General features: G+C 45.4%; 44 protein-coding genes, 1 tRNA gene and 2 pseudogenes (1 of these 47 running past the window's edge). 13 read left to right on the top strand and 34 right to left on the bottom strand.

The window, feature by feature from the left end; translation table 11 throughout:
- A protein-coding gene (locus tag A8L45_RS09935) for a TerC family protein (protein WP_068901776.1) crosses the window boundary here: on the top strand, window positions 1-286 show its final stretch. The gene continues 479 nt to the left of window position 1, outside the view; only the last 286 of its 765 coding nucleotides appear in the window; the start codon falls outside the window, past its left edge; the stop codon is at window positions 284-286.
- A gap of 292 nt (window positions 287-578) precedes the next feature.
- Here A8L45_RS09935 and A8L45_RS09930 read toward each other — a convergent pair whose 3' ends face one another.
- Window positions 579-1061, bottom strand: coding sequence for a Rossmann-fold NAD(P)-binding domain-containing protein (locus A8L45_RS09930; protein ID WP_245680695.1), 483 nt, complete (start codon window positions 1059-1061; stop codon window positions 579-581).
- A 137-nt stretch (window positions 1062-1198) separates the two neighbouring features.
- Here A8L45_RS09930 and A8L45_RS09925 point away from each other — a divergent pair, with 137 nt between their 5' ends.
- Both A8L45_RS09925 and A8L45_RS09920 read left to right on the top strand, forming a co-directional pair.
- Window positions 1199-1843, top strand: coding sequence for a YecA family protein (locus A8L45_RS09925; protein ID WP_068901773.1), 645 nt, complete (start codon window positions 1199-1201; stop codon window positions 1841-1843).
- Entirely contained in the window at window positions 1844-2236 is a 393-nt protein-coding gene (locus A8L45_RS09920; protein ID WP_068901771.1) for a (deoxy)nucleoside triphosphate pyrophosphohydrolase, read from the top strand.
- 65 nt (window positions 2237-2301) lie between these two features.
- Here A8L45_RS09920 and dsbB read toward each other — a convergent pair whose 3' ends face one another.
- Both dsbB and nhaB read right to left on the bottom strand, forming a co-directional pair.
- Window positions 2302-2871 (bottom strand): disulfide bond formation protein DsbB, encoded by a 570-nt coding sequence (gene dsbB / locus A8L45_RS09915; protein WP_068901768.1) that lies wholly within the window; start codon window positions 2869-2871, stop codon window positions 2302-2304.
- An 81-nt stretch (window positions 2872-2952) separates the two neighbouring features.
- Window positions 2953-4539 (bottom strand): Na(+)/H(+) antiporter NhaB, encoded by a 1587-nt coding sequence (gene nhaB / locus A8L45_RS09910; RefSeq protein ID WP_068901765.1) that lies wholly within the window; start codon window positions 4537-4539, stop codon window positions 2953-2955.
- A 454-nt stretch (window positions 4540-4993) separates the two neighbouring features.
- Between nhaB and fadR the strand changes: the two genes are divergently transcribed.
- Window positions 4994-5845 carry a fatty acid metabolism transcriptional regulator FadR gene (gene fadR / locus A8L45_RS09905; protein WP_068901764.1) on the top strand — a complete coding sequence of 284 codons (852 nt, stop codon included), beginning with the start codon at window positions 4994-4996 and terminating at the stop codon, window positions 5843-5845.
- Between the two features lie 77 nt (window positions 5846-5922).
- Here fadR and A8L45_RS09900 read toward each other — a convergent pair whose 3' ends face one another.
- From A8L45_RS09900 to gap, 5 genes are all read right to left on the bottom strand, one after another.
- The gene (locus A8L45_RS09900) at window positions 5923-7467 is read right to left on the bottom strand and encodes a SpoVR family protein (protein WP_068901761.1); all 1545 of its coding nucleotides are present in this window, start codon (window positions 7465-7467) and stop codon (window positions 5923-5925) included.
- 44 nt (window positions 7468-7511) lie between these two features.
- Window positions 7512-8783 (bottom strand): YeaH/YhbH family protein, encoded by a 1272-nt coding sequence (locus A8L45_RS09895; protein ID WP_068901759.1) that lies wholly within the window; start codon window positions 8781-8783, stop codon window positions 7512-7514.
- Window positions 8784-8827: 44 nt separating this feature from the next.
- Entirely contained in the window at window positions 8828-10762 is a 1935-nt protein-coding gene (locus tag A8L45_RS09890; RefSeq protein WP_068901757.1) for a PrkA family serine protein kinase, read from the bottom strand.
- Between the two features lie 524 nt (window positions 10763-11286).
- On the bottom strand, window positions 11287-12162 hold the full coding sequence (locus A8L45_RS09885) for a D-hexose-6-phosphate mutarotase (RefSeq protein WP_068901755.1): 876 nt from the start codon (window positions 12160-12162) through the stop codon (window positions 11287-11289).
- Between the two features lie 103 nt (window positions 12163-12265).
- Window positions 12266-13261, bottom strand: a complete 996-nt coding sequence (gene gap / locus A8L45_RS09880) for a type I glyceraldehyde-3-phosphate dehydrogenase (protein ID WP_068901752.1) — start codon at window positions 13259-13261, stop codon at window positions 12266-12268.
- A gap of 426 nt (window positions 13262-13687) precedes the next feature.
- Here gap and msrB point away from each other — a divergent pair, with 426 nt between their 5' ends.
- Window positions 13688-14080 (top strand): peptide-methionine (R)-S-oxide reductase MsrB, encoded by a 393-nt coding sequence (gene msrB, locus A8L45_RS09875; protein WP_068901750.1) that lies wholly within the window; start codon window positions 13688-13690, stop codon window positions 14078-14080.
- 34 nt (window positions 14081-14114) lie between these two features.
- Here msrB and A8L45_RS09870 read toward each other — a convergent pair whose 3' ends face one another.
- Window positions 14115-14978: a DUF2989 domain-containing protein gene (locus A8L45_RS09870; protein WP_083228286.1), complete on the bottom strand. Its 864-nt coding sequence runs from the start codon at window positions 14976-14978 to the stop codon at window positions 14115-14117.
- A gap of 315 nt (window positions 14979-15293) precedes the next feature.
- Between A8L45_RS09870 and A8L45_RS09865 the strand changes: the two genes are divergently transcribed.
- The gene (locus A8L45_RS09865; RefSeq protein WP_068901748.1) at window positions 15294-15578 is read left to right on the top strand and encodes a YeaC family protein; all 285 of its coding nucleotides are present in this window, start codon (window positions 15294-15296) and stop codon (window positions 15576-15578) included.
- Between the two features lie 50 nt (window positions 15579-15628).
- On the opposite strand, the pseudogene ansA reads toward A8L45_RS09865, so the two are convergent.
- Window positions 15629-16638: pseudogene (ansA, locus tag A8L45_RS09860) on the bottom strand (asparaginase).
- Between the two features lie 87 nt (window positions 16639-16725).
- Window positions 16726-18591 (bottom strand): signal peptide peptidase SppA, encoded by a 1866-nt coding sequence (gene sppA, locus A8L45_RS09855; RefSeq protein WP_068901746.1) that lies wholly within the window; start codon window positions 18589-18591, stop codon window positions 16726-16728.
- 163 nt (window positions 18592-18754) lie between these two features.
- On the opposite strand from sppA, the gene A8L45_RS09850 reads away from it, so the two are divergent.
- The 3 genes from A8L45_RS09850 (at window position 18755) to A8L45_RS09840 (ending at window position 23604) form a co-directional block, all read left to right on the top strand.
- Window positions 18755-20767, top strand: coding sequence for an FAD-dependent oxidoreductase (locus tag A8L45_RS09850; RefSeq protein ID WP_068901744.1), 2013 nt, complete (start codon window positions 18755-18757; stop codon window positions 20765-20767).
- Between the two features lie 254 nt (window positions 20768-21021).
- Window positions 21022-21570 (top strand): NAD(P)H nitroreductase, encoded by a 549-nt coding sequence (locus A8L45_RS09845; protein ID WP_068901742.1) that lies wholly within the window; start codon window positions 21022-21024, stop codon window positions 21568-21570.
- Window positions 21571-21672: 102 nt separating this feature from the next.
- A complete protein-coding gene (locus A8L45_RS09840; RefSeq protein WP_068901740.1) occupies window positions 21673-23604 on the top strand; it encodes a DNA topoisomerase III in 1932 nt (643 codons plus the stop codon).
- On the opposite strand, the gene A8L45_RS09835 is transcribed toward A8L45_RS09840, so the two are convergent.
- From A8L45_RS09835 to A8L45_RS09815, 5 genes are all read right to left on the bottom strand, one after another.
- Window positions 23586-25193: a GGDEF domain-containing protein gene (locus A8L45_RS09835; protein WP_068901738.1), complete on the bottom strand. Its 1608-nt coding sequence runs from the start codon at window positions 25191-25193 to the stop codon at window positions 23586-23588. The two genes, A8L45_RS09840 and A8L45_RS09835, sit on opposite strands and share 19 nt — an antisense overlap.
- Window positions 25194-25367: 174 nt before the next feature.
- A complete protein-coding gene (locus A8L45_RS09830; RefSeq protein WP_068901735.1) occupies window positions 25368-26132 on the bottom strand; it encodes a sulfite exporter TauE/SafE family protein in 765 nt (254 codons plus the stop codon).
- A 125-nt stretch (window positions 26133-26257) separates the two neighbouring features.
- Window positions 26258-26334 (bottom strand) — tRNA-Pro (locus tag A8L45_RS09825).
- Window positions 26335-26491: 157 nt separating this feature from the next.
- Window positions 26492-28381: a DUF3413 domain-containing protein gene (locus A8L45_RS09820; protein ID WP_068901733.1), complete on the bottom strand. Its 1890-nt coding sequence runs from the start codon at window positions 28379-28381 to the stop codon at window positions 26492-26494.
- Between the two features lie 64 nt (window positions 28382-28445).
- Window positions 28446-28661: a YejL family protein gene (locus A8L45_RS09815; protein WP_068901731.1), complete on the bottom strand. Its 216-nt coding sequence runs from the start codon at window positions 28659-28661 to the stop codon at window positions 28446-28448.
- 81 nt (window positions 28662-28742) lie between these two features.
- Between A8L45_RS09815 and yejK the strand changes: the two genes are divergently transcribed.
- Window positions 28743-29756: a nucleoid-associated protein YejK gene (yejK, locus tag A8L45_RS09810; protein WP_068901729.1), complete on the top strand. Its 1014-nt coding sequence runs from the start codon at window positions 28743-28745 to the stop codon at window positions 29754-29756.
- An 87-nt stretch (window positions 29757-29843) separates the two neighbouring features.
- Here yejK and nhaC read toward each other — a convergent pair whose 3' ends face one another.
- A complete protein-coding gene (gene nhaC, locus A8L45_RS09805; protein ID WP_068901727.1) occupies window positions 29844-31283 on the bottom strand; it encodes a Na+/H+ antiporter NhaC in 1440 nt (479 codons plus the stop codon).
- A gap of 505 nt (window positions 31284-31788) precedes the next feature.
- Here nhaC and asd point away from each other — a divergent pair.
- Window positions 31789-32907, top strand: coding sequence for an aspartate-semialdehyde dehydrogenase (gene asd, locus A8L45_RS09800; RefSeq protein ID WP_068901725.1), 1119 nt, complete (start codon window positions 31789-31791; stop codon window positions 32905-32907).
- A gap of 77 nt (window positions 32908-32984) precedes the next feature.
- Here the strand turns inward: asd and sodB are convergent, their stop codons facing one another.
- Entirely contained in the window at window positions 32985-33569 is a 585-nt protein-coding gene (gene sodB, locus A8L45_RS09795; RefSeq protein WP_068901723.1) for a superoxide dismutase [Fe], read from the bottom strand.
- A 251-nt stretch (window positions 33570-33820) separates the two neighbouring features.
- On the opposite strand from sodB, the gene A8L45_RS09790 reads away from it, so the two are divergent.
- The gene (locus tag A8L45_RS09790; RefSeq protein WP_068901721.1) at window positions 33821-34159 is read left to right on the top strand and encodes a Grx4 family monothiol glutaredoxin; all 339 of its coding nucleotides are present in this window, start codon (window positions 33821-33823) and stop codon (window positions 34157-34159) included.
- Between the two features lie 169 nt (window positions 34160-34328).
- On the opposite strand, the gene A8L45_RS09785 is transcribed toward A8L45_RS09790, so the two are convergent.
- From A8L45_RS09785 to rnt, 9 genes are all read right to left on the bottom strand, one after another.
- On the bottom strand, window positions 34329-35651 hold the full coding sequence (locus tag A8L45_RS09785) for a Na+/H+ antiporter family protein (RefSeq protein WP_068901719.1): 1323 nt from the start codon (window positions 35649-35651) through the stop codon (window positions 34329-34331).
- A 185-nt stretch (window positions 35652-35836) separates the two neighbouring features.
- Window positions 35837-38338 (bottom strand): VolA/Pla-1 family phospholipase, encoded by a 2502-nt coding sequence (locus A8L45_RS09780; protein WP_083228285.1) that lies wholly within the window; start codon window positions 38336-38338, stop codon window positions 35837-35839.
- Window positions 38339-38365: 27 nt separating this feature from the next.
- Window positions 38366-39607 (bottom strand): outer membrane protein transport protein, encoded by a 1242-nt coding sequence (locus tag A8L45_RS09775; protein WP_068901716.1) that lies wholly within the window; start codon window positions 39605-39607, stop codon window positions 38366-38368.
- 296 nt (window positions 39608-39903) lie between these two features.
- Entirely contained in the window at window positions 39904-42273 is a 2370-nt protein-coding gene (locus tag A8L45_RS09770; RefSeq protein WP_068901715.1) for a hypothetical protein, read from the bottom strand.
- A gap of 25 nt (window positions 42274-42298) precedes the next feature.
- Complete coding sequence (locus A8L45_RS09765) at window positions 42299-43543, bottom strand: outer membrane protein transport protein (RefSeq protein WP_390335697.1); 1245 nt, start codon at window positions 43541-43543, stop codon at window positions 42299-42301.
- A gap of 287 nt (window positions 43544-43830) precedes the next feature.
- A complete protein-coding gene (locus tag A8L45_RS09760; protein WP_068901712.1) occupies window positions 43831-46566 on the bottom strand; it encodes a hypothetical protein in 2736 nt (911 codons plus the stop codon).
- Between the two features lie 13 nt (window positions 46567-46579).
- Window positions 46580-47866, bottom strand: coding sequence for an OmpP1/FadL family transporter (locus A8L45_RS09755; protein WP_068901710.1), 1287 nt, complete (start codon window positions 47864-47866; stop codon window positions 46580-46582).
- A gap of 587 nt (window positions 47867-48453) precedes the next feature.
- On the bottom strand, window positions 48454-49728 hold the full coding sequence (locus A8L45_RS09750) for an outer membrane protein transport protein (protein WP_068901708.1): 1275 nt from the start codon (window positions 49726-49728) through the stop codon (window positions 48454-48456).
- Window positions 49729-50057: 329 nt separating this feature from the next.
- Window positions 50058-50744, bottom strand: a complete 687-nt coding sequence (rnt, locus tag A8L45_RS09745) for a ribonuclease T (RefSeq protein WP_068901706.1) — start codon at window positions 50742-50744, stop codon at window positions 50058-50060.
- Window positions 50745-50946: 202 nt separating this feature from the next.
- Between rnt and motY the strand changes: the two genes are divergently transcribed.
- Window positions 50947-51816, top strand: a complete 870-nt coding sequence (motY, locus tag A8L45_RS09740) for a flagellar protein MotY (RefSeq protein ID WP_068901831.1) — start codon at window positions 50947-50949, stop codon at window positions 51814-51816.
- Window positions 51817-51845: 29 nt separating this feature from the next.
- Here motY and gloA read toward each other — a convergent pair whose 3' ends face one another.
- The 7 genes and pseudogenes from gloA to A8L45_RS09705 all read right to left on the bottom strand — a co-directional run.
- The gene (gene gloA, locus A8L45_RS09735; RefSeq protein ID WP_068901704.1) at window positions 51846-52268 is read right to left on the bottom strand and encodes a lactoylglutathione lyase; all 423 of its coding nucleotides are present in this window, start codon (window positions 52266-52268) and stop codon (window positions 51846-51848) included.
- Window positions 52269-52467: 199 nt separating this feature from the next.
- Window positions 52468-53448 (bottom strand): LysR substrate-binding domain-containing protein, encoded by a 981-nt coding sequence (locus A8L45_RS09730; protein ID WP_068901702.1) that lies wholly within the window; start codon window positions 53446-53448, stop codon window positions 52468-52470.
- Between the two features lie 702 nt (window positions 53449-54150).
- Entirely contained in the window at window positions 54151-54831 is a 681-nt protein-coding gene (gene nth / locus A8L45_RS09725; RefSeq protein ID WP_175401963.1) for an endonuclease III, read from the bottom strand.
- Between the two features lie 130 nt (window positions 54832-54961).
- The gene (locus A8L45_RS09720) at window positions 54962-55654 is read right to left on the bottom strand and encodes an electron transport complex subunit E (RefSeq protein ID WP_068901699.1); all 693 of its coding nucleotides are present in this window, start codon (window positions 55652-55654) and stop codon (window positions 54962-54964) included.
- Window positions 55651-56283, bottom strand: coding sequence for an electron transport complex subunit RsxG (rsxG, locus tag A8L45_RS09715; protein ID WP_068901697.1), 633 nt, complete (start codon window positions 56281-56283; stop codon window positions 55651-55653). Before rsxG ends, A8L45_RS09720 begins: the two co-directional genes overlap by 4 nt.
- The gene (gene rsxD, locus A8L45_RS09710; RefSeq protein ID WP_068901694.1) at window positions 56280-57338 is read right to left on the bottom strand and encodes an electron transport complex subunit RsxD; all 1059 of its coding nucleotides are present in this window, start codon (window positions 57336-57338) and stop codon (window positions 56280-56282) included. The genes rsxG and rsxD overlap by 4 nt, the downstream gene beginning before the upstream one ends.
- A 2-nt stretch (window positions 57339-57340) precedes the next feature.
- Window positions 57341-57671 (bottom strand): annotated as a pseudogene (locus A8L45_RS09705) (electron transport complex subunit RsxC); the annotation flags it as partial.

Raw genomic sequence — 57671 nt, 5'->3', positions numbered from 1 at the left:
GATTCTGGCATCTGCGATCATTATGGTCCTGTGTGCAGAGCGAATAAACCACTACGTGATGAAGTATCCTGGCTTCAAAACGTTAGCGCTGCTGTTTCTGGTGTTACTGGGTGTAATGCTAATGGTTGAGGGCTTTGGAATTCACTTCAATAAAGGCTATGTCTATTTTGCGATGGCATTTGGTCTGGTGATGGAAGCTTGTCATATATTGCTTCAAAAGAAGCAGCGTAAAGCACGTCGAAGAGTTATTACGCGTATTCGTCCATTTAAAATGGCTAGACCGTGAAAGGTTGGATTGCAATAAGACAATCCGATATACATAGTGAAAAGGCAGCTGAAAAAGCTGCCTTTTGTGTTTATCACTGTGACGATAATGAACCAAGGAAGTTAGTAACTCTGCAGCATTCTGCCCGAGAGCACTTTCAAGTCTGCCCTTCCGGGCCAGTTTGGCGCTAAAAGTTCAGCTATCATTGCTCTGGCAACATTGACTGCGTTTACGGGTTCCAGGTGGGATAGCGGTCCCATCATCGCGAAGGAGAAGGCTGACAGCACTTTTTGCAGCGTTTGCTCATCAGACCTTACATGTTCCCGTTCACCAAGGAGTGGCCGGGCCGAACAATTAACAGTCTCTCAAAACCCATATTACGCAAGGCGAACTCCATTTTTCCCTTACAGCGAAGATAGTGACTTGGCGACCAGCGGTGACTGCCAATGCTGGATACGACGGCAAGGTGTTTGACTCCCATTACCGCCATCATTTTTGCAACTCTAATGACCAAATGGAGATCAACATCTTCCAGTCCCTGCTTGCTCCCTGCGGCTTTTTTTGTTGTACCAAGGCAGATGTAGCCCTGAAGTGGTACTGGCCACTGAGGCTGCCAGTGAGTCACAGCAAGCTCTGGGTTCTGATGTTGCACCAGCTTATCAGAGGTGATGGAAATGGGGCGCCGGGTAACGACATGCACTTGAGCAACATCTGGGTCGCCCAGTAACTGATGAATAAGTTCGTCACCCACCAGTCCGGTCGCGCCTGCGACTATAACCGTTCTGGAAGAAACCATGAAACATCCTTATTTTCATTTTGAACAATAAGCATAGCGCCTGTAGGGTCCAGCTTCAGCAAGAACTCTGAAACAGGCTTTGAGAATTACATGTACCTGAACTAAGATCAGACGTTTTTGACGCTACGAGACAATATATGTCAATTTTGCTGGAAATGGGCGAAAAGTGGGAAGGAATGCCATCATCCTTTATCGAAGGTGTGCTGCTTGCCGCAAACATGTCGCCAGCGCCTTTGAGCCCTGATAATTGGTTGCCTTTACTGATTACGGGCGGCGTGACCGAAACATCCCCGGTTTCACTCGATGACTCAGACAAAAAAAGGGTCATGAAACAGTTTGAAACCCAGTATGCAGATCTCATGAATGGCTGTTATCGTCTGCCTGACGGATTGAAATTGGAAGAGGGGGTCACTGAATCACATCAGTTTTTTGCCGAAGGCTTTTTATCCGTATGGCCGATCATTGAACCCTTTTGGCAGGAAGTATCAATGCCAGATGGTACAAGACGGATGTTGTCAGCATTGATGACAACCATGATGTTTCTCAATGATGAAGAGGGAACAATCAGGCAGATGGAGCAGGCAGGTTTAACTTCGCTTCCAGGGCCAGAGAGTTACTATCGGCAGCTCGAAGTGATGATCGCTGAAGTCTCTGTAGCCGCTGACCATATTCAGCATGGCAGCGGTGCCAGTTCAGTAAATCCGTATAAAGATGTTGGCAGAAATGATCCATGCCCCTGTGGTAGTGGAAAAAAATTCAAGAAATGCTGCGGTAGGGGATAGATGCAAAACAGAAAGGTTCTTCGAGTTGTCGCGGGAGTAGTGAAAAAGGATGGAAAAATCCTGCTCACGCAGCGGTATGACAAAGGAGATGAGACCGGCTTATGGGAGTTTCCCGGTGGTAAGGTGGAAACCTGCGAGACTGATAGTGATGCCATTTGTCGGGAGCTTGAGGAAGAGTTAGCTATTCAGGTAGAAGTTGTGTCGCCGTTGATCGAAACACTTCATCACTACCCGGATAAGTCCATTCTCCTGTGTAGTTACGAGTGTCAGTGGATATCAGGGAGTATCCTGTTGCGCTGCCACCAAAAAATGGCATGGGTCGAGCCTGAAAAATTGCTGGATTTCGAACTCAGTGCTGCTGATGTGCCTGTTGTCAGAATGCTGGCGGGGTAGCATAAATAAACCCCGATAGGTTTGTCGGGGTTTAAAGTCCAAGTGTTTTTTTGCTATTTCACACTTTAACGATTCAGATCGGTCGCCGTTGGCTCGCCACGTAGCGTCGTGATTAATACTTTTAACTCACTGACAAGGACACAGACTTGAGCGGCAAGCATCATAACAAATATGACTAAAAGCCACTGAGGCATGGAGTACCCCAGAAATTCCCATACGACCATTGAGCAATCGCCGTAAGACTGAAACACAGACGGTAGCCATTCGTTCAGCGGTGCCCATGATGGAAATGATACAAATAGCTCACAGGTTGGGCCGAAAAGAACGTTTGGGTCAGGAAACTGATATTCAATATGTTGATGAGCCAGCTTTACTCCCCATACTGCTGCGACGCCCCAGCAAATGATCCCACCCCACCGAAAGAAGGCGTTGTTTGGCGCAAACAAACCAATCAATGCAGCCCCGGCAATACCGAACATGGCTACCCGTTCGTAAATACACATTACGCATGGAAGAAGGTTCATAGTGTGCTGAAAATAGAGCGCCACCACCTGAAAGGCGAGTGCGAAGAACAATAAAAGAGCCCAGGCTGGACGCCCTCTGGCTACTCTGGCAAGCGAAGAGAACACATTCATAGTGGTAGTTCATCCGGTAAAAAATAAAAGCCTTGTTTCCAAGGCTTTTATTGAAAAGGGAATTTCAGTAAAGGTCAATCACTAATGGCCTGTTGTCGCAGCACTTACTGCCGTAGATACCCCTTGCGTGATCCAGCCATTCTGGACAAACCACTCCGTTGTTGGCATCAAAAACAGTTCGATGCCTGCCAATCCCACAAGACCAAGAACGATAGTGTATGGCAGAGCCATATAAACCATTTTTCCGTACGATAGGCGAAGGAGCGGAGCCAATGTTGATGTCAGGAGGAACAGGAAAGCAGCCTGACCATTAGGCGTAGCAACTGAAGGTAGGTTGGTACCTGTATTGATCGCAACAGCCAGCATCTCGAATTGCTGACGATCAATCAGCCCATCGGTAAGTGCTTTCTTCACCTCATTGATGTAGACAGTGCCGACGAAAACATTGTCCGATACCATGGATAACAATCCATTAGCGATGTAAAACATGGTCAGTTGGCTGTGGCCATCTAACGCCAACACTTGCTGAATGATAGGAGCAAAGAGTTGCTGGTCGACAATCACGGCGACAATAGAGAAGAACACGGTGAGAAGTGCCGTGAAAGGCAAAGCTTCTTCGAAGGCTTTACCAATCTGATGTTCATCAATCACGCCAGTGAAAGAGGTCGCAAGAATAATCACAGTCAGTCCGATAAGGCCTACAGAGGCAAGGTGCATAGCAAGCGCTACGACCAACCAGACGGCAATCAGTCCTTGTGAGAATAGCTTCATTCGATCAAGATTCGTTCTCTTCTTACGCTCAGCCCGATCAAATTCCACCAAGATGTTACGAACATTTTCAGGAAGTTTACTCCCGTAATCGAATATTTTGAATTTTTCGACCATGACGCAGGTTGCCAGACCGCAGAATAGGACAGGCAAGGTCACAGGGAGCATACGGATGACAAACTCGCCGAACTGCCAGCCTGCGTTCTTGGCAATAATCAGGTTTTGCGGTTCGCCGACCATGGTCATTACACCACCCAGAGCGGTACCAACGCCAGCGTGCATCATTAGGCTGCGGAGAAAAGAGCGATAGCGCTCGAGATCGTCACGGCTAAGCTCGTCGTGAAGATGATCGTCGCTTGTGTGGTCGTGGCTTGAACCAAACTCTTTACCTGAGGCAACCTTGTGGTAAATAGCGTAGAAACCGACTGCAACACTGATGACTACGGCAATAACGGTCAGTGCATCGAGGAAGGCTGACAGGACAGCTGAAGAGAAACAGAATGTTAATGAAAGCAGTGATTTAGATCGTATCCCCAACAATATCTTCGTAAAAATGAACAGAAGTAGTTGTTTCATAAAGTAAATACCTGCCACCATGAAGATAAGTAACAGGAGTACTTCAAAATTCTGTATCAACTCGTGCTTAACATGCTCGGCACTCGTCATGCCAATGGCGACGGCTTCGAACGCCAATAAACCTCCGGGTTGGAGTGGATAGCACTTTAGCGCCATCGCGAGGGTAAATATAAATTCGATAACCAGTAACCAACCGGCAACGAATGGATCAATTGCGAAAATGATAGGGTTGATGATTAGAAATGACAGAATTGCCACTTTATACCAACTTGGTGCTTTACCAAGAAAATTCCTGATAAGAGCATTTCTTAACGAAATAGCCATAGTTACATCTCATTTTTATATGGGGGGCAAGTCGGTCTTGGAGTATTTCTCAGCAGAGGGGTCTGTTGCTCGTTTCTGCAGCGACTTCGGGGGGAAGAGAGTGCTGGTTCGGGAGAAGACGCAATGCTAACAATCCTTTTAACAAGCCCTTGCGTGCCATGCAATCCATTACATTGCAATTACTACTCGCAAGAGGCCCACATTGGTGCGACTTTTTTAATTAGATAGCTTCCAAACAAATCTTTATATTTTAAAAGTTACGGCTCTCAAAAGCCGTGCAAACTATACAATTTACATTTTACTTCGAGAAGTAACCTGCGCATTGATTGAGATCAGTCTTGCATTTACGTTGCTGACTAAGCAGGCATTTCACTGATTGTGTTTCTTGATATGAGCCAAAAGTGGTATGATGAGTAGATTATTGCATCAAGAACTGACTCGGAAAGATTAATAAATGGTGATCAAGGCGGACAGCCCAGCAACTTTTGCTGAGAAGTACATTATCGAAAGTATCTGGAACAACCATTTTCCAATGGGCTCCATCCTGCCTGCAGAGCGAGAGCTATCGGAGTTGATTGGTGTCACCCGCACAACGTTGCGCGAAGTTCTGCAGCGTCTTGCCCGCGACGGATGGTTGACCATCCAGCACGGAAAGCCAACCCGGGTTAATGATTATATGAATACCTCAGGCTTGAACATCTTGGATACGCTCGTGACATTAGAGGGCCAGGATGTACATGGAGTGCTTGAAAACCTGCTATCAGCACGCACTGATATCGGTGGTGTGTTCATGCGTTACGCTGCAAAAAATAAAGCAGAGTATACTGCCGCACTGATTGAGAAGATTATCAGTCGATGCGAACGGTTGATGGAAAGTGGTAATTTTGGCCGTTTTGTCGATGAAGTCGAAGAGAAAGCCGAAATTATGGCTAACTCCAAAAAGATTATCGATAGATTTGGTAAGTCAGACCCTGAGTTGTGTGAAGCGATTTGCTGGGCAAGGGCGTTTAACCATTACGATTACATGCTGTTCCAAGGTATGGCCCGAGCATCTGGCAACAAAATATACATGCTAACCATGAATGGTATGCGCAAGATTTACGCGCGCGTAGGTGGGTATTATTTCATGGATAAGCGAGCCTGTGAGGTTGCGTTAACTTTCTACCGTGACTTACTCAACTTAGTGGTATCTGGTGAGCACAAACACATCTCCGAGCGATTGAAACAATATGGACGTGAAAGCGGGACGTTATGGTTGTCAAATCGTGACAACATCGTTCGCCTGATGGAAGAAGAAGAAGCTTAGTGCTTAAGTCTCAGTGATCTGAAGAATAGAATTAAAAAAGAGGCTGTAAAGCCTCTTTTTTGTTTGTACACTTTTTATCAGCTACCGGGGATCAGGTCCGGATCAAATTGAGGCCGTTTTGGGCAAGTTGCAATAATCTTCGCCTTCCCATCCGGTAACTCCTCTTCCAAGACAACTTCGAAACCCCACAACCTATGAACGTGTTTGAGTACCTCTTGGTAGGAATCATTGAGTGGGATCCTATTGTGGGGAACATAACGGAGCGTTAATGAACGATTCCCCCTCAAATCAACATCCCACACCTGAATATTCGGCTCGTTGTTGCTCAGGTTGTATTGCGCCGACAACCTCTCCCTAATTTGCCGATATCCCTCTTCGTTGTGGATATTCATCACTTCGATAAAGTTCTGTCGGTCATCGTCATTGATGGCGAAAAACTTCATATCCCTCATCACTTTGGGAGATAAAAACTGACTGATAAAACTCTCATCTTTGAAATTCTGCATCGCGAAATGAACGGTTTCTAGCCAGTCTTTACCCGCGAAATCAGGAAACCAGAACTTATCTTCCTCTGTCGGGTTTTCGCAGATCCGTCTGATATCCTGAAACATGGCAAAGCCAAGTGCATATGGATTAATACCGCTGTAGTAACGGCTGTTGTAGGGCGGTTGTGCAACAACATTAGTATGGCTGTGAAGAAACTCCATGATGAATCGGTCAGATACCAAACCCTCATCGTACATATGGTTCAGGATGGTGTAATGCCAAAAAGTCGCCCATCCCTCATTCATTACTTGGGTTTGTTTCTGCGGATAGAAATACTGGCTGACCTTGCGTACTATCCTGACAATTTCGCGTTGCCATGGCTCAAGAAGTGGAGCATGTTTCTCAAAGAAGTAAAGAATGTTTTCCTGAGGTTCTGACGGGAAGCGTTCAACTTCCACCTCACGTTTTTTCTCGCTCGACGGAATGGTTCGCCACAGCGCGTTCACCTGCGTCTGCAAATAGTCTTCTCTCGATTTCTGACGTGCAACTTCCTCTGCCATAGAGATCTTCTGAGGCCGCTTATAACGGTCGACCCCGTAATTCATAAGTGCGTGACAAGAATCGAGGAGTTTCTCTACCTCGTCGACGCCATATTTCTCCTCGCAATCGTTAATGTAGTTTTTAGCGAATAGTAGGTAGTCAATAATGGAGCTGGCATCCGTCCACGTTTGAAATAGATAGTTGCCCTTAAAGAACGAGTTGTGGCCATAACTGGCGTGAGCCATCACCAGTGCTTGCATGGTAATGGTATTTTCTTCCATCAGGTAGGCTATACACGGGTCAGAATTGATCACAATTTCGTAAGCCAATCCCATGTGACCATGTTTATAATTACGTTCGGTTTCTATAAACTTCTTGCCAAACGACCAGTGGCTGTAGTTGATGGGCATCCCGACACTGGAGTAGGCATCCATCATTTGCTCAGCAGTTATGATCTCTATTTGGTTTACGTACGTGTCTAGTTTGTAGTGTTCTGCAACCCGTCTTATTTCGGTGTGGTATTGTTCAAGTAACTCGAAAGTCCAATCCGGACCATCACTCAGGGTCTTTTTCTTCTTTTTCGATGCGACAGCCATAGGAGTCCTCCTTAACATTCAGTCAGGGCGTGGATCTGAGACTTTCAGTCGACCTGTTTTTTAAACAGTTCCCGGAACACAGGGAAAATGTCGTCAGCAGTACGAATATTTTGCATTGCGAAGTTTTCGTACCCTTCATCCAGCGTTTCGTATTCTCGCCACAACGTCTGGTGCGCTCTACGAGTTATTTCTATGTAAGAATAATAACGAGTAACAGGCAGTAATTTTTGCTGAAGAATCTCTCTGCACCCTGGAGAATCGTCAGCCCAGTTATCACCGTCAGAAGCTTGAGCGGCGTAAATATTCCATTCATTAGATGGATATCTGTCCTTAAGGATCTCATCCATCAGCCTAAGGGCACTGGAAACGATAGTTCCGCCAGTTTCCTGCGAATAGAAAAACTCGTGCTCGTCGACTTCTTTTGCCAATGTGTGGTGACGGATGAAAACAACTTCCACGTTTTTGTAGGTGCGGGTTAGGAATAAGTACAAAAGAATATAGAAACGTTTTGCGATGTCCTTTGTTGCTTGATCCATGGATCCCGATACATCCATTAGGCAAAACATGACTGCCTGACTACTTGGTTGAGGCCGTTTCTCGTAATTTTTGTACCTGAGGTCAAAAGTATCGATGAATGGCACGGCAGAAATCTTGTCTCGTAGAGCCTGAATTTCTTCCTGAACTCTTTTCTCTTCGAGAGGCTGTGCTGGCTCGGTACTTCTGAGAGTTTCGAGCTCTGCCTCCAATTCTCTCACCTTACGACGCTTGCCTGCGGTCATTGCTGTTCGCCTTGCCAGCGAGTTTTGCAGTGATTTTACAATCGCAATGTTAGCGGGTACGCCTGTTGCCTTGAAGCCGGAGCGGAACGTTTTCCACTCGACCAGCTTGTTCATCTGGTTTTTCTTCAGGTTCGGCAGTTCTAGATCTTCGAATAACAGGTCCAGATATTCGTCTTTGGATATCTGGAAGACAAAATCGTCCTGTCCTTCTCCATCCGGGCTAGCGTTTCCTTCGCCAGCACCTCCACCTCCACCGCCACCGGGTGGACGCTCGATACGATCTCCCGGAATAAATTGGTCATTACCAGGGTGAACAGCGTCACGCTGTCCACCTTTACCTTGACGGAAAGTAGGCTCCCGGATGTCCCGGGAGGGAATGGTAACGCTCTCACCACTGTCTACATCAGTGATAGAACGACTGTTTACTGCATCAGCTATAGAGTCTTTGATTTGGCGCTTGTGACGGCGCAAAAACCTCTGCCTGTTTACTGTGCTTTTGTTTTTTCCGTTGAGCCTTCTATCGATAAAATGCGCCATAAGCTCCCCCCGTATTCGTTCGATGTCATTGCTGAATACCGTCCTTAGGAGGACTTACGTACTCGCAAGTACCATTCGGAGAGCAGTCTGACTTGTTTGCGTGTGTATCCTTTTTCCATCATACGAGCGACAAAGTCATCATGTTTCTTCTGCTCTTCGGTTGAGGTTTTCGCATTGAACGAAATCACAGGCAACAACTCTTCAGTATTCGAGAACATCTTCTTCTCGATGACTGTACGAAGCTTTTCGTAACTGGTCCATACTGGGTTTTTACCTTCATTGTTTGCCCTCGCACGGAGCACAAAGTTCACTATCTCGTTTCGGAAATCTTTCGGATTACTGATACCCGCTGGTTTCTCAATCTTCTCAAGTTCACTGTTGAGTGCTGACCGATCAAATAATTGTCCGGTGTCTGGGTCGCGGTATTCCTGATCCTGAATCCAGAAGTCTGCATACGTGACGTAGCGGTCAAAGATGTTCTGACCATACTCAGAATACGACTCTAAGTAGGCTGTCTGAATCTCTTTGCCAATAAATTCAACATATTTCGGAATCAGATATCCCTTGAGATGCTCCAGGTATTTCTCAGCGAACTCCTGAGGGAACTGCTCTCTCTCTATCTGCTGCTCAAGTACGTAGAATAGATGTACAGGGTTTGCTGCAACTTCAGAGTGGTCGAAATTAAATACCCGCGACAGTATCTTGAAGGCAAAACGAGTAGATAAGCCATTCATGCCTTCGTCAACACCGGCGTAATCTCTATATTCTTGATATGACTTCGCTTTCGGGTCAGTATCTTTCAGCGTTTCTCCGTCATACACTCGCATTTTTGAGTATATGCTTGAATTTTCAGGCTCTTTCAGACGTGACAGGACGCTGAAGCGGGCGAGAATATCAAGTGTACTCGGAGAGCAAGGGGCGGCAGACAACTCACTGTTCTGCAACAGCTTGTCATAAATTCTAATCTCTTCAGAGACTCTTAGGCAGTAAGGAACTTTGACGATATAAACACGGTCTAGAAACGCCTCGTTGTTCTTGTTGTTTCTGAACGTCTGCCACTCTGATTCGTTGGAGTGAGCCAGTATCATGCCGTCGAATGGCAGGGCTGACAGTCCTTCCGTACCGTTGTAGTTCCCTTCTTGCGTCGCGGTAAGAAGAGGGTGGAGTACTTTTATCGGTGCTTTGAACATCTCCACAAACTCCATTAAGCCTTGGTTGGCTTTACAGAGTGCGCCGGAATAGCTGTAAGCATCTGGATCATCTTGAGCGAAATGCTCAAGTTGACGAATATCGACCTTACCAACCAAGGAAGAAATGTCCTGATTGTTTTCGTCCCCGGGCTCGGTTTTAGCTACTGCTATCTGATCAAGAACGGAAGGTCGAACTTTGACGACTTTAAATTTTGTTATATCGCCGCCAAACTCATGTAGACGTTTGGCTGCCCATGGAGACATAATGGTTTGGACGTAGCGTTTCGGAATACCGAAATCGCTTTCAAGCACATCACCATCTTCTGCTGCATCAAAAAGACAGAATGGGTGGTCATTAACTGGGCTTCGCTCACCGTTTGCAGTAAGTACATATACTGGCACTTTCTGCATCAAGCTTTTGAGCTTTTCTGCCAGTGATGATTTACCGCCACCGACAGGACCAAGTAAATAGAGAATCTGTTTGCGTTCCTCAAGGCCCTGCGCCGCGTGCTTTAAGTACGAAACGATCTGTTCTATTGCGTCTTCCATACCATAAAAATCTTCGAAAGTTTTATAGCGTGAAATGACTCGGTTGGAAAACAGCCGACTAAGCTGCGGATCCATCGCTGTGTCGATCATTTCTGGCTCGCCGATAGCCATCAAAAGCCGCTCGGCGGCGTTTGCGTAAGCACTGCGGTCTTCGCGGCACAGATCCAGAAACTCCTGAAGGCTCAATTCTTCGTCTTTCGCTTCTTCATAGCGCTGACGATAGTGGTCAAAAATACTCATGGTCCTGTCCCCCTAAAACGCTGTACTGATAAAAAAGGATATCGCCCTGTTTACTCTCAAATCTTTCGCTCTTTTAAGATTAGACCGAACTGGTTGATTTGTGCGTTTGAATTGGTTGTTTTTTAATATAATTTTTACTTTTTGAGCTAGCGCGGGTTAATAATTCACCGCTTTCATTTCTACTATCTCTCGCTGAATTTTGATGTTCAAGAACAATATTTGCTCAAAGAGTAAACTGTGAAAGGAGATAAACTTCTGTAAATTAAAATATATGTGTCTCTTCAAAGCTGCTACATTGGATGGGTTGTGTATTGAGCGATTTGAGATATTGAGCGAGAAATGAGCAATTTTGGGCTCTTCAAACGGTTGGTATCAACACCCACATGGCGGTTATGGTAGCGATATACGACGAGCTTGTGGGGGAGAAGATGAGTTTTTTCTGCGACGCTAATTGATTTAGTGTCTTGCGCAGCTAAATCCTTTTCACTTAAAGCAAAAAGGGTGCATATGACACCCCTCTCTTTTCAGTCAACATTAATCGTTGTGGACAGATTATGACTACGGCCGGGAGCTAATCGAATTGTCGTATCGTGAATAGCGGATTCAACACACACCATTTGAAGATACCCTTCGTCTGTCATATCAGCCATCGACTCCGACAACGATTGCCAAGGATTCCAAACGACTGCTGAGCTGTTACCTGTATTTTCCATCGTTAACCGACGGTTTTCACCGTTGTCAACAATGTGTAATTTTTTTTCAGCACTCGTATAGATTCGGTCTGTTTCAGTGTTGATATCTGTGTGGCCAGGTGATGGTTTGATTACACCCTGCTCTGTGCTATCGATATACTGTTGGCCTAACCCACTGATAGATGTTGCTTTTACATCAGAGGTGCGAAGATAGGTATGTAGGGCACCACCCATCGTCCATTCACTGTCACCAGTATTGGTACTTGTCAAAGATACGCTCAGGCTTTCGCTGATATCGACGTTCAATCGGATGTCGAATTTGTGGGGCCATATCGCAAGCGACTTGTCGCAATGCTTCAGGCATAGTGTCAGTGAAGTGCGTTGTTTATTATCTGAAATACTCTCCAATTCCCAGTGACTGGTTCTGGCGAATCCATGTGATGGACTTGCAGCCTTACCGAACCAAGGCCAGCAGACTGGGATACCACCACGGATAGCTTTTTTTCCAGTTAAATCAGCATTCTGGCTCATCCAAATAAGTTCTTTTCGGCGGGCAGGCTTAAAACTGATGACATGGGCACCGAAAAGAGTAATTACAGCGCTGCCCTTGGGATGGTGAACATGAAGGGCATCTAATCCCTCGATTTCGCAAAGGGTAACATGTTGAGAAATTGAAGATTTGCTGGTCAGCTTTGAATAAATATCCATATCGCACCTTGTTCGATTTGCGCGCTCTAAGATCTAAAAAGGCGACTTAATTAGTCGCCTTTCTTCTAACACCGGTCGGTTAGAGGACCGAGTTCAATACTGATTACTTAGAGATGTGAGCAATCAGGTCCAGAACTTTGTTTGAGTAGCCAATTTCGTTGTCGTACCAAGATACAACTTTAACGAACTTGTCTGTCAGTGCGATACCAGCGTCTGCATCGAATACAGAAGTTTGAGTTTCGCCAATGAAGTCCTGAGATACGACTGCATCTTCGGTGTAACCCAATACGCCAGCCATTTCTTCAAGAGAAGCGCGTTTCATCTCAGCTTTGATGTCTTCGTATGAAGCTGCTTCTTTCAGATTAATTGTCAGATCAACTACTGAAACGTTTGCTGTTGGTACACGGAAAGCCATACCAGTCAGTTTGCCATTCAGCTCAGGAATAACCTTACCAACTGCTTTTGCTGCACCAGTAGAAGAAGGGATGATGTTTTGTGCCGCACCACGACCACCACGCCAGTCTTTCGCAGAAGGACCATCTACAGTCTTCTGAGTTGCTGTTGTTGCGTGTACTGTGGTCATCAGGCCAGACTCGATGCCCCACTTGTTGTTCAGTACTTTAGCGATAGGTGCCAAGCAGTTGGTGGTGCAAGAAGCGTTAGAAACGATGTCTTGACCAGCGTAAGTTTCTTGGTTGACGCCCATAACGAACATAGGAGTCGCGTCTTTAGAAGGACCAGTCAGGACAACTTTCTTCGCGCCAGCTTCGATGTGCTTACGTGCAGTTTCGTCAGTCAGGAACAGACCGGTTGCTTCAGCAACTACGTCAACACCTGCTTCGTCCCACTTAAGGTCAGCTGGGTTGCGTTCAGCAGTAACACGAACCACTTTACCGTTAACAAGCAGGTTGCCATCTTGGATTTCAACAGTACCGTTGAAACGACCGTGAGTTGAATCGTACTTAAGCATGTATGCCATGTACTCAACATCAATCAGGTCATTAATCGCAACAACTTCGATATCGTTACGTTCTACAGAAGCACGGAATACGAAACGGCCAATACGACCAAAACCGTTAATACCAACTTTAATAGTCATTATGTTGCTCCACAACTTAATTTCTAGTGAACTAAAACTGGTGTAAAATTACAGAAATCATGACCGCCATGCAAGAAAAAATCGGGACTAACTTGCCTCAGGTCAAAATAAGACTGAAATTTAATTACATGTCATAGATGAATATTTGAAACTTTATAAATTAATTTGATATCAGTATGTTCCGTGACATTGCTCCAAAGAATATGTTGTATGGATAATAATCAAATCTGTATAAGTTTTTATATCATCTAGTATCGCTTTATTGGTCTCATTGTCGCGTTTGAAAAATGAGACAACCGAACTTTGTGTTAAATTGTTTCGTTATTACCTTTCAGAATAAATTGATTATTATTGAAATCATTCTAAAAATTATGGTTCCAATTGATATAGATTCATAATTTAAACGGAATCTACAGAGAGGTTCATATGTCAGGTGAAACACCATCAAATGAGTGGCGAGAAAGGCTCACTAAAGAGCAGTTCAGAGTATGCCGTGAAGGTGGAACAGAGGCGCCATTTACCGGGGCCTTGCTGCATAATGAAGAAAAAGGGGTGTATCAATGCGTCTGTTGCCACAAACCGCTATTTACATCGGATACAAAATTTAATTCGGGTTGTGGATGGCCTAGTTTTGATAAATCCTTGCCTGATTCCATCCGATATCTGAAAGACCAGAGTCACGGTATGATAAGAACTGAGATACGTTGCGCATATTGTGACAGTCATCTTGGGCACGTCTTTGACGATGGTCCGACAGAAACCGGTACTCGCTACTGTGTCAACTCGGTTTCTTTAGATTTTGAGAAAGACAGCCAGTAGTCGTTATTTGAAAGCGTTGAGTTAACAGGGGCCCTTATCGCTCTTCGGTAAAACGCTCGACCATAGCAAATGTGAAGGAGCCGCTATCAATGGCTGAGGCGACCTCGCCCGCTAACTCAGACAAGCTGTCCCTTGTTTCCGGCTCCATGGGATACATCATTTCCAACTTCTTTGGACCGGCGACGGGTAGTTCAAGAAAATTTCCAACCATTGCCCAAAAATAAGCATTCTCTACTTTCTCCAGTGCATGGTAGCTTGTTGCGAGCGACTTTACAGCTTCAGAGACAGCTTTATCTCTCACTTCTCCCGTATGTCCTTTGTAATAGGTGAGTGCCTTAACCAATATATACGCTGCGTGCGCTTTATCTTTATCGATGTAATAGCTGGCAAGGCCAAGTTGTAGCTCAGTTGAGTCCAGATATGGTGTGTCCTCAAGGCGAAGATATTGCTCTAAAGCTTTCTTATCGCCCTGACTCCAACGGTATAAAATAATTTCTGGTAATGGAGATGTTTCGAGTTCTTTCTCTAGGCGACGTTCTGAATCTTTAGCATGAAATAAAGCAACCGATCGACGTGATAGCTTTTCTTTCAATGTCGTAGTTTGAATTTGTGCCGAGACAGTCATGCATTTGATGTATATTTTGGTCAACTTTAACTCAGTAAACTTAACCATATCTCTGGGTTTTTCTTTTGATTCATAGCGCTGCCAGATAAGGGCTGTCCTCTCGTCCTTACACTGATTGTCATCCAGATTGAGTTTTTCACACAGTGCTTTGTTACTGGCACAGAGTTGGTTTGTACTACGATGATTTTCAGTGCATGAGACCAGCGTAAAAACGGCGAGTAGTACCATTGGCCTTAAATAGCGCAGGGATACCTGATAATGGTTAACATACATGGAGTTATTCTCGTCTTTATCAATTGTCTCATTATTTAAACAGTAGCGTAATGTTGTTTAATCAGGGTATTTTTTCGACTGAGACTCATAAGTGATTGAGCGTCGTTGGTGATCGTTTTTAGATCTGTTGTTAGTGGATCAGGTGCCTGCTACATACCTAATGTACAAAGGCTTAATGCACCTATGAACTCGGGTAAAGTTGCTACAGACGGAGCTGTGCGTTTTCATAACTATTCACAACTCGAAGTCGGTGGGCTTGACAGCATTTATAAATAAATTAGTGTTGTCAGCAGATTAATGGATGGATGATTTGCTATGGATACAGAACAACTTCTTTCTTCTATCACTCCAGACGTCTTGGAGAGATTGACCTACGCCGTTGAAACAGGGAAATGGCCAGAGGGAACAGCGCTGACAAAAGAACAGCGCGACAACGCTATGCAAGTGATCATGTTATACCAGTCTCGCTATAACACGTCGCCTGAACATATGACTGTCGCAGCAGGCGGAGATATTGCCTTTAAATCCAAACAGGAACTAAAACGAGAATTCACTGATCTGCCTTCAACTATTGCCAGACTCAAACCAGCAAACGACTGACTCTCATTTTCACGAGTAATAAAAAACCAGCAAAATGCTGGTTTTTTTATTTAGTGAGTCAACTCACCACGCAGGTCTTTCTGAAGCAAGGCTCTCACTCTGTCTATGGGCTCACCCTTACTCAGCAGGTAGTGAAGCTTAGCCAGTGCCGCTTCAGGTGTCATATCAAACCCGCTCAAAACTCCAGCTTCGGCAAGTGCACAACCCGTAGCGTAGCCATCCATATTGACACGCCCTGCGAGACATTGCGTCAGATTGAGCACTATAACCCCGCGCTCCGCCGCTTCTTTCAGGAGTTGATGGAGTTCTGCATTTTGTGGTGCATTACCAACACCGAAAGTAAGCAGTATCATGGCGTTGACTGGCTGTTTCAGGGCATTTCGCACCACTTCAGGAGAAATTCCCGGGTACATCATAATCACTGCCACTGGTTGTTCTGTAATAGTGTGAACAGTGAATTCTCCACCAGTCTGTTTATCAATCTCTCCGCTTTTGAGCTGTATGTTTATACCTGCTTCCAGAAGCGGAGCAAAATTGGGAGAGGTAAACGCATTAAAACCGTCAGCATGCGACTTTGTACTGCGATTCCCGCGAAGGAGCTGATTATTAAAGAAGAGTGAGACTTCGTTAATCGGGTAATTTGCCGCTATGTGCAGGGCATTTAAAAGATTAGCCTGACCATCTGACCGCAGCTCGGCAAGAGGTATTTGTGAACCTGTAACGATGACGGGTTTACCCAGATTTTCGAGCATAAAAGAAAGTGCTGATGCAGTATAGGCCATGGTGTCTGTGCCATGCAGAATGACAAAACCATCATACTTGTCGTAATTTTTACCAATATCGTCAGCAATACGTTGCCAGTCGGCTGGAGTCATATCTGAAGAGTCAATTAACGGTTGATACTCATGAATGGTGAATTCAGGCATCTCCGGCCATGAAACTCCGGCATATTCTCCAGCTGTTTTTGCATGAACCCAGACACAGGTATGTAACCCTGCTCAGACTTTTGCATTCCAATCGTACCGCCGGTATAGGCGATATATATATGTTTTCTTTGCATCTTCACATCGTTCAGGTTTCTGTTCCGGTGCGGCATTATACGCGTCAGTGAAATGAAAAAAACCCCGGCTTGGCCGGGGTGATCTCACTATTGATAATAATTACAGTTCAGACAAAAGGCATAACGGCCATTTGGGTCATTGAACTGGCTGAGGGTATTCACCTCTTCCAGAATTTTTCCCGAGAACTGCTGTGCCACTGTCGGCAATTGTGCTTTGATTTGAACGCCGACCAGAGTAGATACCTGATTGATCATGTCGTAGAAGAATTGCTCCGCTGGGGTGAGCTCTTCCTGCATCCAGTTAAGCGAGTAATCCTTTAATCCTGCTAGTTCAGCAGCGGCCACCAGTGCATCGTCAAAGTCACCAAGTTGATCGACGAGTCCATTTTTCAGTGCATCGGAACCTGTCCAGACCCTTCCCTGAGCAATACCATCAACTTCTGCCATTGGCATATTTCTGTGATTGGCAACCAAGCTGATAAAGCGTTGGTAGCCGTGGTTGATACCAAGTTGCATGATATCGCCGATCTCTTCTGGCAGGGCACGGGTTACACCAAGGCTTGCGAAGGGCGTTGTACCCACGCCATCGTTATACACGCCATATTCTTCAAGGATCTTTTCAAATGTCGTCAGGACGGCAAAAATGCCAATTGAACCGGTAATAGTTGTGGGTTGCGCAATAATACGGTCAGCACTTGATGAGATCCAATATCCCCCTGAAGCAGCGACACTCGACATAGAAACAACAACGGGTTTACCAGCTGAGCGAAGTGCATCTACGCCATTTCGAATGACTTCAGAGGCAAAAGCACTGCCACCTGGGCTGTTTACTCTCAGTACTACAGCCTTTACATCTTTATTTAGCAGAGCGTCACGAAGTTTTTTGGCCGTGGAGTCACCACCAACGGAGTTAGCTTGACCCACTCCGTCAACAATACCGCCACTGGCGACGACAACCGCAATCTGGTCAGTGGAAAAATTAAATGATGATGGAGTCAGCGCGTAGTCATAAATACTGACATAGTTGAAGCTGTCCTTGCCGTCGCTGCCAAAGTCTTCAGCCAATGATTTTCTCATTTCCTGACGGGTCGCTAATTTGTCAATGAGGCCAAGGCGTTTACTCAGTACAGCAAAATCACCCTGTACTTCTGCCAAAGCTGATTTCAGGTTTTTTGCTGAAGGTGTCAGTACAGAGGCATTGATGTTTCGGTTGCTGGCTACATCCTGCACATATGCATTCCAGAGTTGGTTTAGCCAGTTAGTGCTCGATTCCCTGGCCGCTGCAGACATAGAAGAGCGGGTATAAGGTTCGACAAATGACTTATAGGTACCGACGCGAAACACGTGTGTGGTGACATTTAACTTTTCGAGTAACTCTTTGAGGTAAAGGTTATAAGATCCGTACCCTTGAAGGAGTACCGCGCCATCAGGTGACATCATGACCTCATCGGCCAAGCTTGCCAGATAGTATTGGCTCTGACTGTAATGACCGCCAATTGCCACGACTTTTTTTCCTGATTTCTTAAATTCTTTGATGGCTTTAGCAATGTAGCGCAACTGGGTTAGGCTAGTTTCCGGCATGCCAGAAATACTTAAAACCAGACCATTAATCTTGTCATCTTCGGCAGCAGCACGAATCTTATCTACCACATCAAACAATACCGTCTCAGAAGGAATTGACTGACCAAGAAGGTCCAGCTTTGCAATGTCGTAGGGGTCGAATTGACTGCGTTGCTCAACGATAGGTCCATCGATATCAACCAGCAGTGCTCTGTTTCCGACGAGGGTAGCGGTGTCTTTTTCAGTGTGAAGAGACGTTTCCGTCGTTACAGCAATGTAAATAATTGCGATCAATGCAATAAACAGTAGGTTGGTGATCAACAATCTAAGAAAATTGAGCGTTTTTCCCGCCCAACGAAAAATATTCGCAATGAATTTAAAGAGTTTTTTCATATTTCAGTCCGGCTAAACTTGATGCCAATATCCTATCTAATCCTACCTTTTTAACCTAGCATTCTTTTTTTGTGATCAAAATGTAAACGGGAGTTTGAAATGATGGTTCGACAAGGTTATTCTGGTCTGACCAGATAATAAAAAAGATTGGATGGAAGCAAAAATGGAACAAAAGTCTTATCCTCATCTACTTGCGCCGCTGGATCTTGGTTTTACAACACTCAAAAACCGCGTTCTGATGGGCTCAATGCACACAGGCCTTGAAGAGGCTAGAGGCGGCTTGAAGAAACTTGCTGCTTTTTATGGAGAGAGAGCAAAAGGCGGCGTAGGGCTCATTGTAACTGGTGGTTTTGCGCCAAACATGAGAGGCAGTCTCTACCCGTTTGCCGCCCAAATGAGTTCAGGTCGGGAGTCCCGTGCACACCGTGTTCTGACAGATGCGGTTCATGAACATGGGGGTAAGATTGCTCTGCAACTGTTACATGCAGGCCGTTATTCTTATCATCCATTTGCGCAGAGTGCTTCGGCTATTCGGGCTCCAATAGCTAAATTCACGCCGTTTCAAATGAGTGAACGCCAGATCCGCAATACCATCAATGACTTTGCAAAAAGCGCTGAGCTTGCAAGAGAAGGCGGCTACGATGGTATTGAGCTTATGGGCTCTGAAGGATATTTAATAAACCAATTTATTTGTTCTCGCTCAAACACCCGTTACGACGGCTGGGGCGGTAGCTATGAGAATCGTATCCGGTTCCCGATTGAGGTAGTAAAAGCGGTTCGCGAGCGTGTCGGCCATGACTTCATCATTATCTTTCGTCTGTCCATGCTTGATCTTGTTGAGCAGGGCAGTACTCATGAAGAAGTTGTAATGTTGGCGAAGGCGCTTGAAAAAGCGGGTGTAACCATCATTAACACTGGTATCGGATGGCATGAGGCCAGAGTCCCAACCATTGCTACTCAGGTGCCAAGAGCTGCATTTACCTGGGTAACAGAAAAGCTACGTGGTGAGGTCAACATTCCTCTTGTCACCACGAATCGTATCAACACACCTGATGTAGCCGAAGAAGTACTGGCTAACGGCCAGGCTGATATGGTGTCTATGGCGCGGCCATTCCTCGCTGACTCACACTTCGTCGCGAAAGCAGCAGAGGGTCGACCAGAGGATATTAATACCTGTATCGCCTGTAATCAGGCCTGTCTTGATCACGTATTCCAAGGGAAACGTGCGACCTGTTTGGTTAACCCTCAAGCCTGCTACGAGACTGAACTGGTAGTTTCACCTGCAGCAGTTAAACGTAGACTGGCTGTGATTGGTGGCGGTATGGCAGGTATGTCTGCGGCCACGACCGCAGCAGAACGCGGTATGGATGTGGTTCTGTTTGAAAAAAGCGACACGCTTGGCGGCCAGTTTAACCTTGCCATGCAAATACCCGGTAAAGAAGAGTTTAAGGAGACTATCCGTTACTTTAAACGTCGTGTTGAACAAACTGGCGTGACTGTCAAACTCAATACCAGCGTCGAAACAGCTGATTTAGAAGGGTTCGACGACATTATCATCGCAACGGGTGTTGCTCCTCGCTTGCCATCAATTCCCGGCATTGACCATGAAAAAGTCATTGATTACCAGACATTCATTCGCGAACAACCTAAGCTTGGTTCTCGCGTTGCCGTTGTTGGTGCGGGCGGAATTGGCGTTGATATTGCCAGTATGATCACTGAACCCGATTCACACAGTCTTGATGACTGGTTAAAAGAATGGGGTGTAGATAAAACCATCGCTCATCCTGGGGGACTTTATCCTCACCTAAACAAAAGTGCAGAGCGTCAAGTTTGGTTGCTACAGCGCCGTTCGGGGCAGGTAGGAAAAGGGCCGGGTAAAACCACTGGTTGGATACATCGCAAAACACTCCAGAAACGCGGTGTTGAGTTGCTCGGTGGTGTTAGCTACGACAGAATTGATGACCAAGGTCTTCACATCTCTCTTGAAGGTCAACATCATATCTTGCCTGCTGATCAGATCATTATTTGTGCTGGTCAGGAATCTGTGCGTGGACTGGCAAAGGAACTGGAGTCAGCGGGTAAATCTTTCCATGTTATTGGAGGCGCAGATAAAGCGGGCGAACTTGACGCCAAGCGGGCGATAAGACAGGGCGTCGAATTGGCAATCAGTTTATAGGTAAATCCATCCGGTTGCTGTGTTGAAATAATACAGTTACTAGGATTGTTATTCTCGGCCGACAGGCGGTCGTCTTTATGGTGAATGAAGACGGCCGTTTTTTCATTCAGAAAGCGACGTATAAATTGTGAGCTACTTTTACAAACGGGTAAATCGGTAGCCTGTTTTGAGGTCTATCCCAGCATAAATTTTTGATCGGCCATGTTCTTGGATTGGTATAATAACAAGCTGAATCGATTGAAGTTGGAAAGCAAATGGATGCACTAACACTACTAACCCATCGCCGCTCTGTCCCTCGCCTTTCTTCACCTGCGCCATCTGGTGACGTACTTGACGCCATTTTAGACGCAGGTTTGAGAGCGCCGGATCATGGTGCATTGACTCCCTGGCAGTTTGTCGTTGCAGAAGGCCAAGGCCTAGATACGCTGTCAGAAATCCTCAAGAAAGCAGCAGAGGAAAGTAACGAGCCGCAGGAGATGGTAGATAAGGCCGCTAAAGCACCTTACCGTGCTCCAATGGTGATTACTGTCATTGCCAGAACCCGACATCATGACAAGGTGCCTTTAGTTGAGCAGTATATCTCAGCAGGGTGCGCAGCGCAGGCGATGCAAATGGCTGCAGTGGCTCAGGGATTTCAGGGTTTTTGGCGGACAGGCAGTTGGGCTTACCATCCGTCAGTGCGGGAAGCTCTGGGTGTTGAGGGTGACGATGCGATAGTGGGCTTTCTTTATCTTGGTAGCGCAGAGAATAGCCAACCAGCTGTACCATCGCGCGAGAAAGACAAATTCGTTTCATATCTCTAAAGGCAATTAGAGAAATAACTGGATGTATATCCAGTTATTTCTTGTCAGTTTCCTTGTATTTAGTTACATTGTAAAGACTTATCCCTACGCATACTTTTCTCTATGGCTCGACTATTTATTGCCGAAAAACCCAGCCTTGGGCGTGCTATTGCAGCCGCTTTGCCCAAACCTCATAAAAATCAGCAAGGATATATTGAGTCAGCAAATGGTGACACAGTCACTTGGTGTATCGGGCATTTACTGGAGCAGGCTGAGCCAGATGCCTACGATGAGAAATACAAATCATGGAATCTTCAAGATCTCCCAATAGTGCCTGAACAATGGCTATTAAAGCCAAGAAAGTCGGCGGCTAAACAATTATCTGTAGTTAAAAAATTAGCGAAACAGTTTAATGACATTGTTCATGCGGGTGACCCAGACAGAGAAGGGCAGTTGCTGGTGGATGAGGTGTTTGATTTCATCAAGTTACCTCAGGTAAAGAAACAGCAGATACAACGGCTGTTGATCAGTGACCTCAACCTTTCGGCGGTTAAAAAAGCTTTGGGCAATCTGAAAAGTAATCAGGCGTTTATGCCACTGTCTGTGTCAGCTCTTGCTCGTTCGCGCGCAGACTGGCTATATGGTATGAACATGACGCGTGCTTACACCTTGCTCGGTCAGCAAGCTGGTTACAAAGGCGTATTGTCTGTTGGACGGGTACAGACCCCAGTATTAGGGCTTGTCGTCCGTCGTGATCGCGAAATAGCGAACTTTACCCCACGAGCCTTTTATCAGCTAGATGCGATTATTCCACATGAAGGTAATGATATCAGAGCCCGCTGGCAGCCAAGTGAAGCATGCAAACCTTGGCAGGATGAGGAAGGGCGGGTATTACACCGTAAGCTGGTTGAGAATGTTGCGACAAGAATAAGTGGCCAGCCTGCTGAAGTGATAGAAGCGGAACGCAAAAACACTAAGCAGGGAGCGCCTTTGCCTTATAGTCTGTCAGCATTGCAGATTGACGCAGCCAAACGGTTTAACATGAGTGCTGCAGATGTGTTGGCACATTGCCAGTCTTTGTATGAAAAACATAAGGCGATCACGTATCCAAGGTCTGATTGCCGTTACTTGCCAAAGGGACATTTTAGTGAGGCTAAAGATGTGGTTAGGGCGATTGCGGCGACTGCTGATTGCCTGCAGCAGGGCGTAGAGGGTGCCGATTTATCTTTGCGCTCGAAGGCTTGGAATGACAGCAAAGTTGAAGCTCACCATGCCATCATCCCAACCAGTCGAAGTGTAAAATCACTTTCTTCTGGCGAAGCAAAAGTGTATGAGCTTGTTGCACGTCAATATCTTATGCAATTTTATCCGCCAGCAAGTTTTGCTGAAGCAAAACTTGTTTTCTCCATTGCAGGCGGCATCTTTATCGCAAAAGGTAAAAAGCAGTTGTCTGCTGGGTGGAAAGCACTGATGCCGAGCAAAAAAAAATCGGCAGAAGAAGAGCTTGAGGCCATCGTACCGCCACTTGAAAAAGGTACAGTGCTCACCTGTGACCGTGGTGAGATAAAGGACTGTATGACAGAGCCTCCCAAATACTTCTCGGAAGCAAGCCTATTGCAGGCGATGACCGGGATTGCACGATTCGTTAAGGATCCGGAATTCAAGAAAATTCTACGTGACACGGATGGGCTGGGTACAGAAGCGACTCGGGCTGGTATTCTGGATTTGTTGTTTAAGAGACGTCTTTTACAACGAGAGGGAAAGCAAATTCGTGCAACACCTTCTGGTGAGGGCTTGATAGATGCTTTGCCCGAAAAGTCTACTTACCCAGATATGACCGCACACTGGGAAAGGCAATTGCATGATATGGCTGAGAGAAAGTGTCCTTATAAGGCATTTATGCAGATCTTGGAGAAAGAAATTAGTGAGATAATGGATACGGTAAAAAGTCAGCCGATACCCCACGCACTAAAAAATCTGCCGAACGATGTGCCAGCTAAACGTAAGCGACGTTCATCTGGCGGAAGGAAGAAACGCTACACAACAAAAGCCTGATTTTTTCCCATTCCTTTGGCTTCATAAAGCGCGGCATCAGCTTCAAGAAACAGTGCACTGGCAGAATCGTATTTGCCTGGCTGCACTGTCTTACCTCCAATACTGACACTGACTACATCTGTGACTTGCGACTTTTCATGTTTGATATTAAGTGAGCATATGTTTTTACACGCCTGATCCGCAACAACCTTTGCTGAGGCTAAATCACAGCCCGGAAGAAGTAATATAAATTCTTCTCCACCATACCTTGCACTGATTGCGCCTGCTCTTCGTTCCACTTTTTTCAAAGCCTGAGCAACTCTACGCAAACACTTATCGCCAGCCTGATGGCCATATAGATCATTGTATTGCTTAAAATAATCGATATCGACTACCAGCATAGTCACTGGAAGATTGTGTCTAGCTGCTCGGCGCCACTCTATTTCAAATTGCTCCTCGAAGGCTCGTCTGTTCAGTAGTCCTGTGAGGCTGTCTTCGCGAGAAAGCTTTTCTAACTTCTTGTTGGCTGATTCTAGTTGAGTCGTTCGTTGTGCAACTCTCTGTTCCAAAGATTGATTGAGGGACTTTAATTCTCCCTGAGACCGCTGATGGATAAGATGTTGGGAAACAGCCACTCCCAGCATCTTCAAAATCTGATGGTGGTAGTCTTTAAGACGTGTGCCCTCTGTCAGATTGTCGCAGGCAATCCAGCCCATAGGTTCATGGCCATCCCATAAAGATATAAACGCATTCCATCCAAAACCAACATCCTGATTATTGTGAGTGAGCTTAGTATCTTCTGTAATGGCGATGAGTTGTTTTTGCTCGAGTGTTCTTCTTGCTATGGGGTGGTCGTTGAGTGAGGCAACATAGCTATGTTCATTAGTGATGTTACCATGAGGATCAGTACCATATGTACCGCGAACCAAACCCGTATGCGTGTTGAGGATAAATATCGCCATCCGGTCAAAATCGAGAGCCTTCACACACTCATAAACCGCTGTGTAAAGCATGTTGTCGAGTGACTTGGCATGCCAAAGGCGTTGTGAAATCTTGTGCAGTGTTTGCAGCTGTTCAAGTAACCTTGATTTATCATCAAGTGATTTTTCCAGCCGTTTCGACGTTCCTTTATGTTGGCTTTGCTCCAGCATAAAGTGCTCTCTGATAATGACGTTGGCAAAATTCGATGAGGTGACTTGCGCTAAATGTTGCAGTACCTGCTCTTCCTGCGGTTTTTCTCCGACTACACGGAGGTGAATAGCACCATAAGTTTTGCCTTGTGCTCTGATTGGGATAAACCAATCGTGCTCATTATGCTCAATAATGCCTTGATCACAGTCTTCTAGGGATGCCAGCTGTTCTTTAAATCGCGTGATCTGTTTTGCTGAAAGTTGAAGAGGAGGGCTATGTCGCTGTTCTCGGCCCAACTGCATTTCGAATTCGAGTGACCAGTAATTTATACATTCACTGGCCACAAAAAAATGCAATTCTGAAACGTGAAAAAGTTGGCTCGCCTCCAGTGAGAACACCGTACACAAGTCACCAATATTAGTCTGACTTTGAAGACGAACGTTGAGTTTCAAGCAATCTGAGTGGTCGAGAATCTGCATAACTTACTGATTCCTAGGAAGGTAAATAGACTGAATCTACTGTGCGTTGTTGGATCCAGTATGTCACTTCTCTAATAGCGGGCACTCGCGCAGATGTTTTATTTCGAGTGAATTCACACTACACGGCCAAAAATGTAGCTATCGAGCAATGTGTCAGTTATGCAAATAAAATTGTCAGCTAAAATAGGCGGATACACAACCAACTAACGTCATCAAAAACAGAAACCATTTCAATGTTGATGGATTTGCCTTGATCGCCATTTTGACTGCAATCCAAGCGCCAGCGATAGAACCCAACGCAAGAAGAAGTCCCGGCACCCAAAGAATCAAATCATCGGCGATAAATACCACCATGGAAACAGAGGTGAAAGCCAGAGCGCAAACCACTTTCAAGGCATTTCCCCTGACAAGATCATATCTTAGGGTTCCGCACAGGGCGGCGAGCAATACAAAGCCAACGCCGGCCTGCACAAAGCCGCCGTAAAATCCGGCAATACCGAGACCAAGCCATGATGCAGGTGTATTCACTACTTTTTTAACTTCAGTGTCAGCATCTGGCATAACGGTTTGTGGTTTGACTAAGATGATGAAGGCCATCAGCAGCATAGTGCCAAGTAAGGCAGGTTTGATAAACGATGCGGGTATCCAGGTTACCGCGGTGGCACCGAGTAAACCGCCGATCACGGTAGGGATGAGAATCGGAATAAGCTGGCTGGTATCAAGTTTATTGTGATGGCGGAATCCAGCAACCCCTGAAACACTCTGCATCAGCACACCAACCCTGTTAGTGGCATTGGCAACCTCTGCAGGCAAGCCCAATATGATGAGAGCTGGGATAGTTAAATTCGAACCGCCGCCGGCAAGTGTATTAATTATTCCGGCAATAAATCCGAGAAATAACAGTAGTAATGAGAAACCTAAAGAAATATCGACAGCCATCTTTCTTCCTTGATAGAAGGTGTTTCGAAATTTGGTTTGTACTGGTCAGCTAAATTAGCTCTGTAACCAGAAATATCACCCTGAAACGAAAAAACCCGCAGCGTTTGCTACGGGTCTCGAATAAATGGTCGGTCTGACTGGATTTGAACCAGCGACCCCTGACACCCCATGACAGTGCGCTACCAGGCTGCGCTACAGACCGACTCTATGTCTCGCATGTTACGAACTGACCCTCTGCATGTCAATGACACTACAACGATTTTTCTACAGTTTCTAGCCGTTTGAACAATAATGCATCAAAATGGCAACAATGCGAACGTAAGACCAATATTTGCATGGTGAATACAGGTATTGGAAATCTAATTTTGTTCCCTCTGATGATTGGGATAAAAGCGTTTAAGTTCGTGCATTACCTGCATAAGGACAGATATCTGCGGTTTACCATCTGGTTGCAGTTTGTAGTTACTGTCATAGACATGGTAGTTACCAAACTTATCAACTATGGTGGTATTTCCTCTCTGAACAACGGCAATATCTCTGCTGTCGCCAGCAATGATCCACTTTCTCGGGGTGTTGGTCAGTTCAAATAAGTTTCTACCGCTGGCGTATAGATAGGAAGGACTCGATACGCCTAACATGGACTCCATGAGCGTTGGGACAATATCCAGGTGGCTACTGTAATCATTTTGAGCAGCATGTGCTTGCCCCGGCCAATGTATAACCATTGGAACCTGCAGTTGGAAACGGCTGTAGTTGGTATTTGCTCCCCAGCTATTTGAGCCTGTCTCATTAAATTCAACGCCATGATCTGATGTAAAAACGACAATGGTATTATCGAGAATACCCTTTGACGACAGGGTTGCCATCAGCTCAGAAACTAATCCGTCAGCATAATGGGCGGCATTGTTGTAGCTGTTTTTCAGCAGAATAGGTGAATGATTTGCAACACTTCCCTGGTGGTCTTCCAGTGCTGGGCGGAAAGGTTTTTTGTAGTCACCGCCTTTTTCGTATTCATCCACACTGCTTAGTTGGAGAAAACTGAACCAAGGTGTCTTATCGTGATTTTCTACCCAGTCAGTGAGTAGCTCAACCGCTTTCTTATCAGCAAGCGACACATTGGGTTGGTTGACCGTTGGCATATTTTTCAGGGAGTCGGAAAAGACACTCTGATAATAAATTGGGTTATCAAGATTATTACTGCTGAACAGGCCAATATCGTAGCCTTCTTTTTTCAACGTCATCAGCAGTTCTGGCTGCAGGCCCTCAGCGCGAATACTCTTTGCATAGTTACCCGGCAGCCCGTAAAACAAGCCGAAAATACCTGCCATGGTATCGTTTGAGCTGCTGTAATGCTTATTGAAACGAAGGTTTTTATCCGCAAAGCTGTCCATACCCGGCATAACAATAGGGTTGAGCATGTCGGCTCTCAGGCCGTCCACCATTATAAAAAGCAAATTCTGCTTGGGCTCAGCACCGGATGCGTTGTTGTTGAATGTCAATTTCTCAAGTGGATAAAGAATGTCGTCACTGTTCTGACGTTTTCTGATTTCTGCCCGTCTTTTCTGATATTCCTGTCGATCAAGAAAACCATGTTTCTCCATAAAGGTTTTCGCTGTCATCGGATATGAAAGAGGGAAGTTTGAACGCTGTGACGTTACAGGACTATAGAAGAAAGCATCAGCCCAGATGTGAATAAGATGACTACCTACAAAGCACAGTGAAAAAGCGAGTGCGATAGGTACACCGACACGCTTGCGGGATAATCGTCGCAGGCTGCGCCAGATCCACTCTGCAATAGCAACCTCAAGGAAAAATATCGCTGGCACCACGATAAACAACGTTTGCCAGTGCGCATTGATTTGAGTGTTCTCCCCACTGATGAGCAGCTCCCACACCAGTAAATTGAGGTGAAGATGAAGCGTCTCAAAAGCATAGATATCGACAATGAGCAAAGTGATACCCAGAGTAGATACAATAACGGCAAATAAGCGCATCAGCCGTTGAGAGGGGATAGCAAAGCTAATAGGAAATAAGATGACGATGTAAAGGGCAAAAACCAGAAAGCCAAAATGGCCGATCCAGGTCAGCAGTTGATACGTTTGCGCCAGTGGTGTTTCTGGCCAGCCTGAGCTGTAGACGTATCGAGTGCCAATCAGCATCACTGCGATGATATTGAAGAAAGTAAACCAGTGCCCCCAGCTTATCAGCTGAGACACTTTATCCCTGTAGGAGTTTCCGGTATCGACCATATAGGTTACTTCTGCTCTTATTGTATTGCTAACGTCGCGTATGGTTTCTGGTTGTTACTCTGGCTTAGTCTTTCTCGACAGAAGCCAGCAGCGCCTGAGCAAACTTTTCTGCGATCACTTTCCGTTGTGGTGCAGGAAGGCTGTTAATCAGGTTAGTTGCAATGTTGCCAACAACCATAAGAGACAGGTCGTTTGACGTTTTGTGAGACTCAAGAACATTGACCACATCGGATAAGATCTGTTCAACGTTTTTGTCTTGATATTTTGAAATTACAGGCATAGGTGCATCTTTAGTATCGAGAGTTAATATAAGCGGCGTATAATACCTCACACTCTTGTCAGACGAAAAATATTTTCCATTATGAGCCTTACGCTTTCTCACGTCATCTTGCATCAGTTGAACAAGCAAGACGACGAATCTTTACAAGTACAACTCAGAAATGAGCTACTCTCCCATAATTCATCAACGGAGAACCTGATTGCTGAAATCCATCGAGTCTATAATGCCAAGGGAGGCAAAGGTTTTGGTCATTTTTCGGAGGACAGTGAAGTCTCATCTTGGCTGAAAGCATTCCGAAGCAAGGAAACCGATTTTCTGGACTTCTCTTCTAAAGCAGCTGAAAGACTCAAATCTGAGTTGGCGAAATACCCATTTGCAGAATCTGGCGTTTTAGTGATGGCGGAATATCGTTCTCTGGCAACAGAGTATCTGTTTATTGGTCTGCTAGAGTCTAAAGCCAGTATGAAGGTGACTGATGAGCTAGATTTGAGCACAACGGATTATCTTGATGTGGCAAAGATGGATATCGCAGCGCGAATAGATTTGTCGACACTGGAGACAGACAGTGATTCAAACCGCTACCTCACCTTTATCAAAGGCCGTGTCGGACGAAAAGTGGCTGATTTCTTTCTCGATTTTATGCAAGCCGAAGTCGGTATGGACAGCAAACAACAAAACCTGGTGCTGATGCAGGCTGTTGAGGACTATTGTGCTGACTCTCGACTTGATAAAGAAGAAAAGCAGGAATACCGCAAGCAGGTTTATGACTACTGCAATAGCCAGCTGCAGTCTGGTGATGAGGTCGTTGTTAAAGAGCTGGCCAGTGAGTTACCGGACAACAATGACGGTGTCGATTTCTATCAATATGCCAGTGAACAGGGCTACGAGTTGGAGGAAAGTTTCCCGGCAGACAGAACGTCGATGCGTAAGCTGACAAAGTTTGTCGGTGCTGGCGGTGGTCTTTCCATAAACTTTGACAGCATGTTACTCGGCGAGCGCGTTTTCTATGATCAAGAGACAGATACCCTCACTATCAAAGGTACGCCTCCTAACCTGCGCGATCAGCTGGCACGCAGGCTAAACGTTGATGAATGACAGATAACGTAGCCCGACAAAAAGGTAAAAAAAGTACCTAACCTGAAAAATTAAAAGTCGCCAATCGGCGACTTTTAATTTTTTTATTTACGCGTTGTTCAAGACCTCAGTCGGCGCTCTTTCCTCATCTGCTATTCTATGTGTTTTCGGTTGGCAAGGATCAACAAACCATCCCATGTAAGCACTCAAAATGGTCACAGCAATGCAAACAAAACTCAGCAACATGTAAGGCGCATAAGAGAACGTGGCTACACCAAGAATACTGGCCATGTAAATACCATTGTCACTCCATGGCACCATACCTGATGTTAATGTACCGCCAAATTCCGCGTTACGAGATAAGTTTTTGCGTTCGAAGCCCAGGCGGTCATAGTTACGGGCACAAATTTTAGGGGTGAGGATTAGCGATACATACATCGCTGAGCCAAATACATTACCGAGAAAAGCGGTTGCTATGGTTGAAACTGACAAGCTTCCTGCTGATTGTACGCGTTTTTCAAATACGCCAGCGATGGTGTGTAACACTCCCACTTTATCGAGCAGCCCGCCAAACCCTAAACCGAAAACAATCACCGCGACAGAGCCAAGCATAGACGCCATACCGCCTCGGTTGAGAATAGAATCAAGAAAGCTAACTCCGGATTCGATGTGGTAAGGAGCCCACGCTGCATTTACCGCAGTTAATGGTTCAGTACCTTGCATCATGATTGCCCAAATGATACCCAGTACCGATCCCAGTGAGATCACCGGGAAAGATGGCATTCGCATGGCGAGTAACAAAAGAACCACGATCACGGGCAAGAATGACATTGGTGTTATAACAAATTGTTGTTCCATCGCCTGAGTAACGGCTTCAACCTGCGCCATATCCACATTGCCTGCATAGTGAAGGCCAATGAAAGAGAAAATAACTCCGGTGATAATATAACTGATCAGGGCAATGGGTAGCATGCCTTTGATATGGTCCATGATTTCAACATCAGACATTGACGATGCGAGGATCACTGAATCAGATAAGGGCGATAACTTATCGCCAAAGTAGCAGCCAGAGAGCACAGCGCCCGCTGTAATAGGTGCAGGGACCCCAAGACCTTGTCCAATCCCCATCATTGCAATCCCTGCCGTGCCCGCTGCTCCCCAAGATGTACCTGTCGCTAATGCCGTCAGTGAGCAGATCACCATGGTGGCCGCAAGGAAAATCGAGGGGTGGATCACCTTCAGACCATAGTAAATGATAGTGGGGACAATACCGCCAGCAATCCAGGTGCCGACTAACGCACCGACCGCAAGAAGAATCAACACTGCGCCCAGACCATTTGCAATGCCTTGAGTGGCTGCATTTTCTAATGCTTTGTATTTGTGTCCTAACTTCAGTCCCAAGGCAATAATGACAAACCAGCCAATATAGAGAGCGAGCTGAATGGGGAGATTTAATTTCGCGGTAAAGGAAAATGCTAACGCTAGAAAGATACCAAGCGCCAAGAACACTTGCGGTAGTGAAGGGAGCCGCAGGGTGTGTGGATTCATAATGTAAACCTTTTTTATTTACCCATAGCGAATCCATGCTCTGAACGCGTTTCAGTAAAAAGTGCTGGGCAGATCTATTATCACCATCCTGGCGGAAGCGATACTTTACCCAAACCCTCCATCAAGTGTGAAACACAAATTGACTTTATTACTGCTGATGCGTGTTTAGGTTGCTATTGGTGTTTAAATTGTTCCTTTGGGTTGTTTTTGTGTGAAGGAATTGTTTTTTTTGAGGCTTTTTTTTGTGTGTTTGATGGTTGTTTTTCGTTAAGCCGGAAGTTGTTAGGTAGTGAATATAACGCCGTAAAAGCCTGAGAGAGATGCATTCTGGACGTGAAAAGAGAATGGTTACAACAAGTATTCAGCTTGAGGCAAATATAATGAATCACCTGAAAAAGAGCAGTTTGCGTTTTAATTGGTGAAATACTCCACATTTCCACTGTTATCTGATAATTTAAATTTCATGGTCGAGATGACCGATCAAGAACATGGAGTGTAGAGAAGAATGAAAAGAGTAGGTCTGGTTGGATGGCGAGGCATGGTTGGTTCTGTGCTGATGCAGCGTATGGTTGAAGAGCGCGATTTTGACGTTATTGAGCCAGTTTTTTACAGCACATCTCAGGTAGGTATCCCAGCACCAAACTTTGGCAAGGATGCTGGTGATCTTGAAGATGCTTACGATATTGAAAGCCTAAAAACACTCGACATTGTGATCACCTGTCAGGGCGGCAGCTATACCGAACAGGTTTACCCTAAACTGCTGGAGGCAGGCTGGAAAGGCTTCTGGATAGATGCAGCATCAACTCTGCGTATGAAAGAAGACAGTATCATCACGTTAGATCCGGTGAACTACTCCCAGATACAGCAAGGCATTCATCGTGGTCTGAAAACATATGTGGGTGGTAACTGTACTGTGAGCCTCATGCTCATGGCTGTTGGTGGCCTCTATGAGGCTGGGCTCGTCGAGTGGATGACTGCCCAGACCTATCAGGCTGCTTCGGGCGCTGGTGCGAAAAATATGCGTGAGCTGATCAGTCAGATGGGCGTGGTAAATGATGCTGTCACCTCAGAATTAGCAAATCCATCTACGTCAATCATAGATATCGATCGTAAAGTCGCAGACACCATCCGCTCTTCAGATTTCCCAACTGAAGAGTTCGGCGTGCCTCTTGCGGGTTCTTTGATACCTTGGATCGATGTTAAACGTGAAAATGGTCAGAGCAAGGAAGAATGGAAAGGTACAGTCGAAACCAACAAAATTTTAGGTTTTAATGACAGCCCTGTTCCTATTGACGGCACCTGTGTTCGGATTGGTGCGATGCGTTGTCACAGTCAGGCATTGACCCTAAAGCTTAAGAAAAATGTGCCTATCGATGAAATCGAGGGGATTATTGCCTCACACAATGATTGGGTCAAAGTTGTGCCTAACGAGCGTAATATTACCGCACAAGAGCTCAGTCCAGCCAAAGTGACAGGAACGTTGTCAGTGCCGGTAGGCCGACTGCGCAAAATGGCAATGGGTGATGATTTCCTTAATGCGTTTACTGTTGGTGATCAACTTCTTTGGGGAGCGGCTGAACCGCTGAGAAGAACACTGAGAATTGTCTTGTCCGAAACAGAATAATGCTGTTTGCCCTTCAGGCATAAAAAAAGCTCCGCGTTGCGGAGCTTTTTGTTACTTACCGATGGATAAGAGTGTAATTACGCCGCTAGGTTCTGTGCAGCAAATTCCCAGTTAACCAGAGACCAGAACGCAGCCATGTAATCTGGGCGTACGTTGCGGTAATCGATGTAATAAGCGTGTTCCCACAGGTCAACAGTCATCAACGGAGTAATGCTGTCGTCAGAAACTGGGGTTTCAGCGTTAGATGTGTTGGTGATTGCCAGCGTACCGTCAGCTTTTTTCACCAACCAAGTCCAAGAAGAACCAAAGTTGTTGATTGCTGAATCAGTAAACTTCGCTTTAAACTCTTCAAAAGAGCCGAAAGACTTAACAATTGCATCCGCCAGTTCACCTGTTGGCTCACCGCCACCGTTCGGGCTCAGGCAGTGCCAGTAGAAGGTGTGGTTCCAGATTTGTGCAGCGTTGTTAAACACACCACCAGTAGAGGTTTTGATGATCTCTTCCAGAGATTTGTTTTCCAGCTCAGTACCTTCAACCAGACCGTTCAGCTTAACCACATAAGTGTTGTGGTGTTTGCCATGGTGGAAATCTAGTGTTTCTGCAGAGATATGCGGCTCAAGTGCAGTTTTTTCGTAAGGAAGAGCGGGTAGTTGAAATGCCATTGCTCAGTTCTCCATGATATATGAGGCAATGCCTCTGACATTGTTGCTTCCTGTAGATTGAGTGTCACAAAAATGTGTAACACATCTACTTATTTGAAATCTGGGCGATATTTTAGCAAGTTTTTACTTTATTAACAGCGGAAAATCTAAAAAAGGAGGGCTAAAATGGCCCTACAGATTTTATGCGTTTTTTTCCGCGCTTAACCCAGTTAAAATTAAAATAAATCATCATATCGATGTACGAGGAAGTAATGGAAACAGTTGACAAAATTAAACAGCAAATTTCGGAAAACCCAATTTTGCTTTACATGAAAGGTTCACCGAAACTACCTAGCTGTGGTTTTTCTTCTCAGGCCAGCCAAGCGCTGATGGCCTGTGGCGAGAAGTTTGCCTACGTTGATATCCTGCAAAACCCGGATATCCGCGCTGAGCTGCCAATTTATGCTCAATGGCCGACTTTTCCACAGCTTTGGGTAGAAGGCGAGTTGATTGGCGGCTGTGACATCATTCTGGAAATGTTCCAGAAGGGTGAGCTTCAGCCGATAATCAAGGAAGCGGCGGGTCGTCGTGACGTTGAAGAAAACAGCTAAACCTGATTCTTCGACTACATAGTGAAAAAGCCGCCCATTAGGCGGCTTTTTTGTGTCCTTTAATTGCCATTTTCACTTAATGAAAGTCAAAGCGAACGGCACATCAATTGTCACTGCTAACAATTAAGTACTTTTTTGCTCAGTCACGCTCTACGCTTCTTAACAATAACTAAAGCACCATAGCGGCAATCCAACCGAAGATAATGAGCGGTAGATTGTAATGGACAAAGGTCGGTACGACGGTGTCCCAAATATGATCATGCTGGTTGTCAGCATTGAGGCCTGACGAGGGGCCGAGCGTAGAGTCCGAAGCCGGAGAACCAGCATCACCCAATGCTGCTGCGGTGCCAACTAATGCCACTGTGGCCAAAGGTGAAAAACCAAAAGCCAGTGCCAAAGGCACATAGATGGTGGCGATGATCGGTATTGTTGAAAACGACGAGCCAATTCCCATGGTGACAAGCAAACCCACCACCAACATCAAGAGTGCTGCTAGCGGCTTATTATCACCGATAACCTCAGCTAATGAGCCTACCAGTGATTCCACACCGCCTGTCGCTTTCATTACGGCAGCAAAACCTGCTGCAGAGATCATAATAAAACCAATCATTGCCATCATGTGCACGCCACGAGTAAACACATCCTGTGTTTCAGACCATTTGATCACGCCACCGAAGGTGAAGACCATAAAGCCTGCAAGTGCACCGACAATCATCGAACCTGAGTAAAGCTGAACACAAAGTGCGGTAGCAATAGCGACTACTGCGATCCACAAATGTTTTGAGTTGTAGGTCTGCTGTTCGACATTATCTTTCTTGGGCTGTTTTTCAACATATTGACGAGGTTGTTTGTACGAGATAAACACCGCTGTCAGTAATCCAAATACCATACCGGCTGCCGGAAGTAGCATGGCTGTCAATACGTCGCTTCCGACAACATCCAACCCATTATCATGCAAATTTTTCAGCAGGATATTGTTGAGGAAAATACCGCCAAAACCAACAGGCAAGACCATGTAAGGTGTGATTAGACCGAACGTGAGCACGCAGGCTACGAGACGACGATCCATGTTGAGGCGATTAAATACCTCTAGTAATGGTGGGATCACAATCGGGATAAAGGCGATGTGGATAGGTATCAGGTTCTGTGATGATACTGCCAGCAAGCCAAGCAGCAGTAGAACAGAGTATTTTACGGCTGTTGAGGCAGTTTCGCTGTCCTCCCCCCTTAATTTCCTCACCACAGCGTTAGCGAGTTTATCAGTAATACCTGAACGGCTGATAGCAACAGCAAAGGTGCCCAGCATGGCATAACTCAAAGCGATAGTTGCACCGCCTCCCAACCCGCCCTCGAAGGCAGAAATCGTGTCAGTGATACTCAGACCACCGAGTAAACCGCCTAGTACGGCACTGAATGTAAGTGCAACGACAACATTCACCCTCATCAGGGCGAGTGCCAGCATCACACAAACGGAAATGACAACGGGGTTCATTCAGTTTTTATCCTTTTTTGTTCCGAATCGAGTACGTGTCGACACAATTTATTGCGGCAATAATCACAAACGAATGTAAAGAGGAACACAGTTTGCTGAAAATTGTGAGTTTGTCGAGAGAGATTTTGAAATTTGTGCAGAAAAAAGCAAAGGCCAGCGAATGCTGGCCTTTAAAGAAACAATAATTATTGTTCTAACGTAGCTTGAGAGACCACTTTAAATTCATCAATACCACTAAGGAATTGCCCCAACTCCTGTTGCATTTCCATTGTGTGCGCCATATCCACAGGGAGTGCTTCTGGAGCTTTATAGTGTGACGGTGCAATAACTGTTGAGTGTAAAGCTGTTTCGTTGAATTTAACAAAGTGTTTATTACCGGAAACCTTGTCAAAGTTACTCTGGGTAATATTTGTCAAACCCAGCTTTTTCGCCATTGGAATGCTACCTGCGTTTGGATTGGATGCAACAGCATTGGGCACGGTGTTGTCATTCTCAGCCTGCAGCATGTAAATCGGCAGCTTAGCCAGAACATCGGACGTTTTGTCTTCAGTGTCTTTAAGGCTAGACATGCTGTACGGATCTATCGTATCCAGAACCGTTTGTGTGGCAAAAGTAAACTGAGAGAAGCTCTTATCAAGTTCTGCTTTCAGAGGTGCCCATTTAGAATTTGGTGTTGCGGCTACTTCAAAAGCATTAAAGCAGTTTGCAACATCAGTGGCTTTTGAACATTCTGACGGGTTTTGTGCCATAAATGCCCTGTACGCATCCTGTCGTTGCGCCAATAAGCCTTTTATCAAAGGACCATAATTCTGGGAGCCCATAAGAAGACTTGCTATGTTTCCTCCCGAGTTAGCCGTAGCGATGCGGGAAAATGCGAAAAGGCCATCTGCTTTTGCATTGAACTTTTGATTGGCTGCAGAAACCGTGCTCATTCCTGTAATGCCACCCAAGGAATGGCCGAAAAGGGCAGGGGCGTGAGTTAATGTGTTATCTAACGCTTGCAGTGGGGTGCCGTTTAGTTGCTTTTTCGACTGAGCCGTTGCTATTGCTGCTCTTAGTCCAAGGTTATCTAATACACTCTGGCGAATGTTATCCCGTGCCACCGGCAAGTGCGTAAGATTTAGATAGGCCGTGACATCAACATTGGCAGAGCGCCTGTCGTCGAGGCTTCTCACGCCATGTAGCGGTTGATCAATGACCATCAGCGCGATGTTTTTATTATGCTGACGAGCTGAGTTTATAATGCCCGTCGCAGCCGCATAAGCATTTTCCTTAGACGAAGTAATACCATGCTGGTAAATCACTAGCTTTAATGGCTCGTTTGCTAATGGGTCTTTCGGCATAAAGACTAAGAAAGGAACGTTTTCGACAGACTTTATTTGTGGAATAGGACTGTAACGGCCTACTTCCCTGTCACTGTCAAGGCGTGTTCCGTCCATCTTTAATAAATCCACGCCAACAAGCTTAGCTGCCTCTTCTGGATCGATGAGCTTGGATGGATCAATGTTTGCTTTTTTCAGTTGTCTGCCAAGAAACGCCTTTTCTAGCGGATCATCGCCTTTCAGGATGTGAGCAATTTTAGCAACACTTGGCATCGCCGAGGTGAATGGCGTAGAGTTCCAGCCTTTTGGGCTTTTATCTAGGAAGTATGGAAGATCCACTGTCCCTTTTACGACCTCTATCTCGCCAGCAGCCTTAGCTATCGAGTAGGCAAGTAAAAGATTTTCCACTGTTTCCTGTTTGTTTTGAGCGATAAATTTCAAGAAATTAGTGTCATCTCTTAATGCTGTCTCAAAGTCTACTGCATCACTGTCAACAGTGACGTGATATAGATTTGTGACATCAACATCTTTTGCAATAGCGTTGCCTTTCCATACCGACGTGAAGTCGCCCACTGACAGGCCTTTTGCAATGGCCGCTTTCGTTGCGCCGACAACCGAACCCACTGATTCTGTACTAAACCAGCTAGAGTAAATGATGTCTTTTGCCTTGAATTCCGCACTGTTTGACGCCAGCAATTTTTCGCTTTTATGGACAATCGGCTGAGCATCTTTTAACTGAGCAATTGGCGTTGGTAGTGATGATTTGAGTGTGGCGTAAGATTGCGTCATACCAACCGCTTTACCATTTTCATCTTTTAGCTCATTGGTAATGGCGAACATATAGTTACTGCTCGGGTTCAATGGCTTTAATGGCTGTGCGATAACGGTATTGCCATTGACGATGGCCAGTAAATAGTCTTTGTTTGGTTCCAGTTCGCGAACAAACGTGGCGTTTGTAATCGAATCAGAACTGCTCACCTCAATCAGGCGGAAACTGCGGGCACCTAAAGAGTTCCTGTCGAGCTTCTTACCGTTAAACTCAACCTGAATTGGCGTCGTCGTTCCCCAACCGTCAGTGCTGTTCATTGCCACAACGGGGTTATCGATGCCTTTAGAGTCATTTTCGCCAACGGGTAACCCCAGCGTGCCATCTGTTTTGTCCATCAAGATAAAAGAGGGAATCGGCACCGCTTTTTTATCACTTAACAGGTCGAAAGCCACTTTGGTTTCTGCTTTCAGGCTCTCGGTAATGTAGGTTTCCTGTTTTGCACCTGTTACCTCAGATTCACCGCCACAGGCCGCGAGACCGATAGAGGCCGCTACCATCAAGGCAATCAATTTTTTATTCATTTTTACATCTTTCATTGTCTGTTTATCCAAAACTTACTGAAGTTAGAAGCTGTAGTTAGCCTGAATGCCAACAACCGTCGCTGAGCCTGAAGCGGTGAAACTGCGTTCTGCCAGTTGCTCGCTGCCGCGTTCTTTAAAGTGACTTTCTTTACTGGCGATGTATGACACGCCGGCATCAACAGAAAGTTTTGGAGTGTATTGATAGGTGGCACCTGCTGAATACCAGTAGCGATCGGTATCAGGAATGCTCAGAGTGGATTTACCAGCCTGCTCGTCGAAAGCGAAACCTGCACGTAATGTCCAGTCGTTGTTCAGGGTGTAAGTTGAACCCATCGACCAGCGAATCGCATCATCGTATTTCTCAGATTTCTGGAAGCATACGCCGTTAGCCTTGTCACATTTCGGGCTGGTAGCTTTAAGCTCTTTGAATACGCTCCAGTCTGTCCACATCACGCTGTAATGCAGTGCCCATGTTTTGTTTAACTGCTGGAAGCCAGAAAACTCAATAATCGCAGGTAGTTCAATGTTCAGGTCGGCATTCACAGTGCCACCGCCAGTGACTGAGCGTGCAGCATGATCTGTGAATTTGCCGTCTTTGAATTTCAGTTGAACCGGTGAACGGTAAGACAAACCAAAACGAATATCCTGATCAACTTCGTAAAGGGCACCAATGTTGTAGCCTGCCGCGAACGTACTGCCTTCCATGGTGATCATTTTGCCTGACGGGTTTGCCAGATTCAGTTCACCAAAGTGACGGTTCAGTTCCGCTGTTGCATACACCAAGTCCAGTCCTGCACCCAGACTGAGATTCTCGTTAACTTTGTACGCCACTGCCGGGTTCAGGTTAACGCTGGTGAGGTTGGTGTCACCTGCCATGTATCCTGTCAGGAAGTTATCTGGGTAGTCGGTCCCTACGCCGTAAACTGTGTATAGACCAATACCTGCTGAGAATTTGTCATTAACTGGTGCAACGAGGTAGCCGGCCGGAACTAATGGTGAAGGGGCAACATTGTTTGCGTTTTGTTTTAGCGTGTTGTCAGTAACATTGATATCTGTGAGCACGGCCTGAATTGCACCAGATGCTTGCATGTTGTCAAACTGAGTCATTGACGCTGGGTTTCGTGCCATGACAGATGCGTTGTCAGCCATTGCTGCTTCACCCGCAAACGCACGGCCGAGGCCAGATGCTGAGTGTTCAGATACCTGGAAGCCTGCACTGTAAGCTTGAGTGGAAACGAGAGCGATAGTTGTCGCCAGAATACTTCTTTTCATGATGCGAGACATGAGTCCTCACTAGATTGTTTTTTTGCTGTTTTTTGCAACAGAAATTATTTTTATGTGATGTTATTCGGTAAAACGGCCGCTAGCTTACCACTATTCTCAGTAGTGAACTGGTCGGATCATCAAAGATACAAAAAGTTAAACTGTTACTGAGATCGAAAAACTTTAGAAAAGTTAATAACTTTACTGATATGTGGTGCTGGATTTATAGAAGTGAGGAACATTGTTAGGCGAGTGGGTAACGCTTGATAAAAAAGGCCAGACAAATCTGGCCTTGTTAAGTAGGTAACGCTTACCTTTTATCTCTCGGTATCAAGAATACTGGTCTCAGTGACCGTGATGTCATCGGTTGTGATGAAGGTTCTCATCTGGGTTTGCATTTCAGTATTTACGTTGGCATTTTTTGTGTCAGCCAGTAAGGAACCATGTGTCCCCTTATTGAAGAGTGCGACATAGTTACTTGTTTCAATTGAGGATGTGGCGCTGAGAATAGAAAATACACTACCGTTTTCATTAATGACATCGGTTAACGGTTTTGCACCGCCAAAGGGCGAATAAGGAATTTCTGTACTCTGTTGGTTGAGCTTATACGGGATAACTTTGTCTTGCTTGACGATTGTCATGTAAGCAGGCAGTGATCCGGTCGCATACACAATGTGGTTAATTGGGTCAACGGTGTCCAGCACCGTCTGTGCAGCAAAAGCAAACTGTGAGTATGCGTCAAAGGAAGACATATTTGAGTCTTTTCCTTGGTCGATTTGTGCTTTTACCGTTGGGCCGAATGATTGCGAACCGAGGAGTAGATACGGTATCCCTGAACCCGGGTTGGCAAATTGCGCTTTGGTTATTTTTGACAGGGCAGCTTCAGGCGCATTATCAGTGTCAAAATCATTAGCAATGGCGACCATATCGATACCCGACATTGCCCCCAATGAGTGACCGATAAAATTGACGCCGCCGTTGGTAAAGGTGAGTTTGTTGAGTGGCTCAGGGATTCTGGGGTCAGAAGCGTTATTTCCAAGTCCGATGAGTCCGACTGCAATGCGTAAACTGACTAAATCCGCGACCGACTGACGAATGTTATCTCGGCCTACAGGTAAATATTCTAGGTTCATAAACACAGTGGCATTGCTTGCATCCGCAATGGTTCCGTCTGCTAAAGCACGCTGGCCATGGAGTGGGAAATCGATGGCTAATAGAGCCATACAGCTTTTAGTCCCTATTTCTTTAGCCAGTGCTAACACCACCTCCTTCTTAGATGTAATGCCATGCTGGAAAATCGTCACTGGAATGTTATCAGTGCATATGGACTCTGCGGGTAACGCCAGTAAGTAATTAACGACTTGAATTTCTTTGAGCTGTGGCAAGGGACTATATTGTGATATCAGTCGTTCGTTATCTAATCGTGACATATCCGCCTTAAGCAATACCTCACCGAATAAAGCAGTCAACACGCGCTTCTGAACAGTCTCATCGGAGATTATATTCGCCAAATCTGATGCCTGTAGGGGAATGTTTTTTTCCTCTGCTTTACTCAAGATTTGGCTAATAATCGTGTTTCTGTCTTTTGACCCTTCTTTTATCGCATTAACAACTTTAGCCAAGCTCGGTGTGGCGCTTTGCCATGGCGTTTTTTGCCATGCTTTGTCACTTGTTCCTGTCTCCAGAAAGTAAGGAAGATTAACCTTTCCTCTCCATACTGTGACACCTTCTCCCAAGTTAGCTGGGTCATCGTAAGGTGCTGATAGGAAAGGGGTAATATTGTCGGGTTTTTGTATTCTGAATAATGTTTGGAGATCCGCAGACGAGATGTTATTTGGGTTTGCTGTCCCTTTCCACAATGCAGCTGGGTCTCTGTTGTTATTCACTGCGTCTAGAGTAAGCAATGCTGCTTGTTTGGCTCCTTTCAGGACAGCACCGGCTGAGGCGGTAGGGAACCAACTCGAATATATAATTTCTTTAGCGGTAAATGCAGCACCGTTTGAGACCACGCCTTCGGTAAGTTTAATCGCGGGCTGGAGGTCTTTGATCGCCGAAACAGTCGTTTGCTTTTCCGATTTGAGTTCGGCGTAGGCAGACGACATACCCACAGGGTTACCTTTGGCATCCGTCAGTTTGTTTGATACTGCAAACATATAAAAGCTTGAGGGGTTGAGTGGTTTCAGCGGCTGAAATATCAGTGAATTTTTCCGTGTGAAAGGTAAATAGTCATTGCCCGGTTGCAGTGTTTTTACAATCGTCGGTGAACCTGTAAGCGGACTGGTTGTCTCCACTAATCGATAGGCACTCGGCGAAACACTAGCGGATTGAGCAAGGTCATTACTGAATGCGATAACAATGGGTGATGTTACACTCCAGCCGTCCGTGGCGTTCATTGCCACGATAGGGTTATTTATGCCCTGAGAGCTGGTTGCGCTAACTGGGATGTCCAGTGTGAAGTCTTCTCTATCAAGGAAGATGAAATTGGGTAATGGGACATTTTTATCGGCACCCAATAGTGCAAAGTTCACTTTCGTATCGGCTTTCAGGCTTTGTTCAATGTAATCTTCGTATTTGGGAACCGTGGGATCTCCAGTCAGTTCTGCGTCGCCCCCGCAGGCTGTCAACACAAGAGTTGACAGTAATACCACCACATTCATTCTTCTCAGCGATATATATTTTGTCTGCATAGTTGTACTCCGTTAATACTGATGCTTAGAAGCTGTAGTTGACTTGAGCGGCAACGATGTATGCCTTTCCTTTTGCACTGTATTTACTGGTGCCAGCAACCTTACTGGTTTCAGTAAATGTTCCATCTTTGCTCGAAACAAGCGTCAAACCCGCATCAAACGAGATGTCCGGTGAATATTGATAGGTAGCACCGGCGGAATACCAAAATCTATCTGTGTCTGGAATACTCAGCGTTGATTTACCTGCCTGTTCATCGAGAGCGAGACCCGCGCGTAGTGTCCATTCATCGTTCAATGTATGCGTGGTTCCCAGTGACCAACGTACAACATCGCTATATTCCTCTTGTTTCTCAAAACACACGCCACCTGTTGACGCACAGGCTGAACCTGTCGCTTTCAATTCGGTAAATTCACTCCATTCCGTCCACATTGCACTGTAATGTACAGCCCAAGACGGATTAAGCTGATGGAAACCAGAGAATTCGAAAATAGCGGGGAGAGTGACTTTAAGATCAGCATTGACTGTACTTTTGGATGACAGCACATTTCCGCTGTTATCGGTAAAGTCGCCATCCTTGAACTTTAATTGGACACCAGAGCGATAACTCGCGCCAAAGCGGTTGTCAGCATCTACTTCGTAGAGAGCCCCTAGGTTGACACCCCAGCCAAATGTTTTGCCTTCCATTGAGATAAGAATGTCTGAGGGTTTACTGGTTGAGATCACAGCACCCTTACCAAAGTGCCGGTTGAGTTCGGCAATGGCATAAACAACATTGAGACCGGCACCGACAGTCAGGTTTTCATCAAGTCGATAAGCAACCGCAGGGTTCAAGTTAACACTCACCAGCTTCGTATCACCGGATATGTCACCTGCTGCGAAATCATCCGGATAGTCGGTGCCTACACCGTAAACGGTATATAGTCCGATACCTGCTGAGAGTTTTTCATTGATAGGCGTGACGTAGTAGGTACCGGGGACGGCCTCAGTCGGCGCAATATTTGATGCTTGCTGATTATTGGTTTCGTCTTTCACGTTGATGTCAGGCGAAACAATATGGATTGCACCCGATAGCTGCGATGTATCGCGGGTGATCATGGTGGCTGGATTCCGTGCCATGGTGGACGCATTGTCAGTCATTGCCGCTTCACCTGCATATGCTCGGCCAAGCCCAGATGCAGAGTGTTCAGACACCTGAAAACCTGCACCGTGAGCGGAGAGTGTGAATGCGGAGAGAGCGAAAGTTGTTGCAAGACGCCGATAATTCTTTATGGCCATACTGCCTCACTACTATAAATAACGATTTTATGGATTTCAGCAAACAGAATAAGAAGCAGGGTGAGTGCTCCCAATAGGAGAGATATCGTCCTGATTTAGCTTACAGATCCGTGCTTTATAAAGTGTTACTTAAGGAATTTAGTCGTTTTCCCATAGTTGGAAGGGCTAATATATGAGATTAAGCAAGTAATAAGCGCTAAGTGTCAGCGTTTATTGAGGATGAAACACGAAGGCCAGCAGATGCTGGCCTTCTTTTGACTCTCAGTAGTCGTAATATCTTGTCATTCCTGAAGGTATTGAGTCGGCACACCATCGAAAGAGTGATCATCACGAATGAGAAACTCTAGCACGGTTGTCTGCATATGCCCGCTATGGGGCTCATCATCAGGAGATGACTGGGCACCAATAAATGTCAGGTGATCCGCAACTCCTTCATATTTGACAAAGTTTCTATCGCCCTGTGGAAGAGCGAAAGGCATATTACCCACTAACGCGGTTGGTGAATTCTGGTCTACGATATTCATTCCAAGACTTTTCGCCAATGCTCTGGAGCCAGCGAAAGGTGCAAAATCAATATTCGTTGGTTTGGTGTTGTCACTTGCCACCTCTTGCAAATAGATAGGTAAACCATCAAGTACTTTATTACCATCTTCATCAGTAATACCAGTAATAGTGACAGGGTCGATATTATCCAGTGATGTTTGAGCCGCGATTCCGAACAAATCGAAACTGCCCTCGACCTCTGTGGCTACTGCTGCCAGATCAGCATTGTTACCGGCCTGCTTCTCAAACTCGTCATAACACTTAGCAACATCTTTCTCGTCGCCACATGCAAGTGGATTATCCTCAATGAATTTTTGGTAACCCGCGCTGAGGGTGGCAGCGACAATATGTTTAACCAGACTCTGGTATTCCTCTGAATTAATGAGTATCAGAGGCACCTGTGAGCCGGTATTGGCGAGTGCGAGCTTGGAGAAAGAGAAGCGGTCATCGTAGAGCTCACCAAGTTCACCACCCAGTGATTTGTTACCATACACGGCAGTATGTGTTGCATTGACTCCACCAAATGAGTGTGAGACTAATGATGGTGGGTTAACGGCTAAATCCTCTAAATTTTCTAATGGTGTACCATCAAGTTCACGCTTTTCCTGAGCAAGGGCTAATCCCAGCCTTAGACCTAGATTATCAAAAGTACTTTGCCTGAAATTGTCTCGACCAACCGGAAAGGCTTGAAGATTTAAGTAGAGCGTTGGTTCTTCACTCGTGCATTGTTCATCTGATATGCAACGATCACCATGTAATGGATGATCAATCGCGATCAACGCTATATTTTCATCATTTCCTCTCAACCAAGTGAGATCGTTACCTTGCCCTGACAGCAGTCCAATAATTTCTGACACTCCTGGAATTGCACTGATTGCTGCAACAAGATTACCGATAACAGGTGGAAGGGTAGGCAAGCCAACAAATCTCGGTGCTATGGCCATCGCGGCTTCTTTAGATGCGGTGATCGGGTGCTGAAAAATGATAAGTTTGACCGGTTTATTGGGATTGAATTTTTTCGGAGTGAAGAGTAAAAATTTGACGTCTTCCAACGCTTTGATTTTTGGAATCGGATTATAACGGGTCACGACCTTCACTGTACTTTGCGCCGCACCGATACCACCATATGCCGCTTTTTCAGTGACAATAGTTTCAATCGGTTCGCCGTTGTCGAGGACCATCTCTAATCCCATCAACTTAAGCAGTGCCTCATTATCGTCTTCTAATGTTGCAAGCTGACTCATGTCGATACCGGCTTTTACCAACTGTTTGGTTACGGCCGCTTTGTCCTCTAACTCACCTCTTTCTAAAATATAACGTACGGTGGCAAGGTTTGGCGTTGCCCGCTCAAATGGAGTAAGGGGAATTTTGTCCGGTATGGTTTCGAGGAAGTAGGGTAACTTAATCGTACCCGGTGTGATATTAAGCTGTGTCCGGAGATTGAAAAGGTTAATAATGGGAATGTTTGGGTTACCGATTGTATTAAGAAGACCGTACGCTTCAACAAGCCTTTCTTTCAGGCCCTCATCATCGATATCTACATATGTTTCGAAGTTCGTATCTCTTCTCACATAACGTAAGAAATCTGTCGTCGTGCCAAATTCCATTTTGTAGGCGTCTGAAAGGTCGACATTTCTAGGGTTAGACGCTCCTTTCCATATCCGCTCAAGTCCACCTCTTTCTAACCCTTTTACAATGGCTAACTTTGTGTGTTCCGTTGTTTCACCAATAGATTGGGTGGTGTAAGCCATCGAAAAAACGACATTTGAAAGATCAACCTCAGAGTTGATATCAAACATTGATTGGTTAAGTTTTCTGATTATGCTGCTGACACGGTTAAGCCTCTCTCCCAGTCCAAGGGTTACTCCCCCAGCGAGTGTTGCATAAGCCTGAATCGAACTGATAGGGTTACCACCCTCATCCAAGATCTCATTCGTGATCGCATAGAAATAATCTGTTTTGGGCTTCAATACCTGAAGAGGTTGAATAACAAGGTTTTGACCACGGGTATAGGCTTCAGCGGGAATACGAGTCAGTACAGGCGAGCCCTCTTCCATACTTCTATCTAATTCGTAGAGGTAAAAGCCCCTGTCTACTCTTCGCTGTTCAGGACCAAATCCGGTACCAAGGAACTCGACAAAAATGTAACTACTCAATCCCCAGCCATCAAGGCTACTTAGACCAAGGTAAGCATTATCAAGCTCAATAGATGAAGCAAACTCTCTCGGCGCATTTATCGTCCCATCTATGGCATCTTGAATGATAAAAGAGGGGAGTGGTAAGAATTCTTCCGGGCCGCTAAGCACGAAATTAACACGTGTTTTTCCGCCAAGGTTAGATTGGATATCAGGGCTGAGGTTACCAATAGTTGGGTTCCCACTTAACCCTCCCTCTTCGCATCCAGACAGGAAAAAAATGAGGCAGAATAAAACACCAATGAAAGAGTGATTTTTCTTGTTGTGGTTCAGTTTCATAATATTCGCATCCTTACCAGAGGTTGTAGTTCATCTGAAGACCGAACAAGAGGCCCTGACGTTTCAACGTGAATGGTTTTGCATTGTCCTGAATATCGATTTGGTCAAAATCGACTTTTCCTCCGTAACGGAATGACAAGCCTGAATCGAAAGAGAGTTGATCTGAGTACTGGTACGTTGCGCCAAGGCCAACGCGAATAAGGTCGGTATCTGGTGTGATCATTGAAACTTGCTTCGCCGCTGCCTGACCGTAACGAACACCGCCTCTGAATGTCCATTCATCATCGAAATAATGAGTCAAACCTGCAGCATAGGTAACTGTGTTTTTGAAGGGTTTATTATCGAGTAAACATATACCGATATTTTCGTCTTTATCATTAAACCGGCATACATTTTTGCCTTGGTCTGTTGCGAGGAAACCTGTAAAGGTTGCCCATCTGGTCCAGCTCACATCATAGTGGACGGCCCAGTCTTCGGTAAATCTGTGATAACCAGAAAACTCAAGTGTCGGAGGTATATCAAGTTCGAGGTCTACTTTGGTTTTACCTCCTCTTTCTGGAATAAAGCGACCAGTGATGTCTTCAAAATCACCATCTTTAAACTTGAGTGCAATCCGGTTTCTGTAGGCAAGACCAAATCGATTATCTTCATCAACCTCGTAGACAAAACCGAGACTATATCCAATACCAAAGGTGTCTGTACGTAGAAGTATCGCTCGGTCTGAAGCCTTAAAATTGTTGTCAAAGACTGTGCCTGCTGAGCCAATATTCCGAGCGACTTTTATCGTGCCGTAGATAATATTCAGTCCAGCACCGAAACTTAGCTGCTCGTCATAGCGATATGCGACTGCCGGGTTAATATTCAGGCCAATAATTCTTGTGTGTCCGCCCATGTCACCAACAGCAAAGTCATCTGGGTATAAAATCTCAATACCGACTGGCGCATACAAACCGATGCCTGCGCTAAAAGAGCTGTCAATTGGGGTAACAAAATATGCAGCTGGTGCAGCTTGTATAGGGACAATACTGTCAGCCGTCTGGTTGATTTCAAGATTCGTCACCCGGATATCTTCTTTAACCGCAACAAAAACACTCGAAAGCTGTGGGGCTTCTATCAATGTCATTGCGGCAGGGTTTCTTGCTATGACTGCAGCGTTATCAGCTATGACGGCTTCACCAGAGTGAGCTCTACCGAGGCCGTTTGCCGAATACTCGTCCAATGCAAATCCGGCGGCATTGACCTGTTGTGAAAGAAAGAGGAACACGCTGGAAATCAGCAGTCCTTTGTTGATGTCTGTCATTTCGCCTCTCTAATATTCCCTTCGGGTTTCCAATTTTTATGATTTTATTTTTATAATTTGCTTTTTTATTATTTTGAGGCGAGTTTCAATCATCCCCAATAATATTATTTTTGTGCTTATTGTTATTCGCTGAGTAACTATAGTTGTGACTCTTGATATTTTGCTAAATTTGCCATTTTTTCTAATTAAAACAATGGTTTAATTGGTTATTTTTAGTATAGCAATACCATAATTTTGTTTTGAGCATAAGCTCTAATTATTTATTAACTTAATGTTATATATATTGATTGTATTAATCATTGATATAAATTGAGATCAAAATTGTTTGATTCTCAATAATGAGAGCTTTATATTTATCTAATAAAATATTTTCGGTTGCTTAAATAATCGTGATAAATATCATTATTAGATGAAACGAATATAATTAATGTCTCTTATTTAAGAAAATTTTTATGCGCACTTGATTTTATATAAAAGCTTTTGGGTGGGATTATTTTGGAAGTAAATTCAAAGGACTATAAAAATATTGGCTGACAAAAATGTCAGCCAATATTTGCATAAGATTTTATTCAATTAGAAAATGATAATTAGAAATTATAATTGGCTTGTAGAGCAAATATCAGAGCAGTTGATTCTGACATGAAACTTGCCTTCAGTGCTGGATTGCTAGATGTCAGCACTTCTTCTCCTTGTTCAGCATCACTATCTACATAGGCCATCCCTGCATCAATAGTGAATTGTGAGCTAAGGCCCACAGTTGCCCCCAAGCTGTAACGCATCCGGTCTGCGTCAGGAATACTCATGGTGCGATATTCTTGTTGGACCGGAGATTGGTCAAGGGCTATGCCACCGCGGATTGTGAGCATATCGCTAACACCATATGTCAGGCCTACAGAGTATTTCCAGCTATCTTCCCATTTCTCGTCTTTCTGCAAACAAATACCGTCTTGGCAGCCTGTGCTGGTGGCTCTTAGCTCCTGAAACGAATCCCAGCCCGTCAGGGCGGCAGTATAATGTACCGCCAGTGCTTGATTAAGCTGGTGGTAACCGGACAGTTCTATTAACTCTGGCAGTTCAATCTTGAGCTCAGCATTGGTTGGCTGAAGATTAGAGCTTAAGCCCTTAAAATCACCGTCAAAGGTCAAGTCAACCCGACTCCGATAGCTAACTGCAAATCGGTTACTGTCATTAAGTTGCCATAATGCGCCGACATTCCAGCCGAAGCCATTTGCATCGCCTTCAACTTCAACAATTTTTGTTGTAGCCGTCGCCCCTAGACCGGGAATTTGGACATTGATACCGTTCGCTAATACTCCGGCAGTACGGACCATCTTCGCATCAGCTTTCACATAATTAACACCGGCACCAACACTGATAGCCTGATTTACTTTGTAGGCTCCGTAGAGATTTGCATTGATTGTAGTCAGCGATGTTTCACCTGTTTGCGCCCCGGCTGGCGAGTCGCTTGGAAATTCGGTCGTCGTTCCATAAAACGAGCCGAGAGATACCCCAACAGCGAGGCTTTCGTTAAGAGGGCTGGCATAGTGGAAGTTAGGGACCAAGCCATCTTGAGCTACCGATTCATGATTGAAAGTCTGCCCGGTTGTCAGAGAGCCTGAGATATCCACTTGTGGGCGAACAAATGTCAGCCCGCCTGATACGCCTGCATTGTCCAGCAGGGATAGGGCTGCCGGATTTCGTGCTCCAGCAGCGGCACTGTTTCCGATGGCACCTTCTCCAGAGTTCGCGCGGCCAATGCCTTCAGCAGACTGATAAGTAATTTGAAAACCTGCACCATAGGCTTGAGCGGAAGCCAGTATGATTGCAGTTGAGAGCATGCTTTTCCTTAGTATTCTTTTCATTTCCGCCTCTTCGTCACTGCTAAGTTATTAGTGAACGTCACTGTTAAATTGGTCTCCAAGATGTTGGAGCGAACAAAAAAACGACAGATTAGCTGCCATATGAAAATATAGATGCAGTTTTTTTACACAACGGTTGAAGATTTAGGATGTGTGATGACGAATGTCTTTGAGGTGAGATATCAGTCTTTAAAATGGACGAGAGTCACGAAAAAATAGGTGGGTGGGTCGAATAAAATAAAGGATAAACTGTAATAATCGACCCATAAGCGGGCAAGTCGTTGTTTTTTGAGAGACGAGGTTACGCTGCCAAGATGGCTTGTAACATTATTTTACGCTGTAGTGCCCTCATTGCCTTCTTCATTGTTCTCTTCACTGACCGCTGCTGGCAGTGGCCATCCACCGAGCCGCTTCCAGCGATTAACGATTTCACAAAACAACTCTGCTGTTCTCTCGGTATCATATAAGGCTGAGTGAGCTTCTCGATTATCAAAGGGTATATCTGCTGCCTCACAGGCTTTGGCAAGTACTGTTTGCCCCAGCGCTAAACCACTTAAAGCCGCGGTGTCAAACGTCGCGAACGGGTGGAAAGGGTTGCGCTTCAGCTTTGAGCGCTCAGCGGCTGCCATGACAAAACTATGGTCAAAGGTCGCATTGTGAGCGACCATAATTGCTCGCTGACAACCTTGGTCTTTTTGACCTTTGCGAATCATTTTGAATATTTCTTTCAGGGCATGCTCTTCATCGACCGCGCCCCTCAATGCACTGAACGGATCATGAATACCGTTGAAATCAAGCGCTGCTTTTTCGATATTTGCACCTTCAAAAGGCGTAATATGAAAGTGCATGGTCTGATCGGGACTTATCCAGCCATCTTCATCCATTTTCAGTGTTACTGCACAGATTTCCAGCAGAGCATCTGTTTTCGCATTGAAACCCGCGGTTTCAACATCAATGACGACAGGGAAATATCCACGGAATCTTGCTTTAAGAGAATTGAGGTTTGCTTCTTGGCTCATAAGTAATTGTGTGAAAATGGATTCATTAATAAATAGGCGAGCATTATGTCAGAAGCACGATGCTAGCTAAAGTAGAACGGGTAAAATGACCCGTTAGGATGCTAAAATTGTATTAAAGAAATACGCCGTACGACCGATAAACTGGGAAAGAGAAATTAAAGGTGATGGCATTGTCGTGTTCGTGACGAGAAATATAAAAAAAATGACGATGACACTTATGGTGTCAGCGTGTGCCGTTTTCTCCATGCCAGCGATGGCAATCAAATATTACGGAGCAGCGCCGCTTGAGTCTCGCTGGTCTGTGACGGTGGACACGCCCCTAGAATGCCAAATTGAACATACCATTCCAAATTACGGTTTGGCTGTGTTTCGTTCCAAAGCCAGTAAAAAAATTAACCTGGGCTTTGAGCTTGAAATGCGCCGGCCAATGGGCAAAACAGCTAACGTTGCGCTGGTGTCAATGCCGCCAATATGGGCACCCGGTGATCAGGCAAGTTATATTGAGCGATTAAAATTTTATAAACAATTTAATGGTTATATTGACGGTCAGGCGGCATGGACCATGTTGTCTGAGCTTGAACATGGCCGGTATCCAACATTTAGTTTTCCTGAATGGCAAAGTCGAGGTGAAAGAGTGAACGTGGCCTTATCGGCAGTTTCATTTCAACAGACATACAATGCCTTCAATGCCTGTGTATCACGCCTTTTGCCATTTTCATTCGAAGATATTGCGTTTACTGTTCTTCACTACCGTGAGTCAGGAGATGATCTGGACCACGACTCCCTCGCTAGAATTGAAAATATTGCTTCTTTTATCAAAAACAGCCCGGATGTGAGTCTGGTATTGTTAGCGACATATACCGACGGGAGAGGAGCAAAAGTGGTGAATCAGAAAACGTCCGAGAAGCGGGCCAAATTGCTGAAAGAATATTTCATCGAACTAGGCCTGCCAGAGGATAGGGTCAAGGTTCAGGCTTACGGTGAAAGAAGACCGATAGCTGACGATTCATCCCCAGTCGGGCAACATAAAAACCGCCGTGTAGTTGTGTCGTTGGAGAGATCAACCATCTAAAAAAACGCCTCGTGAAGAGGCGTCTTTTATCACTTTTCAGTACCGAGGCCTTTTGAGGCACTTTTCAGCTGAATGAGCTCAATTTTATAGCCATCAGGGTCTTCAACAAATGCTATCTCAGTGGTACCGCCTTTCACTGGCCCCGGTTCGCGTGAGATATTTGCCCCTGCTGCCCTAATGGCATCACATGTCTTGTAAATATCCTCAACGCCAATTGCTATGTGACCAAAGGCATTGCCATGATCATAATCTGAGGTACCCCAGTTGTATGTTAGCTCAATGACTGCACCATGAGATTCATCTCCGTAACCAACAAATGCGAGTGTATATTCATATTGTTTGTTTTCGCTCTTGCGGAGCAGCTGCATTCCCATTACGTCTGTGTAGAAAGCGATTGATTTGTCTAAATCACCCACACGAATCATTGTATGAAGCACACGACCCATTGCCATTTCATTCTCCTTTCAATAGCGATTTTTTGCTGCAGTATATCAATATTTTAAACCTAAGAGACTTGAAAATACCTTTTCAAATAAATCAATTATGCGCTTAACACCATTACAGATTTTGTCGTGTAAGGCATTTTTATGGGAGTGATTAATATATCGTTCACCCTCCTTTTTCTGCGATTACTCAGGCGTCCCAATCCGTTTAAACCATTTCATTATTCGATTGGACGGATCCGTTGAACTGATTCTCTGGAAGAGTCAACTTAGGGTTATTGGTCTTCTGATCAGTTATCTGGCCTTTTAGCCAATCACTGAAAACTTGAATGCGTTGACGACGGGGTGAAACCTTTTGGTAAAGTAATGAGTATTGCACGCCGGGCAACAACTCAATATCAAAAGGTCTAACCAGCAGCCCTCTATTGATTAGCTCCCTGGATAGACTCTCTGTCGCCAGGCACATTCCGTGACCTGTTGTCACCGCATTTAATGCCATGTCAAAGGCGGGTACCTCAAGGAATTGAAGCTCTTTGTCTCTCCAGTTCACACCCGCTTTTTCAAACCATTGAGACCAAATAAAGGATCGAGAGTTAACCCCATGTACCAAAAGGCAATCGAGTACCTGTGCGGGGTCGGTAAACTTCATTGATGCTGCCAGTGATGGTGAACACAACGGAAATACTGCTTCACTGTAGAGCGGCTCGCAGGCAATCCCATCTTCAATGTCTCCTTTTTCAATCACACCCTGACGAATCGCCATGTCAGCTTCATCATGAAGAAGATCAATGTTCTTCCTGTCGGCGTGCACTCTGAGAGAGATGGATGGAAAGTAATGAGTGAACTGCCATAGGCGGGGCATCAACCATAAGGATGCAAACGCGGGTGGGGCATTAATTGTCAGCACACCTTCAAGCGGCTCACATTGCAGCATTGAAAATCCCGACAGAATTTCATTGAACCCTCTGGTTGTTGATTCAAATAATTTCTGTCCGGGAGATGTCAGGCGCATTTCTCGACCGTGACGAAAAAACAGCTTCACGTCGAGGTTTGCTTCCAGCGCCCTTATCTGCTGGCTGACCGCAGCTTGTGTAACATTAAGCTCAAGTGCTGCTGCACTATAACTTTTTTTTCTGCCTGCCGCTTCAAAGTATCTTAAGGCGGCTAGGTGCCGGAGGTTCTTATCCATAAGCCTCACTTATTTTCGATGTAAGAAACAATCATTGGTTGTGGAAGCAAGAGGAGTCCAAGATAGCAGTCAGAAACAAGAAAACACAGGTGAGGATCTGATGATAAATGTTAATTTAACCGCAATTCCACAGAAAAATAATTTACGCTGTCTGGTATTCACAATCAGTTTTAATTGGTCGAAGTGGCGACCAATTTTGCGTAGAGGAGAACCTAACTATCATCCCCTTGATCATAGTGAACACCTTGCCCGTGATATAAACATAGAAGGAAAAAGTGCTTATCGACGAACTGATTATTTGAGGTTTTTGTGAGGAGCTGGCGTTAAAAAATTCCTTAATTAAAATAACTTATCGTTTTTGATTACCAAGTCGTTTTGGACAGTAAGTGAGGTTAATTTTCTGCATTTGTAAGTCGAGTAATTCGGTTAACACTGAGTGGCCTTTGTCAGCTTTAACCGTCCAACCAAAAACCCAAGCTTATAATTCTATTGAATACTATGTGAGGTTTGAAAGCGCTTCGATTCAACGTAAAGGGCTACTCGGTCAAGCGCCCAGTATTGATGACATGAGGAAGTTCGCAAAGCGCTTGGTGCTCAGTGTTGCGTCATAAAACATCGATTGCGCATACACTGGCTCTTTTAATGACTCACTACATGATTTTTGTGTCTCTATATAATTGCGTTGTATAGTAAGCCATTAAACTACTTATTCTTTTTCGCCTTGGCCTTTAAAACTTCATTAATAAATGACTTACGTCCATACTGTCGCGTGATTATACATTTATCTAAATCAAAGCCTCTTGCTGGGCAATACTCTCGGCCGTAGTAGATTATTTGCAGATGGAGATCATTCCATTTTTCTCTCGGGAATAGTCTCTTTCCATCACGTTCTGTTTGCTCAACACTCTTACCGTTAGACAAGCCCCAGCGGTACATCAAACGATGAATGTGTGTATCGACTGGAAAAGCAGGTACGTTGAAGGCTTGCGCCATCACCACAGAGGCGGTTTTATGACCAACACCTGGCATCGCTTCAAGATCTTTAAAGTTCTGTGGTACTTCGCCGCCGTGTTGGTTAATGATCATCTCTGAAAGGTGCCATATACCTTTCGACTTCATCGGTGATAAGCCACATGGCTTGATGATCTCTTTAATTTCATCAATGGTCATTTTAACCATGTCATATGGATTGTCGGCTTTAGCAAATAGCTTAGGCGTAATTTGATTTACACGTTCATCGGTACATTGAGCAGATAATAATACAGCAACCAGTAAGGTATATGGATCTTGATGGTCGAGAGGAATAGGAACTTCTGGGTATAGCTCATCGAGTATATTGATAATTGCTTGAACTTTCTCTTTCTTGCTAATAGGGGAGCTCATGCCACCAACCTTAAAAGTAATCTGGTTTCGTTATCTGTGCGCCGATGAAGTTCAGTTTAATGGTGAGGCCTCTGGCCTCAACATCTTTACATCCGAACCCATTTGTCATTATTTATGATGCTTTTCGGCATTAATTCACTGAGGTTACACGCGCTCTCTCAATGGCGACTTTTTCTTTTGGTGCTTTGCTGGCCTGGCGTTGGTCAATAACATTTTTTATTGCTATCAGAAATCCAACAGCGAGAAAGGCCCCAGGAGGTAGCATTGCCAATAAGAATGCGCTGTCAAAATGGAAAACTTCAACGCGAAGCGATGCTGCCCATGGGCCAAGCAATCTATCCGCACCATCAAATAAGGTGCCGTTACCAATGACTTCACGAATTGCGCCGAGAACAACCAGAGCGCCAGTCATGCCCATACCCATCCAGAAACCATCCAATGTGGCGAGATAGGGGGTGTTTTTTGAGGCAAAAGCTTCAGCGCGGCCAATAATAATGCAGTTGGTGACGATAAGAGGAATAAAAATCCCTAGAGATTGATAAAGCCCATACGCGTAGGCATTCATCAATAACTGTACGCAAGTTACCAAAGACGCAATGATCAAGACGAATATCGGTATCCTGACTTCTTTCGGTACCCAGTTGCGACATATCGATACCGTCAAGTTTGAGCCGACGAGTACCAGCAGAGTAGCCAAACCAAGACCCAGAGCATTCACCACTGTGGCTGAAACGGCGAGTAATGGACACAAGCCGAGTAACTGGACCAGTGCGGGGTTGTTACTCCAGAGACCATTTTTTATCAATTCTTTGTGTTGGCTCATTCATTCTCTCCACAATTAAGTGGTTGTTTTACAATTTTATCTCTGTTGCTAATCATGAACCATGCTGCATTTCGGCTGGCTTTAACTACGGCTCTCGGTGTAATGGTTGCCCCAGTAAACTGGTCGAACTGCCCACCATCTTTTTTTACTCTCCAGCTTGGGTCTTCGCCATTCAGGACGCGTTTTCCAGTAAAGCGATAAATCCAGTCTGACACATTAGCTTCAATTTTGTCTCCCAGTCCCGGGGTCTCGTTGTGTTTAAGTACACGCACACCCGTGACGGTATCTTTATCGTCTACAGCAACCAGAATTTTAATCGCCCCGCTGTATCCATCAGGTGCAATCGCTTCTACTGCCATACCAGACACTTTATCACCCTTTCTGGCGATGTAGAGCGGCCGAGCTTCATTTCCACCAAGGAGCGGGTCAGTCACCATAGTGCAACTGTTTGCCAGCGAATTATCATGTGATGTTTCTGGCAACACCTGATTAAGTTGTTGCAACAAGTGCACTTGTTCCTGTTGAGCAATCTTTTCTGAGGTGAATGAGTCAGTGACTGCGACCAATGCTGTCGCGGCAAGACCCGCCAGAGCCAAAATAGCCCCATTTTTGCCCATCGCTTTAATCATGCCCGACCCCCTTGTCCGTAAACATCTGGTTTCGTGTAGTAGTCAATAAGAGGGACACACATATTGGCAAGTAGAACGGCAAAAGCGACACCGTCTGGAAAGCTGCCAAACGTACGAATGAGATAAATCAATAAACCAATTAGCGCACCAAATACTAACCGACCTTTGTCAGTAGTTGACGCTGAGACCGGATCCGTAGCGATGAAAAATGCACCCAGCATTGTCGCACCAGAGAAAAGGTGAATGATAGGTGATGCGACGCCGTCTGGACTGATGACAAAGCCTATCAGACTGCATAGGAAAAGACTTGCCAGCATAGCAATAGGGATGTGCCAGCGAATAATGTTCCTTTGGAGCATGAATAGACCACCTAGCAGAAACGCGAGGTTAACCCAGCTCCAGCCCAATCCTGCAAACATACCAAAGACAGGCTCGCTCAGCGCCTCAGAGACTGTTCTACCTGAATTAAGCGCAATTTTAACGGTATCCAGCGGCGTAGCCATGGTAGTACCATCGACGGTCTGGCGAAGTTGTTGGACACTAAAGCCATCAATGCTGAAGCCTGTAAATATGGAGTACGCTGTATCTAAAAAGCTGACATGTTCCGGAAGCAGAGAGGCTTCTGGCATCCAGCTTGTCATATGTGCAGGGAATGAAATAAGCAGTACGACGTACGCGACCATGGCGGGGTTGAAAAGATTTTGTCCAAGGCCTCCGTATAAGTGTTTCGCTACAACAATTGCAAACAGAGTGCCTATGACAGCCAACCACCATGGGGAAAGAGGAGGAATAGCGATCCCAACTAGCACACCTGTTAGCAACGCTGAATTATCACGTACTGTTCTGATAACTGGACGTTTACGAACCAACATTAGTGCCGCTTCGGCAACTACAGCAGTGAGAGCAGCGATAGCGGTTTGTATTAAGACCCCCCATCCAAAAAAGTAACAGAGTGCAGCAATACCGGGTATGGCGCTCATGACAACGGTCATCATGATATCACTGGTGCTTTTTCGACTGTGGCTGTGGGGACTACTGGCGATAAAAAATGCCACTATTACTCTTCCTCGTTTTTCGTTTTTGCCTGCGCAGCTTTGCGTGCTTTGGCTCTGGCAATGGCAGCAGCGACAGCCGCCTTTTTGGTGTCATCAGCGGTATCAGTACGAGCAGGTTCTGTAACTTGATCTACATCATTCTGTGCCTGTTGTGCGGCCTTGCGTGCTTTGGCTCTGGCAACGGCAGCAGCGACAGCAGCCTTCTTGGGATCTTCAACTGTTTCTGCTAACTCAGGCTCGTTGTTCTCAGCGTCAGCGTTTGCCTGCTGAGCGGCTTTGCGTGCTTTGGCTCTGGCAACGGCAGCAGCGACGGCAGCCTTCTTGGGATCTTCA

It is taken from the genome of Veronia pacifica, assembly GCF_001707825.1.
Lineage (GTDB): Bacteria > Pseudomonadota > Gammaproteobacteria > Enterobacterales > Vibrionaceae > Veronia > Veronia pacifica.
The sequence above is the reverse complement of the archived record's forward strand: the minus strand, read 5'-3'. Positions and strand labels throughout refer to the sequence as shown.

What these genes read in the sequence shown, in the direction of transcription:
- A8L45_RS09790 (WP_068901721.1), top strand. Translation starts at nt 33,821, where the DNA reads ATGGAAACAGTTGACAAAATTAAACAGCAAATTTCGGAAAACCCAATT.
- A8L45_RS09900 (WP_068901761.1), bottom strand. Translation starts at nt 7,467, where the DNA reads ATGGCTGTCGCATCGAAAAAGAAGAAAAAGACCCTGAGTGATGGTCCG.
- A8L45_RS09845 (WP_068901742.1), top strand. Translation starts at nt 21,022, where the DNA reads ATGGATGCACTAACACTACTAACCCATCGCCGCTCTGTCCCTCGCCTT.
- nhaB (WP_068901765.1), bottom strand. Translation starts at nt 4,539, where the DNA reads ATGGCTATTTCGTTAAGAAATGCTCTTATCAGGAATTTTCTTGGTAAA.
- A8L45_RS09755 (WP_068901710.1), bottom strand. Translation starts at nt 47,866, where the DNA reads ATGACAGACATCAACAAAGGACTGCTGATTTCCAGCGTGTTCCTCTTT.
- A8L45_RS09870 (WP_083228286.1), bottom strand. Translation starts at nt 14,978, where the DNA reads ATGTATGTTAACCATTATCAGGTATCCCTGCGCTATTTAAGGCCAATG.
- A8L45_RS09835 (WP_068901738.1), bottom strand. Translation starts at nt 25,193, where the DNA reads ATGCAGATTCTCGACCACTCAGATTGCTTGAAACTCAACGTTCGTCTT.
- A8L45_RS09850 (WP_068901744.1), top strand. Translation starts at nt 18,755, where the DNA reads ATGGAACAAAAGTCTTATCCTCATCTACTTGCGCCGCTGGATCTTGGT.
- A8L45_RS09925 (WP_068901773.1), top strand. Translation starts at nt 1,199, where the DNA reads ATGTCAATTTTGCTGGAAATGGGCGAAAAGTGGGAAGGAATGCCATCA.
- A8L45_RS09785 (WP_068901719.1), bottom strand. Translation starts at nt 35,651, where the DNA reads ATGAACCCCGTTGTCATTTCCGTTTGTGTGATGCTGGCACTCGCCCTG.
- rnt (WP_068901706.1), bottom strand. Translation starts at nt 50,744, where the DNA reads ATGAGCCAAGAAGCAAACCTCAATTCTCTTAAAGCAAGATTCCGTGGA.
- A8L45_RS09865 (WP_068901748.1), top strand. Translation starts at nt 15,294, where the DNA reads ATGGATACAGAACAACTTCTTTCTTCTATCACTCCAGACGTCTTGGAG.
- msrB (WP_068901750.1), top strand. Translation starts at nt 13,688, where the DNA reads ATGTCAGGTGAAACACCATCAAATGAGTGGCGAGAAAGGCTCACTAAA.
- A8L45_RS09770 (WP_068901715.1), bottom strand. Translation starts at nt 42,273, where the DNA reads ATGCAGACAAAATATATATCGCTGAGAAGAATGAATGTGGTGGTATTA.
- A8L45_RS09840 (WP_068901740.1), top strand. Translation starts at nt 21,673, where the DNA reads ATGGCTCGACTATTTATTGCCGAAAAACCCAGCCTTGGGCGTGCTATT.
- rsxG (WP_068901697.1), bottom strand. Translation starts at nt 56,283, where the DNA reads ATGATTAAAGCGATGGGCAAAAATGGGGCTATTTTGGCTCTGGCGGGT.
- A8L45_RS09750 (WP_068901708.1), bottom strand. Translation starts at nt 49,728, where the DNA reads ATGAAAAGAATACTAAGGAAAAGCATGCTCTCAACTGCAATCATACTG.
- dsbB (WP_068901768.1), bottom strand. Translation starts at nt 2,871, where the DNA reads ATGAATGTGTTCTCTTCGCTTGCCAGAGTAGCCAGAGGGCGTCCAGCC.
- motY (WP_068901831.1), top strand. Translation starts at nt 50,947, where the DNA reads ATGACGATGACACTTATGGTGTCAGCGTGTGCCGTTTTCTCCATGCCA.
- asd (WP_068901725.1), top strand. Translation starts at nt 31,789, where the DNA reads ATGAAAAGAGTAGGTCTGGTTGGATGGCGAGGCATGGTTGGTTCTGTG.
- gap (WP_068901752.1), bottom strand. Translation starts at nt 13,261, where the DNA reads ATGACTATTAAAGTTGGTATTAACGGTTTTGGTCGTATTGGCCGTTTC.
- A8L45_RS09780 (WP_083228285.1), bottom strand. Translation starts at nt 38,338, where the DNA reads ATGAAAGATGTAAAAATGAATAAAAAATTGATTGCCTTGATGGTAGCG.
- A8L45_RS09775 (WP_068901716.1), bottom strand. Translation starts at nt 39,607, where the DNA reads ATGTCTCGCATCATGAAAAGAAGTATTCTGGCGACAACTATCGCTCTC.
- sppA (WP_068901746.1), bottom strand. Translation starts at nt 18,591, where the DNA reads ATGAAAAAACTCTTTAAATTCATTGCGAATATTTTTCGTTGGGCGGGA.
- A8L45_RS09730 (WP_068901702.1), bottom strand. Translation starts at nt 53,448, where the DNA reads ATGGATAAGAACCTCCGGCACCTAGCCGCCTTAAGATACTTTGAAGCG.
- A8L45_RS09930 (WP_245680695.1), bottom strand. Translation starts at nt 1,061, where the DNA reads ATGGTTTCTTCCAGAACGGTTATAGTCGCAGGCGCGACCGGACTGGTG.
- A8L45_RS09820 (WP_068901733.1), bottom strand. Translation starts at nt 28,381, where the DNA reads ATGGTCGATACCGGAAACTCCTACAGGGATAAAGTGTCTCAGCTGATA.
- A8L45_RS09760 (WP_068901712.1), bottom strand. Translation starts at nt 46,566, where the DNA reads ATGAAACTGAACCACAACAAGAAAAATCACTCTTTCATTGGTGTTTTA.
- nhaC (WP_068901727.1), bottom strand. Translation starts at nt 31,283, where the DNA reads ATGAATCCACACACCCTGCGGCTCCCTTCACTACCGCAAGTGTTCTTG.
- A8L45_RS09885 (WP_068901755.1), bottom strand. Translation starts at nt 12,162, where the DNA reads ATGGATATTTATTCAAAGCTGACCAGCAAATCTTCAATTTCTCAACAT.
- A8L45_RS09720 (WP_068901699.1), bottom strand. Translation starts at nt 55,654, where the DNA reads ATGAGCCAACACAAAGAATTGATAAAAAATGGTCTCTGGAGTAACAAC.
- gloA (WP_068901704.1), bottom strand. Translation starts at nt 52,268, where the DNA reads ATGGCAATGGGTCGTGTGCTTCATACAATGATTCGTGTGGGTGATTTA.
- A8L45_RS09895 (WP_068901759.1), bottom strand. Translation starts at nt 8,783, where the DNA reads ATGGCGCATTTTATCGATAGAAGGCTCAACGGAAAAAACAAAAGCACA.
- A8L45_RS09830 (WP_068901735.1), bottom strand. Translation starts at nt 26,132, where the DNA reads ATGGCTGTCGATATTTCTTTAGGTTTCTCATTACTACTGTTATTTCTC.
- sodB (WP_068901723.1), bottom strand. Translation starts at nt 33,569, where the DNA reads ATGGCATTTCAACTACCCGCTCTTCCTTACGAAAAAACTGCACTTGAG.
- yejK (WP_068901729.1), top strand. Translation starts at nt 28,743, where the DNA reads ATGAGCCTTACGCTTTCTCACGTCATCTTGCATCAGTTGAACAAGCAA.
- A8L45_RS09920 (WP_068901771.1), top strand. Translation starts at nt 1,844, where the DNA reads ATGCAAAACAGAAAGGTTCTTCGAGTTGTCGCGGGAGTAGTGAAAAAG.
- A8L45_RS09815 (WP_068901731.1), bottom strand. Translation starts at nt 28,661, where the DNA reads ATGCCTGTAATTTCAAAATATCAAGACAAAAACGTTGAACAGATCTTA.
- fadR (WP_068901764.1), top strand. Translation starts at nt 4,994, where the DNA reads ATGGTGATCAAGGCGGACAGCCCAGCAACTTTTGCTGAGAAGTACATT.
- A8L45_RS09890 (WP_068901757.1), bottom strand. Translation starts at nt 10,762, where the DNA reads ATGAGTATTTTTGACCACTATCGTCAGCGCTATGAAGAAGCGAAAGAC.
- nth (WP_175401963.1), bottom strand. Translation starts at nt 54,831, where the DNA reads ATGAGCTCCCCTATTAGCAAGAAAGAGAAAGTTCAAGCAATTATCAAT.